The sequence below is a fragment of the Donghicola sp. XS_ASV15 genome (assembly GCF_041224595.1).
Lineage (GTDB): Bacteria > Pseudomonadota > Alphaproteobacteria > Rhodobacterales > Rhodobacteraceae > Donghicola.
Genome location: NZ_JBGFGN010000113.1, coordinates 1 through 56,351 on the forward strand (window position 1 = coordinate 1; position 56,351 = coordinate 56,351).

Annotated in this window: 54 protein-coding genes (1 of these 54 running past the window's edge); 16 read left to right on the top strand and 38 right to left on the bottom strand. The window is 60.9% G+C overall.

Annotation, left to right across the window (positions count from 1 at the left end):
- Window positions 1-145: 145 nt before the first annotated feature.
- Together AB9K37_RS05030 and AB9K37_RS05035 are read right to left on the bottom strand one after the other, a co-directional pair.
- Complete coding sequence (locus tag AB9K37_RS05030; protein WP_369835835.1) at window positions 146-898, bottom strand: SDR family NAD(P)-dependent oxidoreductase; 753 nt, start codon at window positions 896-898, stop codon at window positions 146-148.
- A 311-nt stretch (window positions 899-1,209) separates the two neighbouring features.
- The gene (locus AB9K37_RS05035; RefSeq protein WP_369835836.1) at window positions 1,210-1,905 is read right to left on the bottom strand and encodes a helix-turn-helix transcriptional regulator; all 696 of its coding nucleotides are present in this window, start codon (window positions 1,903-1,905) and stop codon (window positions 1,210-1,212) included.
- Window positions 1,906-1,979: 74 nt separating this feature from the next.
- On the opposite strand from AB9K37_RS05035, the gene AB9K37_RS05040 reads away from it, so the two are divergent.
- Window positions 1,980-2,585 (top strand): glutathione S-transferase family protein, encoded by a 606-nt coding sequence (locus AB9K37_RS05040; protein ID WP_369835837.1) that lies wholly within the window; start codon window positions 1,980-1,982, stop codon window positions 2,583-2,585.
- Here AB9K37_RS05040 and AB9K37_RS05045 read toward each other — a convergent pair.
- A complete protein-coding gene (locus AB9K37_RS05045; RefSeq protein WP_369835838.1) occupies window positions 2,582-3,730 on the bottom strand; it encodes a WD40/YVTN/BNR-like repeat-containing protein in 1,149 nt (382 codons plus the stop codon). The two genes, AB9K37_RS05040 and AB9K37_RS05045, sit on opposite strands and share 4 nt — an antisense overlap.
- Window positions 3,731-3,845: 115 nt before the next feature.
- On the opposite strand from AB9K37_RS05045, the gene AB9K37_RS05050 reads away from it, so the two are divergent.
- Window positions 3,846-4,526 carry a DUF2161 domain-containing phosphodiesterase gene (locus AB9K37_RS05050; RefSeq protein ID WP_369835839.1) on the top strand — a complete coding sequence of 227 codons (681 nt, stop codon included), beginning with the start codon at window positions 3,846-3,848 and terminating at the stop codon, window positions 4,524-4,526.
- A gap of 9 nt (window positions 4,527-4,535) precedes the next feature.
- Here the strand turns inward: AB9K37_RS05050 and AB9K37_RS05055 are convergent, their stop codons facing one another.
- The 5 genes from AB9K37_RS05055 to AB9K37_RS05075 form a co-directional block, all read right to left on the bottom strand.
- Window positions 4,536-5,678 (bottom strand): cytochrome-c peroxidase, encoded by a 1,143-nt coding sequence (locus tag AB9K37_RS05055; RefSeq protein ID WP_369835840.1) that lies wholly within the window; start codon window positions 5,676-5,678, stop codon window positions 4,536-4,538.
- A 143-nt stretch (window positions 5,679-5,821) separates the two neighbouring features.
- The gene (locus AB9K37_RS05060) at window positions 5,822-6,832 is read right to left on the bottom strand and encodes a calcium-binding protein (RefSeq protein WP_369835841.1); all 1,011 of its coding nucleotides are present in this window, start codon (window positions 6,830-6,832) and stop codon (window positions 5,822-5,824) included.
- A gap of 252 nt (window positions 6,833-7,084) precedes the next feature.
- Window positions 7,085-9,631: a bifunctional lysylphosphatidylglycerol flippase/synthetase MprF gene (mprF, locus tag AB9K37_RS05065; protein WP_369835842.1), complete on the bottom strand. Its 2,547-nt coding sequence runs from the start codon at window positions 9,629-9,631 to the stop codon at window positions 7,085-7,087.
- A 332-nt stretch (window positions 9,632-9,963) separates the two neighbouring features.
- Window positions 9,964-11,004 (bottom strand): fatty acid desaturase, encoded by a 1,041-nt coding sequence (locus tag AB9K37_RS05070; RefSeq protein ID WP_369835843.1) that lies wholly within the window; start codon window positions 11,002-11,004, stop codon window positions 9,964-9,966.
- A 439-nt stretch (window positions 11,005-11,443) separates the two neighbouring features.
- Window positions 11,444-12,367, bottom strand: coding sequence for a helix-turn-helix domain-containing protein (locus AB9K37_RS05075; protein WP_369835844.1), 924 nt, complete (start codon window positions 12,365-12,367; stop codon window positions 11,444-11,446).
- A 209-nt stretch (window positions 12,368-12,576) separates the two neighbouring features.
- Between AB9K37_RS05075 and AB9K37_RS05080 the strand changes: the two genes are divergently transcribed.
- Genes AB9K37_RS05080 through AB9K37_RS05105 form a run of 6 tightly spaced genes read left to right on the top strand, consistent with a single transcriptional unit; the run spans window position 12,577 to window position 16,321 of the window.
- Window positions 12,577-13,716 (top strand): amine dehydrogenase large subunit, encoded by a 1,140-nt coding sequence (locus tag AB9K37_RS05080; RefSeq protein ID WP_369835845.1) that lies wholly within the window; start codon window positions 12,577-12,579, stop codon window positions 13,714-13,716.
- A 2-nt stretch (window positions 13,717-13,718) separates the two neighbouring features.
- The gene (locus AB9K37_RS05085) at window positions 13,719-14,246 is read left to right on the top strand and encodes a MauE/DoxX family redox-associated membrane protein (protein WP_369835846.1); all 528 of its coding nucleotides are present in this window, start codon (window positions 13,719-13,721) and stop codon (window positions 14,244-14,246) included.
- A gap of 27 nt (window positions 14,247-14,273) precedes the next feature.
- Entirely contained in the window at window positions 14,274-14,861 is a 588-nt protein-coding gene (gene mauD / locus AB9K37_RS05090) for a methylamine dehydrogenase accessory protein MauD (RefSeq protein ID WP_369835847.1), read from the top strand.
- Window positions 14,862-14,895: 34 nt separating this feature from the next.
- Complete coding sequence (locus tag AB9K37_RS05095; RefSeq protein WP_369835848.1) at window positions 14,896-15,420, top strand: methylamine dehydrogenase light chain; 525 nt, start codon at window positions 14,896-14,898, stop codon at window positions 15,418-15,420.
- A 4-nt stretch (window positions 15,421-15,424) separates the two neighbouring features.
- Window positions 15,425-15,874: a cytochrome c gene (locus tag AB9K37_RS05100; RefSeq protein ID WP_369835849.1), complete on the top strand. Its 450-nt coding sequence runs from the start codon at window positions 15,425-15,427 to the stop codon at window positions 15,872-15,874.
- An 18-nt stretch (window positions 15,875-15,892) separates the two neighbouring features.
- The gene (locus AB9K37_RS05105) at window positions 15,893-16,321 is read left to right on the top strand and encodes a cytochrome c (RefSeq protein ID WP_369835850.1); all 429 of its coding nucleotides are present in this window, start codon (window positions 15,893-15,895) and stop codon (window positions 16,319-16,321) included.
- Window positions 16,322-16,400: 79 nt separating this feature from the next.
- On the opposite strand, the gene AB9K37_RS05110 is transcribed toward AB9K37_RS05105, so the two are convergent.
- From AB9K37_RS05110 to AB9K37_RS05150, 9 genes are all read right to left on the bottom strand, one after another.
- Window positions 16,401-17,837, bottom strand: a complete 1,437-nt coding sequence (locus tag AB9K37_RS05110) for an NAD-dependent succinate-semialdehyde dehydrogenase (protein ID WP_369835851.1) — start codon at window positions 17,835-17,837, stop codon at window positions 16,401-16,403.
- A 3-nt stretch (window positions 17,838-17,840) separates the two neighbouring features.
- A complete protein-coding gene (locus AB9K37_RS05115; RefSeq protein ID WP_369835852.1) occupies window positions 17,841-18,887 on the bottom strand; it encodes a tartrate dehydrogenase in 1,047 nt (348 codons plus the stop codon).
- Between the two features lie 20 nt (window positions 18,888-18,907).
- On the bottom strand, window positions 18,908-20,371 hold the full coding sequence (locus AB9K37_RS05120; protein WP_369835853.1) for an aldehyde dehydrogenase: 1,464 nt from the start codon (window positions 20,369-20,371) through the stop codon (window positions 18,908-18,910).
- 126 nt (window positions 20,372-20,497) lie between these two features.
- Window positions 20,498-21,121 (bottom strand): hypothetical protein, encoded by a 624-nt coding sequence (locus AB9K37_RS05125; protein ID WP_369835854.1) that lies wholly within the window; start codon window positions 21,119-21,121, stop codon window positions 20,498-20,500.
- Between the two features lie 24 nt (window positions 21,122-21,145).
- Window positions 21,146-21,859 (bottom strand): FAD-dependent oxidoreductase, encoded by a 714-nt coding sequence (locus AB9K37_RS05130; RefSeq protein WP_369835855.1) that lies wholly within the window; start codon window positions 21,857-21,859, stop codon window positions 21,146-21,148.
- Window positions 21,856-22,161: a (2Fe-2S)-binding protein gene (locus tag AB9K37_RS05135; RefSeq protein ID WP_369835856.1), complete on the bottom strand. Its 306-nt coding sequence runs from the start codon at window positions 22,159-22,161 to the stop codon at window positions 21,856-21,858. The genes AB9K37_RS05130 and AB9K37_RS05135 overlap by 4 nt, the downstream gene beginning before the upstream one ends.
- On the bottom strand, window positions 22,158-24,143 hold the full coding sequence (locus tag AB9K37_RS05140) for a hydantoinase B/oxoprolinase family protein (RefSeq protein WP_369835857.1): 1,986 nt from the start codon (window positions 24,141-24,143) through the stop codon (window positions 22,158-22,160). Before AB9K37_RS05140 ends, AB9K37_RS05135 begins: the two co-directional genes overlap by 4 nt.
- 4 nt (window positions 24,144-24,147) lie before the next feature.
- Window positions 24,148-26,232, bottom strand: a complete 2,085-nt coding sequence (locus AB9K37_RS05145; RefSeq protein WP_369835858.1) for a hydantoinase/oxoprolinase family protein — start codon at window positions 26,230-26,232, stop codon at window positions 24,148-24,150.
- Between the two features lie 74 nt (window positions 26,233-26,306).
- Entirely contained in the window at window positions 26,307-27,182 is an 876-nt protein-coding gene (locus AB9K37_RS05150; RefSeq protein ID WP_369835859.1) for a LysR family transcriptional regulator, read from the bottom strand.
- Between the two features lie 24 nt (window positions 27,183-27,206).
- On the opposite strand from AB9K37_RS05150, the gene AB9K37_RS05155 reads away from it, so the two are divergent.
- Window positions 27,207-28,385, top strand: coding sequence for an NAD(P)/FAD-dependent oxidoreductase (locus AB9K37_RS05155; protein ID WP_369835860.1), 1,179 nt, complete (start codon window positions 27,207-27,209; stop codon window positions 28,383-28,385).
- A gap of 5 nt (window positions 28,386-28,390) precedes the next feature.
- On the opposite strand, the gene AB9K37_RS05160 is transcribed toward AB9K37_RS05155, so the two are convergent.
- Entirely contained in the window at window positions 28,391-29,716 is a 1,326-nt protein-coding gene (locus AB9K37_RS05160) for an NAD(P)/FAD-dependent oxidoreductase (protein ID WP_369835861.1), read from the bottom strand.
- 164 nt (window positions 29,717-29,880) lie between these two features.
- Between AB9K37_RS05160 and AB9K37_RS05165 the strand changes: the two genes are divergently transcribed.
- Window positions 29,881-30,378, top strand: a complete 498-nt coding sequence (locus AB9K37_RS05165; RefSeq protein ID WP_218157033.1) for an Lrp/AsnC family transcriptional regulator — start codon at window positions 29,881-29,883, stop codon at window positions 30,376-30,378.
- Window positions 30,379-30,402: 24 nt separating this feature from the next.
- On the opposite strand, the gene AB9K37_RS05170 is transcribed toward AB9K37_RS05165, so the two are convergent.
- The 10 genes from AB9K37_RS05170 to AB9K37_RS05215 form a co-directional block, all read right to left on the bottom strand.
- Window positions 30,403-32,064: an ABC transporter ATP-binding protein gene (locus AB9K37_RS05170; RefSeq protein WP_369835862.1), complete on the bottom strand. Its 1,662-nt coding sequence runs from the start codon at window positions 32,062-32,064 to the stop codon at window positions 30,403-30,405.
- Window positions 32,064-32,924 carry an ABC transporter permease gene (locus AB9K37_RS05175; protein WP_369835863.1) on the bottom strand — a complete coding sequence of 287 codons (861 nt, stop codon included), beginning with the start codon at window positions 32,922-32,924 and terminating at the stop codon, window positions 32,064-32,066. Before AB9K37_RS05175 ends, AB9K37_RS05170 begins: the two co-directional genes overlap by 1 nt.
- Window positions 32,921-33,880 carry an ABC transporter permease gene (locus AB9K37_RS05180; RefSeq protein WP_369835864.1) on the bottom strand — a complete coding sequence of 320 codons (960 nt, stop codon included), beginning with the start codon at window positions 33,878-33,880 and terminating at the stop codon, window positions 32,921-32,923. Before AB9K37_RS05180 ends, AB9K37_RS05175 begins: the two co-directional genes overlap by 4 nt.
- Before the next feature lie 69 nt (window positions 33,881-33,949).
- On the bottom strand, window positions 33,950-35,569 hold the full coding sequence (locus AB9K37_RS05185; protein ID WP_369835865.1) for an ABC transporter substrate-binding protein: 1,620 nt from the start codon (window positions 35,567-35,569) through the stop codon (window positions 33,950-33,952).
- A 72-nt stretch (window positions 35,570-35,641) separates the two neighbouring features.
- Entirely contained in the window at window positions 35,642-36,373 is a 732-nt protein-coding gene (locus AB9K37_RS05190; RefSeq protein ID WP_369835866.1) for an HAD-IA family hydrolase, read from the bottom strand.
- Between the two features lie 287 nt (window positions 36,374-36,660).
- Entirely contained in the window at window positions 36,661-37,572 is a 912-nt protein-coding gene (locus AB9K37_RS05195) for a 2-hydroxyacid dehydrogenase (RefSeq protein WP_369835867.1), read from the bottom strand.
- Window positions 37,572-38,945, bottom strand: coding sequence for an aspartate aminotransferase family protein (locus tag AB9K37_RS05200; protein ID WP_369835868.1), 1,374 nt, complete (start codon window positions 38,943-38,945; stop codon window positions 37,572-37,574). Before AB9K37_RS05200 ends, AB9K37_RS05195 begins: the two co-directional genes overlap by 1 nt.
- A gap of 15 nt (window positions 38,946-38,960) precedes the next feature.
- Window positions 38,961-39,794, bottom strand: a complete 834-nt coding sequence (locus AB9K37_RS05205) for a GNAT family N-acetyltransferase (protein ID WP_369835869.1) — start codon at window positions 39,792-39,794, stop codon at window positions 38,961-38,963.
- A gap of 129 nt (window positions 39,795-39,923) precedes the next feature.
- Window positions 39,924-41,042: an acetylornithine deacetylase gene (gene argE / locus AB9K37_RS05210; RefSeq protein ID WP_369835870.1), complete on the bottom strand. Its 1,119-nt coding sequence runs from the start codon at window positions 41,040-41,042 to the stop codon at window positions 39,924-39,926.
- A gap of 3 nt (window positions 41,043-41,045) precedes the next feature.
- Complete coding sequence (locus AB9K37_RS05215; RefSeq protein ID WP_369835871.1) at window positions 41,046-41,480, bottom strand: cupin domain-containing protein; 435 nt, start codon at window positions 41,478-41,480, stop codon at window positions 41,046-41,048.
- Between the two features lie 138 nt (window positions 41,481-41,618).
- Between AB9K37_RS05215 and AB9K37_RS05220 the strand changes: the two genes are divergently transcribed.
- Both AB9K37_RS05220 and AB9K37_RS05225 read left to right on the top strand, forming a co-directional pair.
- Window positions 41,619-42,284 (top strand): haloacid dehalogenase type II, encoded by a 666-nt coding sequence (locus AB9K37_RS05220; RefSeq protein WP_369835872.1) that lies wholly within the window; start codon window positions 41,619-41,621, stop codon window positions 42,282-42,284.
- Between the two features lie 12 nt (window positions 42,285-42,296).
- Window positions 42,297-43,586, top strand: coding sequence for an NAD(P)/FAD-dependent oxidoreductase (locus tag AB9K37_RS05225; protein ID WP_369835873.1), 1,290 nt, complete (start codon window positions 42,297-42,299; stop codon window positions 43,584-43,586).
- 31 nt (window positions 43,587-43,617) lie between these two features.
- On the opposite strand, the gene AB9K37_RS05230 is transcribed toward AB9K37_RS05225, so the two are convergent.
- Window positions 43,618-44,580 (bottom strand): GNAT family N-acetyltransferase, encoded by a 963-nt coding sequence (locus AB9K37_RS05230; RefSeq protein ID WP_369835874.1) that lies wholly within the window; start codon window positions 44,578-44,580, stop codon window positions 43,618-43,620.
- Between the two features lie 396 nt (window positions 44,581-44,976).
- Between AB9K37_RS05230 and AB9K37_RS05235 the strand changes: the two genes are divergently transcribed.
- Together AB9K37_RS05235 and AB9K37_RS05240 are read left to right on the top strand one after the other, a co-directional pair.
- Window positions 44,977-45,459 carry a CAP domain-containing protein gene (locus AB9K37_RS05235; RefSeq protein ID WP_369835875.1) on the top strand — a complete coding sequence of 161 codons (483 nt, stop codon included), beginning with the start codon at window positions 44,977-44,979 and terminating at the stop codon, window positions 45,457-45,459.
- A 103-nt stretch (window positions 45,460-45,562) separates the two neighbouring features.
- A complete protein-coding gene (locus AB9K37_RS05240) occupies window positions 45,563-46,954 on the top strand; it encodes a glutamine synthetase family protein (protein ID WP_369835876.1) in 1,392 nt (463 codons plus the stop codon).
- Window positions 46,955-46,963: 9 nt separating this feature from the next.
- Here the strand turns inward: AB9K37_RS05240 and AB9K37_RS05245 are convergent, their stop codons facing one another.
- Complete coding sequence (locus AB9K37_RS05245) at window positions 46,964-48,610, bottom strand: U32 family peptidase (RefSeq protein WP_369835877.1); 1,647 nt, start codon at window positions 48,608-48,610, stop codon at window positions 46,964-46,966.
- 150 nt (window positions 48,611-48,760) lie between these two features.
- Window positions 48,761-49,249: a LysM peptidoglycan-binding domain-containing protein gene (locus AB9K37_RS05250; protein ID WP_369835878.1), complete on the bottom strand. Its 489-nt coding sequence runs from the start codon at window positions 49,247-49,249 to the stop codon at window positions 48,761-48,763.
- A 335-nt stretch (window positions 49,250-49,584) separates the two neighbouring features.
- Between AB9K37_RS05250 and AB9K37_RS05255 the strand changes: the two genes are divergently transcribed.
- A complete protein-coding gene (locus tag AB9K37_RS05255) occupies window positions 49,585-51,606 on the top strand; it encodes a Hint domain-containing protein (RefSeq protein ID WP_369835879.1) in 2,022 nt (673 codons plus the stop codon).
- 167 nt (window positions 51,607-51,773) lie between these two features.
- On the opposite strand, the gene AB9K37_RS05260 is transcribed toward AB9K37_RS05255, so the two are convergent.
- Entirely contained in the window at window positions 51,774-52,697 is a 924-nt protein-coding gene (locus AB9K37_RS05260; protein ID WP_369835880.1) for a LysR family transcriptional regulator, read from the bottom strand.
- A 96-nt stretch (window positions 52,698-52,793) separates the two neighbouring features.
- Between AB9K37_RS05260 and AB9K37_RS05265 the strand changes: the two genes are divergently transcribed.
- A complete protein-coding gene (locus tag AB9K37_RS05265) occupies window positions 52,794-53,699 on the top strand; it encodes an NAD-dependent epimerase/dehydratase family protein (RefSeq protein ID WP_369835881.1) in 906 nt (301 codons plus the stop codon).
- Window positions 53,700-53,779: 80 nt separating this feature from the next.
- Here AB9K37_RS05265 and AB9K37_RS05270 read toward each other — a convergent pair whose 3' ends face one another.
- From AB9K37_RS05270 to nifB, 6 genes are all read right to left on the bottom strand, one after another.
- Complete coding sequence (locus tag AB9K37_RS05270) at window positions 53,780-54,607, bottom strand: SIR2 family protein (RefSeq protein ID WP_369835882.1); 828 nt, start codon at window positions 54,605-54,607, stop codon at window positions 53,780-53,782.
- A gap of 3 nt (window positions 54,608-54,610) precedes the next feature.
- Complete coding sequence (gene nifT / locus AB9K37_RS05275; protein ID WP_369835883.1) at window positions 54,611-54,829, bottom strand: putative nitrogen fixation protein NifT; 219 nt, start codon at window positions 54,827-54,829, stop codon at window positions 54,611-54,613.
- On the bottom strand, window positions 54,826-55,167 hold the full coding sequence (locus AB9K37_RS05280) for a nitrogen fixation protein NifZ (protein ID WP_369835884.1): 342 nt from the start codon (window positions 55,165-55,167) through the stop codon (window positions 54,826-54,828). The genes nifT and AB9K37_RS05280 overlap by 4 nt, the downstream gene beginning before the upstream one ends.
- A gap of 3 nt (window positions 55,168-55,170) precedes the next feature.
- Window positions 55,171-55,914 (bottom strand): 4Fe4S-binding leucine-rich repeat protein, encoded by a 744-nt coding sequence (locus tag AB9K37_RS05285; RefSeq protein ID WP_369835885.1) that lies wholly within the window; start codon window positions 55,912-55,914, stop codon window positions 55,171-55,173.
- A gap of 4 nt (window positions 55,915-55,918) precedes the next feature.
- On the bottom strand, window positions 55,919-56,113 hold the full coding sequence (locus tag AB9K37_RS05290) for a 4Fe-4S binding protein (RefSeq protein WP_369835886.1): 195 nt from the start codon (window positions 56,111-56,113) through the stop codon (window positions 55,919-55,921).
- Window positions 56,114-56,187: 74 nt separating this feature from the next.
- Window positions 56,188-56,351 carry the end of a nitrogenase cofactor biosynthesis protein NifB gene (nifB, locus tag AB9K37_RS05295; protein WP_369835887.1) on the bottom strand. Its footprint extends 1,324 nt past the window's final position, so only the last 164 of its 1,488 coding nucleotides appear in the window; the start codon falls outside the window, past its right edge — the gene reads right to left on this strand; the stop codon is at window positions 56,188-56,190.

Here is a 56,351-nt window from a genome sequence, read left to right on the forward strand (position 1 = left end):
AACCTCACAGAATTGGCCTGACGGCCAATGCGCCTTGGACCGGGCTTGCTATATGAGGGCCGCACGCTCCAAGGCGCTCGCCCCAAACTGGCCGACTTTTGCTCCGCCACAATGGCCGAATTTTACTCCGCCGTTGACATAGGTGTTATTTGCGTAGCGCAGGCAGACCGACACCGGTGCTGTCAAAGCCCCCGTCAGAGGCAATCACCTGCCCCGTGACGTAACTTGCACGCTCCGAGCATAGGAAGACGATCACCTCGGCAATCTCCCGCTCTGATCCGTAGCGGTTCAGCGGAATGGCATCGTGATAGGCGTCGATGATGTCCTGCGAGTGGACTGCCATCGCCAGTTTGGTCCGCACAGGGCCAGGGCACACACAGTTGGCACGGATGCCGAATTCCCCCAGTTCCGCAGCCTGCTGTTTGGTCAGCTGGATCACAGCCGCTTTGGAGGTGCCGTAGGCGACACGCAGGGTCGATGCGCGCAGACCCGAGATCGATGCAATGTTCAAAAGCGCGCCCTTGGTCTCTTTGAGCGCGGGAATACAGGCCTGCGAAACAAGGAACACACCATCAAGGTTCGCCTCCATCACCCGCCGCCACATGGCGAAGTCGGTCTGTTCGATGGGGCCAAATTCCGCAACGCCCGCATTGTTTACCACAGCATCGATCCGGCCATAGGCCCCGAGCACAGCAGCAACCATTGCATCGACCTGCTCGGGCTGGGACACATCGTAGACGAAAGGCGCAGCACCTGTGACCCCCGCCGCAGCAGTGGCGAGTTCGTCGCCGTCGCGGTCTATCATCGCGACCTGCCACCCCTGTTCGATAAAGAGATGCGTTGTGGCAAGCCCGATCCCGCGGGCCGCTCCGGTCACCAAAGCGACTTTTGTCGTCATATCAAGTCCTTGTTCGAGAATCTTATCAGTATCTGGTCCAGAGTCAGAGGCGCCACCGCCATCACGGTACCGGTAACGGATTCCCGCCGAGTCATTCTGAGAAAGGGCTAGCGGCGCGCCCCATCTGCGCCATCCGTTCGATGTCATGGATCCTCTCCTCCTTCGGTGCGGGCACATTCTGCCAGCACCTTACCGGCGCAACAGGTGCGACAGTCCCCAATAGGATACGCCTACGCAGTCAACTCTGTAAATGGAAACCTGCGTGGACCCTGCTCGGATGAGTCTTTGGATCGCTTGGTATGGGAACGTGGTCAGCGCCGATCCGGCGCAGGCCGCGATTGCGCAAATTCACGAACCAAAGCAACACGCTTTGGACGAAAGCTCTCTGTTCCGCGCGCAAGGTCTTCGATTTGCGAGACATGAAACATCCGGTAGTCCAGCCGTGTCCTGCAATGCCCCAGCAACATCAGGTTTCCCTCGCCGTAGGACAGAGCCAGCGGCCAGACCTCGCGTTCCGTGACGCGGCCCTTCAGGTCAGTGTAGCGAAAGGTGACGCTATGCTCGTCCCAGATCGCCTGACGCATCAGGTCCATATCGATCGTCACTGGGGGGCGATCGTCAGGGCGGCGAAAATTACGAAGGGCGGTATTCATGGCCTGCCGCGCCTGCCGGTCTGGCAGCGTCGCAATGATCCGCGCCATCGCGTCCTGCCCTGCCCGCGTGAGAGCAGGGTCCGCCAATTGATCCAGACCCGAGAGCGCCAGCACCAGTGCCTCGATCTCTAACTGGCTGAAGCTCTGGGGTGGCAGAGCCGTGTCCTCGGTCAGCGTGTACCCCAAACCCGCCTCACCATCGATCAGTGCTCCGCCTGCGCGAAGGGTCGCGATATCCCGATAGAGCTGACGCAGGGAAACGCCGGTTTCGACCGCCAGCGCCTGCGCGGTGACTGGCCCTGCGCTGCGGCGCAGGGCATCCATCAGGCGCATCAGACGATCGGTTCGGGCCATGGAATCCTCCTGACAGGAATTGTCAGCAGGGGAAGCGTAGAACAATCCCATCACAACCAAAAGGACACAATCCCATGACCACGCTCTACCACGCCCCGATGTCGCGCTCTTCTTCTGTTCTGGCCCTGATCGACGAGCTTGGCGCAGATATCGAGGTCCGCACCGTCTCGATCCGCCGCGCAGATGGGACCGGCGCGCCGGACGCCGCGAACCCCCATCCCGAAGGCCGTGTGCCCTATCTGGTCGACGGCGACGAACACCTGCGCGAACGCGGTGCCATCATTCTTTATCTGACCGACAAATTTCCCGAGGCCAAACTGGCCCCCAAGGTCGGCGAACCTGGTCGCGGCGCCTATCTGACGTGGCTGTCTTATTACCAAGGGATCATGGAGCCTGTATTCATCATGACAATGCTGGATCAGGTCACACCGGAATCGACCAAAGCCTATGGCAGCTTTGACGACATGATCGCGGCATTGGACGCGGCGCTTCAAAAAGGGCCCTATTTGTTGGGTGAGCAGTTTTCGGCGGCGGATCTGCTGTGCTCTAGCCCGTTCCACTGGATGTCGCACATGATCCCTGACAATCCGCGCATTCAGGACTGGGTCAAGCGCTGCGGCGAGCGGCCCTCGGTTGCCAAGGTCGCCGCAGCCGAGATGGCTGGAATGGCCGAAGCTTAACCCAGCACCTCAACCGATTGAATGGTGGGCAGGTGGCGTGCAATCTCGTGCCAGCTGTCCCCTTCGTCAAAGCTGGCAAAGATTGATCCACTGTTGGTGCCAAAGAAAACGCCCGCAGGATCACGCTGATCCACCGCCATAGCCTGCCGCAGCACTGTGAAAAAACAAGCTGTTTGCGGCAAGCCTTCGCGCAGGGCTTGCCAGCTTTGCCCTCCATCACGTGTGCGCCAGACGGCAGCCGCAGCATCTGGCGGAAAACGTCCCTCCATGTCACCGTTCAACGGCAGCGTCCACGCCGTATCGGGATCGCGAGGGTGCGCCCCGATCGGAAACCCAAAAGTCGAGGGCAGCCCGTCAGTCAGGTCATCCCAACTGCGCCCCCCGTCGACAGAGCGCCAGACCCCGTGATGGTTCTGTTGATAGAGCAGATCTCCCTGCCCTGCCCCGTGGGCGATATTGTGCACGCAATGGCCCGTCTCACCGTCTCTGGGAGCCGCAGGATGATGGTGGTGCGTGCAGGCTGCCGCATTGGCAAGCCGATTGCGTCTGTCCCAAGTCACGCCGCCATCCTCGGTCGCGAACACCCCCGCGGCAGAGATCCCCACCCACATTTTCTTTGGATCAACGGGACTGGGAACAATGCTGTGCAGGATCAACCCCGCCGCACCGCCATTCCATTCAGGGCGCGACGGGTGGTCGGTCAGTCCCGAAACCTTTTCCCACGTGATACCGCCATCATGGCTCGCCAAAAGCCCTGCCGGTTTGGTGCCCGAATAGACGACACCGTGCGCCACAGCCATCGACCAAACCTGCGTGAATTCGTCTCCGAACGGCAGAGGTTCGGGCGTCCAGCCGATCATCTGCGCGAAATCGGGGTCATTTGCGGCCCAATCATCCGCGGCGCCCTTGGCCAGCTTGGCCAATGTCCAAGTCTCGCCCCTGTCGGTGGACCGCCACACGCCCGCGCCAAACCAGTCGCCGCCACCGCCCGCCCACAGGTGGCCGGTCTCGGGGTCACCGACCACGTGATTGATGCCCCATCCCCCGCAATGAGGGCCTGTCACCGTCCAGCCCGTTCGGTCCGCCCCGCCGTTCAACAGAAAAGCCCCTTTGGTCGTACCAACCAGCACCTGCATCCCGTCCATCGCGCATCCCCTTTGGCAATGTTCAACTTTCAGGGTAGCACGGGCCGCGCCAAACCCTCAGCGTATTTTACGCCGGCGATTGACGTTTCCGAAGGGGCGCTGTTACCTCGGACCCATGCGCGAAGCCGACCTATATGATCCCGTCAAAGCCTATCTCGAGGCCCAAGGCTACACCGTCAAAGCCGAGATCGGCGCCTGCGATGTCATGGCCGTTCGCGGCGACGAACCGCCCGTCATCATCGAGCTGAAAACAACATTTTCGCTTTCGCTGGTCTTTCAGGGGGTCGAGCGTCAGACCCTGAGTGATGCAGTCTATCTGGCTGTGCCAGTGTCCTCGGATCGTGGGTGGAAGCTGCGCTACAAGGACATCACCCGCCTGTGCCGTAGGCTAGGTCTTGGGCTTCTGGCTGTGAACGTGAAAAAGGGTCAGGTGACAGCGCACCTTGATCCAGAAGACTACAGCCCCCGCAAAAACACCAAACGTCTGGGGCGTCTGCTCCGCGAATTCGAGCGACGCGTGGGGGATCCGAACACGGGCGGAACCACAGGGACCAGACGCATGACCGCCTATCGGCAGGACGCCCTGCGCTGTCTGGCTTATATGGCGGGCAAAGACCCTTGCGCCCCCGCAGAAATCGCCCGAGAGACAGGCGTCAAAACCGCCGGCAACATCCTTCGGGCGGATCACTATGGCTGGTTCGAACGCCCCGAGAAAGGCCGATATATCGTCACGCCCAAAGGCGTCGAAGCGTTGGACCTACACGCAGAGGACATCGCAGCGCTGGTGAACACCTAGGCCCAAACGTTATTCTTCCAGCAAATGCTCGTAGCGCCGGTCGGTCAACGTCTTCAGAAATGCGACAATCGCGTCGATCTCGCGATCTTTCAGGGCGGGCCCTTCGGTCAACTCGACTTCGGCCAAGGTCTCTGGGACGGGCGGCGGACCAAAGGGCTGGCCTGTCTCGGGATTGATCTGGCGCGCCTCGGAGACCGAATTGTATTTGTTGTAAAACAGCACGACCGTTCGCAAATCTTCGAAGACCCCGTTGTGCATGTACGGGGCCGTCACCGCCACATTGCGCAGGGTTGGGACCTTGAACTTGCCGCGATGGCCGTCCTCTTTGCCTTTGACATGGGGGTGTGCGCCCAAGCCTTCGTCCAGAAAATCGAGCTTGATCCCGTTCAGTGCGCGCAAATCTGGGTTCTTTGGCACACCAATGTTGAAATACTGGTAATTGGAAAAGGTCTCACCCTCTGCCCCCGGACGTTCGTTCAGCTGATGACATAGGTTGCAGTTTGTGAACTGTTGAGAAAAGAACAGCGTCTCCCCCAGCAGTTCCTCTGATGTCAACTTCTCCTCACCGCGCAGATAACGGTCGTACTTGCTGTCAAAGGTCTGGAATTGCCCGGTGCGTTCGAATGCCGCCAAAGCCGCGGTCATGGCGGCATAGCCGGCTTGCGGGTCGTCAAGAGTGTCTGCGGAGAACAGCGTCCCGAACGACGCGACGTACAATTCGTTTTCTTTCAATCGAGCGACGACAGCGGCTTCGTCCTTCATACCCATTTCGATGGGGTTCAGGGGCGGTCCGCCCGCTTGATCTTCCAGCCGTGCTGCGCGCCCCTCCCAGAATTGGCCACCATGCCAGAGACCGTCTTTGTTGCGGCCGAATTCGGGTGTGAGTGCGGCATAGGTCAGTGTTGGCGCGTTGCGATCCCCAAAGGACGCGCCATCATCCCCTATTGACGCCATTCCGCGCGGATCAGCGAATCCGCTCTCGGGGTCATGACAGGTCGCGCAGGCTTGGGTGCGATTTGCCGAGAGGTTGGTGTCAAAGAACAGTGCTTCGCCCAAGTCCTCGAGCGCCTCGTAGCTCTCTTGTGCCCCAGCCAGGCTCGCGAACGCTCCGACCAGAGCCAGGGTGAAGAAACCATTCCGAAATTGAAACATGGGTACGCTCCTGCAATGCGCCTATGGAGTTGCCGAGTCTTTCTATAAGGTACACTGCCCCGCCTTGCACCCCCATGCGACAAAACGCAAGAGGCCCCCAAAGGGACCTCTTTTTCAGATGTCTCGTTTTACGAGCGGACGAATTAGCCGAAATTAAAACTGTCAGCAGTCAAGGAGACCACATCCACATCGGTCAGCGTGATGGTTCCGCCCGAATACGCCAAAATGGCATCGGTGCCGCTCTGGTTCAGACTTATGTCTGCAAAACTCTCTTCGAAATCTGTTTTCAGTATGATCAGATCGGTGCCAACTTCGAAATCGGTAATAACATCGTCGCCGTCGTACTCTTTGAAGATGAAACGATCCGCGCCCTCTCCTCCGGTCAACGTGTCGTTCCCTTTCCCGCCAAACAAGCGGTCATCCCCAACGCCTCCATCGAGAACGTCATCACCAGCGCCGCCTTTGATACGATCCTTCCCTTCCTCCCCGAAGAGGTGGTCTTTGCCCTTGTTGCCGAACAGGCGCTCATGACCGTCCCCACCAGAGAGACTGTCATCGCCCACGCCGCCCTTCATAATGTCGTTGCCGTCGCCACCCTTGATCGTGTCATCGCCTGCGCCACCAAAAAGACGATCCTTGCCTTTGCCACCGTCCATATCGTCATCGCCATCGCGCCCATGGAGCCGGTCGCGCCCACCGTTACCGATGAGATAATTAGCATTCCCATCGCCCTCGTATTTATCGTCATCGTCCGAGCCATCGTAACTGTCGTCATCGCCATGCGAGTGCGTGCCGAGGTCACCGTCATCGTCCGAGGTGCTGCCATGATCATCGTCCGTCTCGTCCTCATCTTCGATGTCTTCACTGGTCGATGTGACGCTGCGAGAGATGATTTCTGCCAAGAGGGTTGAATCGACAGAACCAGAGCCCTGAGCTATCTCACGCCAGTATCCGGTGGCACTATCCTCTACAAAAATCTCGTATTCGGTTTGACCATGTTCCGTTTCGGTCTTCACCACGTATCCATCAATCAGAGTGAAGGTTTCATCCCCATCGATGTCTTCGGGTTCCAGTGAACCATTACGGGCCACTTCGTAGATAGCAGAGACTTGGTCACCAGAAAAAACAAAGGAATTAAGATCATTCGAGGACATTGCCGCACTCCATCAGGTCGTTTGATTTGAAACGAGAATGGCCCGAATTTCAGGGCTCAGGGAATCGCCAGAAGGTTAGAATAACGCGGAAATTCGGACATCGACCTAAAGTTTAGGGCCGATTTTCGCGCAATTTTTGCAAACCCTTCGATGGAGATTGGCCGCGGCAGTGTCTCATACCGATGATGCAAGGGGCAACTCAGCCTGTCGGGTAGTGCCCATCGCGTCACCGCATGCTGCTCAGCCCAGCACTTACTTCCGCAGCCTCTGCCGACGCGGCAGACCGGAGACCAAGGACGCCATATCGCTCATCACGACAAGCGTTGAGACGTCCGGCGGCAGCGCCACGTAGCGTGGTTGCCAATCAGGTCCGAACGCTTGCTTAAAGGATCTCAAAGCTTCGAAACTGTCGAAGGCTCCGCCATGACGATAGATCAGACGGCCAAACTGGTTCCACGTCCGCCCCACCGTTTTGTCCGAGAGCCCAGCCAGTGGCGCGATCCCGAGGCTGAAGTCTCGCGCCCCGACGGCTTGCGCGTAGTCCATCGCGTGGAGCAGAAGTTCGCGGATGATCTCGGGCCCCTCTTCCGGTCTGTATCGCAGCAGGTCCACGCCAAAAGTCTGACCACCCTGGGCAGGCAACAGATTGGCGAAAGCGACGATCCGACCGTCACGACGCGCAATCGCGATGTCGAAATGCGAAAGGTAGTCGGGGGCGAAGCGCCCGACAAAGAATTTCTTGTCCTGCCCCGAAGCCCCTTCGAGCCATGCATCGGAGACCTCTTTCAGCGCAGCAAAATTCTGGTCATGGGGCGGGCGCAAAACTTCGAATGTCAGACCGAAGCCACACTGCTTCGGTTCGATATGCGCAGGCAGCCGGACAATGCCTTCGTCCCCGATCCGGTTCATACCAAAGCCCAAATCTGTCCAGATCGACAGGTAGGCATCAATGACCCCGTAGAGAACAGGTCGCGCGTTTGCCCGTGCCGCCTGATCACAAAACTGAGCGCCAAGAGAAGCGAAGCGGTCAGGGTTCCCGATCGGGTCCCCAAAAGCCACCCAGCGCCCGCGATAGACCGCGTACATCAAGAAGGCATCACCCTGATCCGAGAACAAAAGCTGCTTGTCATTGGTCAAGGCCAGCCAGCCCGCTGGATCTTGGGTCGTGCGCAAGATGTCTGCGGCACGCTGCATCGGATCCGTGTCTGTGCCAGACTTCTGCTGCGCTGGACGCAGGGCCAGAAACAGACAAAAGAACAGCAGCATGGCCGAGGCTGCAAGCCCTGAGCGCAAGGCTCTGGGGGTATCCGAGTTTGGCGCGAACTCGACCCACAGATCCGTCGTGTAGGGAACCGTGCGGTTCACATAATAGGCAAAGGCCGCTGTCGCGAAGACAACCGCACTCATCATCAGGAACCAACGGGGGCCAAAAACGCCTTGGGTCAGTGGTCCGTGCCGGTAAAAGGAGTTGTGTAGCGGCAAGAGCGCCAGAACACCAAAACCAAGCACAAGCGCACTCGGCCAGTTGCCTCCGTCCAGCAATGCGCCAGCGGCACCGGCAAGCAGCGTCACAATCGCCAGCCAGAATGCCGAGGACACCCGGCGCGCCAGACCATGGGCAATGATCAACAGCGTGACCCCAGCGACAGCAGACGCCAGCGTGCCGCCCTCGCGCAAAAGAGTGCCGATCAAATCGCCGTCGGCCAGTGCCTCACTCCGAACCGAGGGGATCATCGTGATCGCCAACAGGTACACCCCGTATCCAAACGCCACCAACCCCGTGAGCGAGGGCACTAAGCCATGAAGTGTCGACAGCGCCGGCTGCATCGGCGCAGGCAGGCGCGACAGCAGACTCCCCAGCCAGCCGCCCGCCACGCGGGCTTCGTTTAGCGCCACAATCACGAACCCGATGGCAAAAGGCACAAGGTAATAGATCAATCGGAAAAGCAGCAACGCAGCCGCCGCGTCTCCGACAGGAACATCGGCGGGCAAGGTGCCGATGACCACCGTTTCGAAGACTCCCACGCCGCCCGGAACATGGCTGATCACCCCAACCATCATCGCCGTCGAATAGATCGCCACAAAGGTCGCAAAGTCAGGCTTGCCCGCAGGCAACAGGATCCACAGGGCAAAAGACGCGCTGGCAATATCGAGCAGAACCACCAACACCTGCCCGCCCAAATCTCGTGGCGGCGGCATACGCAGCTGGTAGCCCATGATCGTCAAGCGCCGGTCCGCAAAAGACATCCAAAGGATCAGTGCGACCGAGACCGCGAAGATACCTCCGGCGACCACGCGTACGGTGCTCGGGCCATAGGGCAGATAACCAAGAACCGCATGGGGATGGATCGCCAGCGCAGCCAAACCGACCAAGGTCAGGCCCGTCCCAAGGGCTAGTCCGATATATCCTGAAATCGCCGCAACTTCGAAGGCGTTCAAACCATAGGCAGAGTAAATCCGGTAGCGCACCGCACCGCCCGAGACGACGCTAACACCGATGGTATTCCCGAAGGCATACCCCAGAAACCCGCCAATCCCGATGACACCACCGGGCAGCGATTTTCCAATATAGCGCAGGGCATAGACGTCATAAAACGCCAGCGCCACATAAGCCACCGCCGTCCCGCCAATCGCGCCCCAAAGCGCCCCCCATGGGGTCGACTTGATTTGACCTAGGATCGCGCCTGAGTCCACGTCGCGCAACAAGTGCAAGAGCGCGTAGATGCCCATGGCAAACAGGACAGCCCCCAGCAGGATCGGAAACGCCCTGCGCAGAACCTGAAGAGTTTGACCCGACACGTGTACTCCTGCCCTTTGGAATTGCGCCGCTATGGCACAGAACAGACGCCTATTGGAATGGCATCTTACGTCAAACTGCGCGATTGGCCGGATTTGTAAAGGTGGACCAAACGCTTCCCTACCGTCACTTGCCTGCCGGAACCGATGCATTTCTCCGAAATTGATGGGCAACAGCATCGCAATTTGGGGTGGCGCTGGAGCTAAGCCACGCGGCGCTGAAATGCAGGCTCTCTCGCAAAACAAAAGAACAGGGCCACCTTCGTGAGCCCTGTTCCGAACGCCTTTTTCTCAGAGGCGGATTTCTCTAGATTGTCGGGCCAGCTGCGGTGGCGTCAAGCCATCGCCACTTCGTTCCGCAGCAGAGCCGCATACTCACGGAAGGTCAGCAGGCGACGAGACTTCACATCCCACAGGTGACGGCGCGCGCAGGCGAAACTTTCGGAGATGGTCAGCTTTTGCGCCTCGCCCAATGCAGGGTGATCGCGCAGAACTTCGGGAAGACGGTAGAACGGAATACGGCTGTACAGGTGATGAACGTGGTGAATCCCGATGTACCCCACCATCCACGCCATCCAGTTCGGCATAATGTAGTGCGAGCTTCCGTGCAGCGCTGCGTGGTGTAGGTCCCAGTCAGCTGTATCATCCCAGCAGGTCTCTTCGAACTGGTGCTGGATGTAAAAGAGCCAAACACCGACCGTCGCGCCGACGACGATCGACGGCAGCCAGACCAACAGAATCGCCGCCCATCCACCGATCAGCCAGAAGACAGTCAGCAAGACAGCGATCGACAGGTTTGTGCCCATTGCGCTCAGCCAGAAGCGGCGCTCTTTCTCCAGTCCCAGCGGGATTCGATTCTGAAACAGGAACAAGAGCGCGGGCGCGAGACCAAACATGAACAGCGGGTGGCGATAGGCCCGATAGGCAAGACGCCCCCATAGCCCGCGCGCGCGGTATTCCTCAACGGTTAGGGTGGTCACGTCGCCCATACCCCGCTTGTCCAGATGACCGGCGGCAGAGTGGTGCACTGCATGGGTCTGACGCCAAACCGCATAGGGTGTCACAGTCAGAACACCGATCGCACGTCCCAGCATATCCTGCAGGCGGCGGTTCGGAAGCAGCGCCCCATGCCCGCAATCATGTTGCAAGATGAATGCGCGTACCAAGAACAGCCCCGCAACAGCAGAGACCGGCAATGCCAGCCAGGGCACATTCACGGCAAGCCAAATGCCAGCCCCCCAAAGCGAGAAGAGCGGAACAAGCGTGACGATGATCTCGGTAATGCTACGCGACAAGACAGGATCACGGTATTTTGCCAGCACCCGCACCCACTCGCGTTCGTTGCGGATCACTGCCTCGGTATTCTGTGTATTCATTGTCCGGCTCGTTCGTTTCTCTGGGGCCTTTTCGTCAAAAACGAACAGGCCGTGCGCCGATGTACACAAAACAAGCATTACAAGAAAGTAGAATTGGTCGCAGGACCGACCAATGGATCAAGACCTATCCCAATGCATTCAGCAAAAAGCGTAGATGCAAAATGCGAAGGAGTACGTCACTGAGCGACGTCTTGCACACAAGAGGTCAGCCAAGATGTCTCTTTGCCGTCAGAACGGTGCAGGACTTTTTGCAAGTTCAGACCCACTGCGCCCTTGTTAGCATTCGGAAATTTCGATGCGCAGGCACTATTTAAAAAAGCGATGTCGCCGGGTTTGAGTATTTCCAGCCGCAGCAGTAGAGCGTGATGCATCGCACCCTACGCTGCATGATCCCGCTGCCCGAAAACTGCGTCAAATACTCACAGAGCTCTTTTGAATTTCAGGCTCTCAAAGTCTCGGAAGGGCGCTCTCCGAACATCTTGCGGTAGGCGGCGGAAAACCGCCCGAAATGGGTAAAACCATGGTCCAGCGCAGCCTGAGTCACATTCACCTGACCCGCAGACCCTTCTCGGAGAGTGCGGTAGACGTCGCTTAACCGTCGCGAGGTCAACATATCGTCCAAATGAAATCCCGTTGTCGTTTGGCAGGCCGTTCGCAAATCGGTTCGAGACAAGCCCAGATGTTTGGACAGGCGCGAAACGGTCAGGTCTTCTGCAGGGAGGTCATTGCACGCCTCGAGGATGCGCTTCAGCACAATCACCTCGTGGTGGTTGTTGCGCAAAACCCGTGCCTCGGGATAGCCAAATAGCAAAGAAAGTCGGTCCATGACCAATTCCGGCAGAATTGTTGTCAGCCCCTTCGCTTCGGCCGTGCTCCCTGCCATTCCGATTAATCCGCGGATCCAAGCCCCCACCGGCTTGGCCACCTCTGTCGGCAGAGTCCGCCCCGACAACATGTCTTCGGGCACCTCTTCCAGAGCGATCGAAGCGATCACGAACTCTGTTTTCTCTGCCACATAGCTGACGTGCTCGTGCCCCCCCGGCAGTACCGCAACCTGTCCATTGAACACTTCGTTCTTGAACAAATCGTACATGTGACCTGCCCCCATCACAAAGCCGATCGCGACCGTACCGTCATTCACCGAGACCTGTTGTTCGAGCCCCTGGTTTATCGCCTCATGGGTCAAAGTGAGCCTGCCGTAATCGACAGATTTTACAAACCCTTCAAAGCATCCGGGCGTCAACTGGCGATAAATTTGATCAAATTTTGGAAGCGCCTTTTCCTGATCCACAAAGCTTGAAAATCGGTGCTCTGAAATCTTGGGATCGGACGGCGCGCGACTCAAGACTTGGTCGGGAACCATGAAAATATCCTGAAAACAAAGGGAGTGAACTTGTTCTTCCCTCTATTGCTGCGCCTGTGACACCACTTTTGTCAAAGTGTTACATTCGACCGCACGGTCAGTTTTCTCAGAGTGCTGGATTTTTGCGCAAATTTAAGGGGGCAACGTGGATAGTTCGGGGCTTACCCAAAGGCATAGCCTGATCGGGAACCACCGACAGGAGACCAAGTATGAAATACAGTACCGCCATGGCTCTGGCCTTGATGGCTCTGGCTGCGCCCGCCGTTGCGCAAGAGGCCATCGAGCCCGAAACCCTGACCGTCAAAGAAAGCATTGATCCCGGCCCCAACGTATTCGTCATGGATCAGGCGTGGGCGGGTCCCAGTTCTGTCTACGTGGTCGGCTCGGAAGGGCTGGACATGAGGGGCAACATTGGCCCCGGCACCGTCGGTCAGATGACCCTGAACGCAGCAGGCGACACCCTGTTCACATCGTCGGTCTACCTAGAGCGTTACACCTTTGGCGAAGTCACCGCCGTGGTTCAGGAATGGGACGTCCAGACGCTAACGCTGAAACGCGAGATCGAAGTGTCCAACAAGATGGCGCAGGTCGAGAGCCAGCCCGGTCTGCTGACCTTTGTTGGCGGCGAAGACTACCTACTGACCCAGAACGCTACGCCTGCGACCTCTTTGTCGCTGATCGATCTGGCTGCCGGCGAGCAGATCGCCGAAATCCCGATCCCCGGCTGCTGGCTGGCGATCCCCGCTGCCGAGGGTATGAAGTTCAGCACAATTTGCGGCGACGGCACACTAAAGACCTTTACCTTCGAAGCCGACGGCACCTATTCCGAACCTGCAAGTTCCGAGAAAATCTTTGATGTCGACGACGACGCGCTGTTCAGCAACCCGGCCCGCGTCGGCGGCAATCTGGTTTTTGTCTCGTTCACCGGCAATCTCTATGTGGTCGACGACAGCGGCGACGCGCCTGTATTGGTCGACACGTTCTCGATTACGGAGGGCACCCTCGGGGGATGGGCCCCCAGCGGATCTGAGCTGATCGCCTATCACGCGCCTTCGGACACCGCCTTTGTCCTGATGCACTCGGGCAAATACGATGGCAGCCACAAGAACGCGGCCGAGGAAATCTGGGCCGTCAACATGACGTCGAAAACCGTGGTGGGCCGCGGACATGCGCATCACGAAAACGGAATCGCCATCACACAGACCGAAGCCCCGATCCTCTTTGCCGCCAGCGAAGAAGGCGCTCTGGTCAAGTATGACGTGACCCTTGGCGACGAGGTTACCTTCGAAATGGCCGGCGAATTTGAAGGGCTGGCGAAATTTCCCACCCTGATCAAGCTGGACCAATAAGCATGGCAGATCTGGGTTCATATACCTCGGCGGCGGCGGTCTGTTTTCTGACCGCTGTGCTGGCGCGGGCGGCCCTGCACAAATGGCAGAACTTCCCCGAAACGGTTGGCTTTGCCCAAGGCTACGGGCTGGTTCCCGACACTGTGACACCTGCAATCGTCCGATCCCTTGCCGTCATCGAGCCGCTGATCGTGGTGGGGCTGCTCCTGCCCCTCACGCGGGAGGGCGCGGCTGTGATCGCTGCGGGACTGTTCGCAGGGTACGGCGCTTTGATGGCGCTGGCCCTGCGGGCAGGACAAGACCGGATCGACTGCGGTTGCGGGGGCGCTCCGCAGATCGTGTCGGGACTGACCCTTGGCCGGAATGCTGTGCTGGTGCTGATCGCCATCTCTGTTGCGCTGCTGCCTTCGGGCACCGTGGGACCGGTGGGCGCGGCGGTGGCGATTGCTACAGGGCTGACCTTCTTTGCGATCTACTCGGTCGTGGAAAAGCTGGCCTCGCATCTGCCCAACATCCGCCAGACCCCGTGACTTACTGCAAGACACAAGGATAACTAAATGGAACTTCTCATCTTTTCGAACATCGCCCTGTGGATTGCGGTTCTGGTTCAGATCGCAGTGATCTTTGCCCTCGCCCGTCAGATCGGCATTCTGTACGAGCGTGTGTCCCCTGTGGGTGCGATGATCAGCGACTCCGGTCCGGACATCGGCGCGCAGGTGCCAGCCCTGACATTGCCCAACCTGAACGGCGCAGAGCTGCCTTTGGGTGGTCCCGAGGGACGTGCGCAACTAGTGTTCTTCCTGTCCACCACCTGCCCCATCTGCAAGGCACTGATCCCCGCCCTACGGTCAATCCGCGATGACGAAGGCCGTTGGTTGGATGTCGTTCTGGCCTCGGATGGCCGCGAAGCGATCCACCGCCGCCTGATCGAGTCCGAGAACCTGCAAAGCTTCCCGTACGTGCTGAGCTCTGAACTGGGGATGACGTTTAAGGTCGCCAAGCTGCCTTTTGCCGTTCTGATCGGACCCGATGGCAAAGTCCGCGCCAAAGGTCTCGTGAACAGCCGCGAGCAGCTCGAAAGCCTCTTTACCGCCTCGGAAACCGGCATCGCCTCGGTTCAGGCCGCCGCTGCCCTGCCGGCCTGATCCCACCCCGAATTTTCTGACAAAGGAAACCAATATGAACAGTCTGTTTGACCGTCTCTTCTCCAAGCTCGACAAAGTGGTCGAGACCCGCACCCGCGCCACCGCCCGCGAATTTGGCCGCCGCAGCTTCCTTGCCCGCGCTGGTGTGTCGGTGCTGGGTGCCGCCGTGGCCTCGCCGATCCTGCCCTTCGACCGCCGCGCCTCTGCCGCCGGAGCTCTGCCCGAGGACGAATGCGGCTACTGGCGCCACTGCGCGCTGGATGGCAACCTGTGCTCGGCCTCTGGCGGCTCGCTGACATCTTGCCCTCCGGGATCCACCGTGTCGGCTGTGTCGTGGGTGGGCACCTGCTCGAACCCTGATGACGGCAAAGACTATCTGGTCAGCTACAATGATTGCTGCGGGAAACCCAGCGTGAACTCGGCCACCTTCTGCTACACCTCCGAAGGCGAGCGCCCCGGCTACCGTATGGGTCTGTACAACGACATCAACTGGTGCATGGCGAACACCGACAAAGGCTATCACTGCACTGTATCGGTCGTGGTTGGCCTTGCGGAGTAACCCAATGAACCTGAACTATCTTGCAGCCCGTATCGCGGGCTGCCTGATCCTTGGGGCCAGCCTGCCTGCGAATGCCCAAGAGATCGACGGAACGACTTTATTCAACGACAACTGCGCGGTTTGCCACGCCGAGGGCGGGCTCGGAAATCCCGGCTTTGCCCCACCCCTGAACCGCCCTGCCTTCTGGCAAGCCATGGACGCGCCGACCGATTACGTCGCTGCCGTGGTCATCGCCGGACTGCATGGCACCATGACCGTGGATGGCCAGATGTATGCGGGCCTGCGTATGCCGCCCCTGCCTGGAATTGAGGACGCCGAACTCGCCGCCATCGCGACCTACGTGGCCAGAGACTTGGGAGACACCGAAGCCAGTGCCACCGCCGAAAGCGTCGCCACCGTGCGCGCAAATTTGCCGGACAACGCTGCCTTAATGGCCGCGCGCCCCACTGAATAACCAAAAGGAGCCGCCCCGATGAAACGACTCTTTGCCCTTGGGCTCATCGCCCTGACAGCCAGCCCTGCCACCGCCGAAATGTCGGCGCGTGGGAACTACATCCTCCGCTGCACAGGCTGCCACGGGATCGAAGGCATGGGCACCGCAGAGGGCGGCGTCCCGCCTTTCCCCGGATCGGTCGGGCATATCGCCAACACCGAGGCGGGCCGTGACTACATGATGCACGTGCCCGGCGTGATCGGCTCGTCCTTGTCGGATAGCGAGATCGCGTCAGTCATGAACTATGTGATCGCAACCTTTGACACGACGGACGCCCCCGCCTTCACCGCCCAAGAAGTCACCCACCGCCGCGCCCTGCCCATGACAGACATCGTCATCGCCCGCCGCGCCGTCGTCGAAGAACTCGAAACCAAAGGGATTAGCATCGCCGATTACCCTTGGCCCTGAACAACCATCCCCCACTCGCGTGAAAACGAAAAGGGCCGCGTGATTTCTCTGGCGGCCCTCTTCATAAGATTGGCACAGTTCAGATTCCGCCGAAATGGAACGCTTTGGTCTCGAGGTATTCCTCGATCCCTTCCTGCGCGCCCTCGCGGCCAAGGCCCGAGGATTTTACGCCCCCGAACGGTGCCTCTGCGTGGCTAACCGCGCCGGTGTTCAGGCCCACAAGCCCCGCCTGCAGCGCCTCGCCCACGCGGAACGCCCGCGCCATGTCGGTGGTATAGAAATACGCCGCTAGGCCGAAAGGCGTGCCATTGGCGATAGCCAGCGCCTCTCCCTCGGTCTCGAACTTGAAGATCGGCGCAACGGGACCAAAGGTTTCCTCGGAGGCCAAGCGCATGTCAGTGGTCGCGCCCACCAGCACCACGGGGTCCGCGAACCCTGCGGCCAGGTCGCGCTCGGCGGTGGCCTTGGTCGCGCCTTTGGACATGGCGTCAGCCACATGCGCGTTGATCTTGTCGATGGCGGCGGCGTTGATCATCGGGCCGATCATCGCGCCCTCTTCGGTGCCTGCAGCGACTTTCAACGCATCCACCTTGGCCGCCAAAGCCGCCACGAATGCATCATGAATGCCCGACTGCACCAGAATTCGGTTGGCGCAAACGCAGGTCTGCCCCCCGTTGCGGAACTTTGAGGCCATCGCGCCCTCGACCGCTGCGTCTAGATCGGCGTCGTCAAATACGATGAACGGCGCGTTGCCGCCCAATTCCAGCGACATCTTCTTCAGCGTCGGCGCGCATTGTTCCGCCAGCAGCGCCCCCACGCGGGTCGAGCCAGTAAAGGACAGTTTCCGCACAACGGAGCTGGCGGTCAGTGTCGCGCCGATGACTTCGGGGCGGCCAGTCAGGATGTTCAGAACGCCCTTGGGGATCCCCGCCCGCTCGGCCAAGACCCCCAAGGCCAAGGCCGAATAGGGGGTGAAGTCCGATGGCTTGATCACCATGGTGCAGCCAGCGGCCAGACCCGGCGCGACTTTGCGGGTGATCATCGCGTTCGGAAAATTCCAAGGGGTGATAATCGCGCAGACACCCACGGGTTCTTTCATCGGGAAAATCTTTTTGCCCGCGACGGGCGACGGGATGATGTGCCCGTTGATGCGGCGCCCCTCTTCGGCGAACCAGCGGACAAAGGACGCGCCATAGAGGATTTCCCCCTTGGCCTCGGCCAGCGGTTTGCCCTGCTCGCAGGTCAGGATCATGGCCAAATCGTCCGCGTGCTCCAGCATCAGATCATACCACGCCATCAAGAGGTCAGCGCGTTCCAGATGGGTCTTGGCCTTCCACGCGACCATCGCCTCTTCGGCGGCGGCGATGGCTGCGGTCGTTTCGTCGGCCGTGCAGTCCGGCATATGGCCCATGGGCGCGGCGGTGGCGGGGTTGATCACCGCCATATCATCGCGGGCAATCCAGTCACCGTTGATCAACGCGGCCTGACGGAAGAGATCGGGATCGTTCAACTGCATGGCTCAGGCCTCCAATGCGGACAGGATCGCCGCTGTGATTTCGGATGTGGAATTCAGGCCCGGACGGATACCGATGCCCTGTCCCGTGGCGGCCTCAATCGCTTTCAGGACAGCGGCCGAGGCTTCGGCCTGCCCCAGATGGTCCAGCATCATCGCCCCTGACCAGATCGCCGCGATGGGGTTCGCGATATCTTGCCCCGCGATATCGGGGGCCGAGCCGTGCACGGGTTCGAACATCGACGGTAGCGCGCGATCCGGGCTAATATTGGCCGACGCCGCAAAGCCTAGCCCCCCCTGAATGGCCGCCCCAAGATCGGTCAGGATATCGCCAAAGAGGTTCGACGCCACGATCACGTCCAAATCCTGTGGGGCCATCACCATCTTGGCCGCCATCGCGTCGATATGCATGTGGCTGACGGTGACTTCGGGGTAATCGGCGGCAACTTCGCGCGTCACCTCGTCCCAGAACACCATCGAGAATTTCTGCGCGTTGGATTTCGTCACAGATGTCAAATGCTTGCGGCGCATCATGGCCTGTTCGAAGCCGAACCGGATGATCCGCTCGACCCCTTCGCGGGTGAAAATAGCGGTTTCAACAGCGACCTCGTTGCCCTGCCCCTGGTGGACACGGCCACCGGCGCCAGAGTACTCGCCTTCGGTGTTTTCACGGATGCAGAGGATGTCAAACCCTTCTGCCTTCAGTGGGCCTTCGACACCGTCAAGCAGACGATGGGGGCGGATGTTGGCGTATTGCTTAAAGGCTTTGCGGATCGGCAGCAGCAGCCCATGCAAGGACACCGCATCAGGCACCGTTGCGGGCCAGCCGACCGCCCCTAGATAGATCGCATCAAAGCCCTTCAGGGTTTCGATCCCGTCCGCAGGCATCATAGTCCCATGTTTAAGGTAGTATTCGCACGACCATGGGAACGTGGTCGGCTCAAGCGCGAAACCAAACTTGGCGGCGGCCGCGTCCAGCACCTGCATCGTGGCCTCGGTCACATCCACACCGATGCCATCACCGGGGATCAGAGCGATCTTGTAGGGGGTCATTCATAGTCTCCTTTGGCTGATCAGAGGTCGATCAGCACCGATTTCGTGCGGCGGTTGGCGTGATAGGCCTCGCGGCCCAGATCCTTGCCGAGGCCAGAGGCTTTCCACCCGCCGGTGGGCAGAATGTGGTCGCGGCTGCGGCCATATCGGTTGATCCAGACGGTGCCCGCCTCAAGCTTGCGCGACAGACGCAGGGCGCGGGACAGATCGCGAGTAAAGAGCCCCGCGCAGAGGCCATAGGTCGGATGGGCGGCTAGCTGCATCGCCTCTTCTTCGGTCTCGAAGGTCTGGAAAGTGGCGACGGGGCCAAAGATTTCCTCGGTCACGGCGGGGTTCTGGGCATCCACGCCCGCGATCAGGGTCGGCTGATAGAAGCTGCCTGGATGGTCGAACTGCGCACCGCCACACAGGATTTCCCCGCCCTGTTTCGCGCTCGCCTGCACGATGCTATCGATCCGCTGCAACTGGCGGTCCGAGATGATCGGGCAGAACCCCGGATCGGTAGCAAAGGTATCAGCGGGGCGATATTTGGCGAACCGTTCGGCCAGCCGCGTGGCCAGTTCATCGGCGATTTCTCGGGCGACAATGATGCGCGATCCGGCCACGCAGAACTGGCCTGCGTTAGGGGTGATGCCTCGGTCGAGGCATTCCACCGCCAAATCCAGATCAGCGTCGGCAAAGACCACCATCGGGCTTTTGCCCCCCAGTTCCAGCGTCATGGGTTTGATGCCGGTGCGGGCAATATTCTCCATGATCGCGGCGCCTGCGCGGGTCGATCCGGTAAAGGACACTTTGTCGATGCCCCCGTGCCCTGTGATCGCGTTGCCCGTGGTCGGACCGTCGCCAATCACCACGTTGATCAGACCCGCAGGGATGCCCGCCCGAACGGCCAATTCAGCCATGTAGAGCGTGGAATACGGCGTCATTTCGGACGGTTTCAGGACCACAGCATTTCCGGCGGCCAAGGCCGGCCCCAGCTTCCACCCCGCCATGGAAATCGGAAAGTTCCAAGGCGTGATCGCCCCGATCACCCCATAGGGCGCGTCGTCAATATAGCCGAAACTGCTGTCACTGGTCGGAGCGAGTGTGCCTGCTTCTTTGTCTGCGAATTCAGCGAAGAACCGGATTTGTTCAGCAGTGACGGCCACATCACCGGTCAAAGCTTGGGCATAGGGACGCGAGGAACAGATCGCCTCGAGCCCCGCCAGAGTGCTGGCCTCGGCCTCGATCAGATCGGCCCATCGGTGCAAGGCTTTCAGCCGGTCCCGCGGCGCGCATCCAATCCATCCAGAGGCCGCCAACGCATCCCGCGCCGACTGCACCGCCCGATCCACGATTTCTGCATCCGCTACAGACGCCGCGCCCACCGCCATTCCAGTCGAGGGCGAGGTCACGGTCATCTCCTCGGGCGCCGAAACATATGTGCCGCCAATGTAGTGCGCGCAAGGCAGGGTCAGGGTCGCAGGGTCAAAGGCCAGTGTCATCGCAAGTTCTTTCGCAAGAGGTCGGGTTGAAAATCCCGCGATGGGCGCGGGCAATGCTGCCGAATGCTTGGGCAGCGCGGCATAATCCACTGCGGCGCACGGGGCACTGCGCAGAAGATTGTGCCGTCAGTCAGAGCTGTCTTGGATCAGAGCGCTGATGGGAACGGGCCGCACGGGCGCTTGAGACCGCAGTCGACCGACATCTTCGGTGCGCATGCCAGTCTTGGCCGCAATCACCTCAGCCCCGGCCAGTTGGCAGTAGCGCCCTTGGCACCGTCCCATTCCGACACGCCCCAGCGATTTGGCACGGTTCGCTTCGGGGCCGGACCAGTCGGCAGCTTGGCGCAGATCACCCGCCGTGACGCCTTCGCAGCGGCATAGAACGGTTGCGTCGTCGGCCTGACGCACCATATTGGCGGGCCAAGGGAACGCGCGCTGCATGGCCCGCGCGAACCGCTCCATCCGATCGATCCGGCGCAAATCTGCAGTCGGATCAGGGGCAGCGAGGTGCATATCACGCAAACATGCCGTGGCCGCTAAACGCCCTGCGATTTCAGCCGCATCGGCCCCAAGCAAACGGGCGCCATCCCCTGCTAAATAGAGGTTTGCGCGCGCCCTGCCAAATCCGTCGATCTCTGGCAGCCACTGAGCGAAATCTTTGTCCCAGTAAAATTGCGCGCCTGCCAGATCAGCAAGGTGCGTTTCAGCGCGCAGGTGCCAGCCCATCCCGACCGCATCGCAAGACGTCACGTGCTGGGTCCCTTTGGCATCGCGCTAGCGCACGGCGGTTGGGCCGTGCTCGTCCGTCTCGATCCGCAGCGGAGTGATCCCCGCGTGATAGCGGCGCCCCAATTGGCGGCGCATTCCGAGCCCGCGCAAAGTGACCCAAGGCCGCGCCGCAGCCATTGCCACGCCTCCGCGCACTTGCCCGCGCAGGTCAGAAGTATCGAGCACCGCGCGCACATCTGCCCCAGACTGCACCAACTGCACGGCCAGCAAGGTCAGCAAAGGCCCCGTTCCCAGCAGCACAATCTGCTGCCCCAGAGCAACGCCCTGCGCCTTGAGCGCGATCTGCATCGCCCCCAGCGGGTAGACACCGCCTGTTTGCCAGCCAGCAATGGGCACAACGCGGTCCATCGCCCCCGTTGCCAGAATGAGCCGGTCAAAAGCAATCTGCTCGTACCCCGCAGGTCCAGACAAGTGCGCTGTCCCATCCCGCAGCCCCAAGACGGAAGTCTGCGCGCGATACTCTACCCTATTCTGCGTCACCAACGCGTCGAAGCACTGGTGCAGCGCGATGGCTTTGGACGCTTCAGAGCCGTACAGCGCCTCGGGGCGTCTTAAGAACCCACGTGGCGGGCGGCGGTAAATCTGCCCGCCGGCCCGAGCGCCCTCGTCCACGACGACGGGGGTAATACCAGCCGTGGCCAGCGTCTCTGCCGCACGCATTCCCGCAGGGCCCGCACCGACGATCAGCACCTGCGTCATGGCCTGTCCCACGGATGCGGCGCTACGGTGCGTAGCCGCATCCCGTTGCGGATTTCGGTGGAACAGGCGCATAAGCGGGGACCGTTCTCCTGCCAGATCCAGCAGTCCTGACAGGCCCCCATCAGACAAAAGCCAGCACGCCCCTCGGGTCCGAATTCCGTCTGCCGCAGGATGGGACGCAGGCTCAGGATCGCCGTTAGCACTGTATCACCGGACAACGCGCTGACAGGCGCTCCGTCCAGATGAAAGGCGACAACGGCGCGGTCCCTTTCTGCCACTCTGTGTACGCGGCCGCCGGTCATTCTGCGGCTCTTGCATATGCAGCGGGACGGGGCACTTCAGGGAACCGCCCGCACACCTCGTCAAAGGCCGCAGCCACGCCCGCAGCGCCGGACCGCCCTTCCATCCGCTTGAAGACCTCGGTTTTCACAAAGAACCGCCAGTGGATGGGCAGATCTGCCAGAATATCCGTCAGCAGATCATAGGCCTCATCGCTCCACTGCTGCTCGTACGTTGACCTCTCTGGACCGTAATGGAAATGCTCTGTGTGGCGGGGCATCGATGCCCGCAAAGCCTCTGTCGCCGTCACATCCACCGCGCCATCCACCAGCACGACGCCATACTCATCCCGCGCAGCCGCTTCGGAGACATAGCCCCCTGCCACATCCCGCGCGACCCGTTCGGCAGGCCGGTCCAAGGGGCACCCTCGGCCCGCACCGCCCGCCGAACGCACGGTCAACACATCGCCTGGCTCTAGAATAGCGGTGTCCACCGCACCCAACCGGCGCTCGGCCTTGGTCCCTGCATTCACGACCATATCGGACAGGCCCGCCGCCTTACCCCCCATCACCCCCCAAGGGCGAAAGAACGACCGGTCGCGGTTCCGTGCAGTGATCCGTGTGTCGGGGGCAAAGACGCGGAACGCCATCTCGGTCGCCAAACCACCGCGCCAATACCCCGCTCCACCGCTGTCCTGCGCCAGCCCATAGCGGACGAATTCCACGGGGACTTCGGTCTCGGTGGTCTCGATCGGCGTATTTTTCAGATAGGCCGCGTCGGCACCCGAGCCGTTCGTGCCGTCACGATGAGGCATCCCTCCACCGCCGCCGACCACGGGGTTTACGGCCGCAATGACGGTTTTCTGGGTGCGCTCGTCGCGGGTCATGACGTTGACGATGCAGTTGTTGCCCGCGGGGGCAGCAGGCATCCGGTCGGGAATGGCCTGCGAGAACGCCCCGAAAATCACCGACCGCAGGCGCGCACATGTCAGAGACCTCATCCCGACGGCCGCCGGGGCGACGGGGTTCAGCACGGTCCCTTCGGGCGCGATGCAGGTGAAGGGACGCGTCAGCCCCGTGTTCAGCAAAATCCGGGGGTTCAGGGTGTAGAGCACGTAATACACCCCCACCAGCAGCATGGTATGGCGCGGATCGCCGCCACTTGGCACGTTCAAGGAAGACGCCAGTTGCGGATCGGAGCCTGTGAAATCCAGAACCGCGCTATCCTCCCTGACCTTCAGGGTCAGCTTCAAACGGCACGGATTTGCCTGATCGCTGTCCTCGTCGGCATAATCGGCAAAGACATAGTCGCCATCGGGGATTTCGGCCAAAACAGCACGGGCCTGCGCCTCAGCCTGATCCATCAGGGCAGCGACGCCGTTCACGAACCCCGCCTTGCCAAAGCGCTGGATCATCGCCTGCACCTTGCGCTCGCCCGTATTTAGCGCGCCGACGAGCGCCTTGATGTCCCCGACATTCAGCGCAGGCTTGCGGACGTTCGTCTCCATAATCCGAAGGATTTGCTCGTCAAAGACGCCCTCGCGGACCAACTTCATCGGGGGAAAGCGAATGCCCTCTTGGTGGATTTCAGTCAGCGAACGGGACAGGGACGCCGGCACCGCGCCGCCCATATCTGTGTTGTGAATGTGCCCGCCGGTCCACGCGACGATCTCTCCATCCGCAAAGACCGGCTTCCACAGGTGGGTGTCGGGCGCGTGGGTCGCAACGTGGCCGGAATAGGGATCGTTGGTAAACGCCACGTCGCCGGGGCGGTAGTCATCCATCATCGCAATCGCGCGGCCATAGGTCAGGCCCGGATACCACGTGGCCCCCAGTTCCATCGGCACGGCAAAGGTATCGCCCGCGCCGTCCATCAACATGACGGTAAAATCCTGCGTTTCCTTGACGAATGCGGAATGGGCGGTGCGGTGCAGGGTGTGGGCCATGTTCTCGGCCGCCGCGCGGGCATGGTTGGCCAGCACCGAAAGGGTCATTTTGTCGAACATCGACTCACTCCGCATAGGTCAGGTGAATATTCAGGTGGGCGTCCACTTGGGCCGTGGTGCCATCAGGGATCGCAAAGGTCGTGTCCTCTTGGGCGACAATGGCGGGGCCCGCGAATGTGACCCCTGCGCCAAGGGTGGCGCGGTCGAACAAGGGAACGTCCTGCCAGCCATCCAGATAAACGGGGACGAGACGGGTGGGTTCTGCGGTAGCGTTGCCAGCCGTCTGAACTGGGAAGTCTGGCTTTGGCCCCGTGCCAATGGCCGATAGGCGCAGGTTGACGACTTCGATCCGGCCAGCGGGATCGTCAAAGTCGTAAATCCGGCGATGGGTTTCGTGGAACGCCTGCGCAATTCTTTGCGGGTCGTTCAGCCAGCCCGTGTTGATAGCCACCTCGATTTCATAGCTTTGGCCCGCGTAGCGCATATCCGCAGAGAGGCGCAGATCGCCCGTCCCCTCATGCCCTTGGGCCAGAAGCCACGCTTGTCCTTCGCTGGCGAGATCGTCGTAGGCATCAGTCAGACGTACGCCCGCCAGCGCCTCGAGATCGGCAAAGATCGTGCGGATGAAATCGCCGCGCAGGTCCGCCACAAGGCAGCCCAAAGCCGATACAACCCCTGGCCTGCGCGGCGCGATCACGCTGCGCATCCCCAATTCGCGCGCCAGAAACGCCCCCAGCATCGGGCCGCCCCCGCCGAACGGCATCAGCGCAAAGTCCCGCAGGTCCACCCCCGCGCGGGAGGAGAGCTTTTCCACCTCGACGAACATTTCGGAAATGGCGATGTGGAGAATGGCTTGGGCGGTTTCTTCCAGCCCGCGCCCCATTTTCGCGGCCAATGCTCCAACCACTTGGCGCGCCAAATCCACATCCATCTGAAGCTGCCCATAGGCCATCTGGGAATGCCCCAGCCAGCCGCATACAGCCATCGCGTCAGTCACAGTGGCGTGGTCTCCGCCACGGCCATAGCACGCCGGACCGGGAATCGATCCCGCCGATTCAGGACCCACGCGCAGCACGCCATGGTCGTCCACCGATGCGATAGAGCCGCCACCGATCCCAATCGAACTGACCGACACGGACGGGATGTGCAGCGGGAACTCACCGATCAACTCGTCAGTACCAAAACGGACCTCTCCATCGATGATCAGCGCGAAATCTGCCGACGTCCCGCCGATATCCAGTGTCAACACGCGGTCCGCGCCCGCTTGCCGCGCCAACCAAGATGCCCCGATCACCCCTGAAGCCGTGCCAGACAGCAGCATCGACACGCAGTCGCGCCGCCCCTCACCAGCGGTCATGAGGCCCCCGTTCGACTTGGTCAGCATGGGCCGCGCAGGGACGCCCTGCCCCGCCAGACGGTCTTGCAGAGCGGTCAGATAGCCCGACACGCGCGGATGCACATAGCCGTTCAGGATCGCGGTCGAGGTGCGCTCGTATTCGCGGATCACGGGCCAAACCTCGGACGAGGTGAAGACGAACAGATCAGGGGCCATTTCTTCGATCAGCGCTTTGGCCAGCGCCTCTTGGGCAGGGTCGGACCAGCTGTGCAGGAAGGCGATGATGATCCCTTCGGCACCGGCTTTTTGCGCGTCCGAAACGGCATCCGCCAAGGCCGCGCGGTCCAAAGGCACCGTCTCCTGACCTCCCGCCCGCATCCGCACTGGGACACCATAGATGCGTTCGCGGGGGATCAAGGGGTCGGGCCGGTGGCAGAACAGCGAATACATGTCGGGCATCCGCAGGCGGGCCAGTTCGATCACATCCTCGAAGCCCGCGTTGGTGATCAGCGCCAGATCGGCCCCTTTGCGCTGGATGATTGTGTTGATCCCGACGGTCGTGCCGTGGACAAAGCGGGTGATGGACGCGGGGTCGAGCCCCTCGCGCTCGGTCAGCAACCGCAGGCCCGTCAGCAGCTCGGCCCCCGGATCATCGGGGGTCGTCAGCACCTTGAGCGAGGCAATCCGCCCCGAGCGCGTTTCCAGCGCGCAGAAATCCATGAAAGTGCCGCCGATATCGACGCCGATTTTCCAGTCTGCGCTGTCGGGGATCGGGGTGCTGCCGTCCATCTGATAAGCCTTTGGTTGGGTCATTCCGTTGGCTTTGAGGGCATCAGAAAGCGGCCCGTCCGTCCAAGACGCATGGCGCGGCAGGCCATAAGGCGGGCTTATGGAATGGCGGCGCGGATCTGGTCGGCCATCAGGGTTTCGGCGCGGGACAGGGCTTTGCCCGCCAATGTCAGCAAGCCCAGCGGCATGTCCGGCGATCCAGTCAGAGGCCGCGTGACAACCCCCGCAAACTGCCCCCAAGGCAGCAGATCGTCGACGACTGCGACCCCCAGACCAGCCTGTACAAATCCAACAGCCGAGATGGATACGTCAATCTCCAGCTGGGGGGTGAACCGCAGGCCCTGCTCTCTGGCGGCTTGGTCCAACTCGTCATGGGGGCGGGTCGTAGCGCGGTAAGAGATGACGTGTTCAGCCTCCAGATCAGCGAAGTTCAGCGCGGCTTTCTCGGCCAAATGATGCCCTTCGGGCAGCAGGCAACAGAACCCCACCTGCCGCAAGATTTCCACGTCGATATCGGGCGCAAGCCGGTCATCCAAAGCCAGCGCCAGCGCCGCATCCCCCGCCCTAAGCATCGAGATCAGGCTGGCAATCGGCGCCACATGAGAGCGCAGCAGAATATCCGGATGACGCGCCCGAAACGCCGCCATCACCTGCGGCAATAGGGACATCGCGGGGGGTGCCGACGACGCAATCCGCACTAGGCCCGCGCGCCCCAGCCGCAAATCCTGCGTCTTGCGGCGCAGCCCTTCAAGGCTGGCGAACAGGCGTTCGGCCTCAGGGTACAGTTCCAATGCTTCGGGGGTTGGGCGCAAACGCCCCTTTTCACGGTCGAACAAGGGAAAGCCCAGTTCATCCTCGCAATGCATGAGCACTTGAGACAGCGCCGGTTGGGAAATATTGAGCAGCCGCGCCGCCCCCGTCACGGTGCCTGCCCGCATGACGGCGGTGAAAACCTCGAGCTGTCTGGCGCGCATCGCGGCCTCCTATAAGAGCGGCTTATGACCGACCCTGTTTCCCGTCTTTGCCCCCTGCCCCGTGGTCGGGCTGAGATGGCCAAAACGCAAAAGGGGGCGGGAATGGATGTGATCGTGATCGGGGGCGGGCTGATGGGCAGCGCGGCGGCGTTCTTTCTGACGCGGCGTGGGGTACGAGTGCGCCTGATCGAGCGCGGTTATATCGGCGCAGGCGCAACGGTGGCGTCGTTCGGCAATATCCGGCGGTCGGGGCGTTATCTGCCGCAGATGCCCTTGGCCCATCGGTCGCTGGCCCTGTGGCATCAAGCCGAAGCCCTGCTGGGGCGCGACGTCGAATTCCGCGCGACGGGCCACCTGCGGCTGATCTTTGACGAGGACAGCTTGGCCGACATGCGCCGATTTGCGCAGGATGCCGTGCCGTGGGGGCTGGAGTTGGAGGAACTGTCCGCCGCCGAGTTGCACCGCCGCTATCCGATGCTGGGGCCGACGGTGATCGGGGCATCGTTTTCCCCCAATGACGGGTCGGCGAACCCTCGGCTGGCCGCGCCTGCCTTTGCCAGTGCGGCGGCGCGGGATGGGGCTGAGATCATGGATCACACGACCATCATCAACATTCAGAGGACAGAGGCCGGTTTCACGGTCGAGACCTCCAAAGGCACCTGTCACGTGGAGGCCGTCCTGAGCTGCGCGGGTGCGTGGGGCCGCCAGATCGCCGCCGATTTCGGCGAAACCGTCCCGCTGACCATGCACGGCCCGCAGATGGGCGTGACCGAGCCCCTGCCCCACCGTATCCTGCCCGTGATCGGCGTTTGGGCGCAGCATCATGGGGCCTATTTCCGGCAGGTCGAGCGGGGGAATATCGTGTTCGGTGGCGGGGTCCCGCGGTCCGATGTGGGGCAGGATGGCCATGCCAAGGCGCATTTCGATGTCCTGCCCGAACAAGTCCGCCAGTTGGTGCAGATGTTCCCCGCCCTGCGCGAAGTGGCCGTGATCCGCCAGTGGTCGGGCTGCGAAGGGTACGTGGCCGATGGCCTGCCCGTGATTGGCGCTTCGGGCACCACTCAGGGGCTGTTCCATGCGTTTGGCTTTTGCGGACACGGGTTCCAGCTGGGGCCCGGTGTGGGCGATGCGATGGCCGAACTGATCACCACCGGCGCGTGCGAGACGCCGCTGGAATCCTTCAGTATCTCGCGGTTCGCGTGATGGCATCAGAACTCGGCCACCTTGCCCCATTGGGGACCGTTGAAGCGCGACAGTTTATACTGCGCGGTTTCGGTAATCGGAGTGCGGTCCAGCAGCGTGTCGGCCACCAGATGCCCCACTCCCGGACCGATGCCGAACCCATGGCCCGACAAACCCGCTGCCAAGGTCAGACCGCCAATCCCGATATCGCTGTCGATCACCGGTACCCCATCGGGGGTGCTGTCGATGTAACCGGCCCAAGTGGCCTGCACGGCGACCTTCTTCAGTTCGGGCAGCAGATCGCGGGCGCGGGTCAGGGTCAGGTTGACCAAGGCCTTCGACGGTCTCGGGTCCAAGATCCGCATCCGCTCCATCGGGGTTTCACGGTCCAGTGCCCACCGCTGGCGGGTCTCATGCCCCGCTTGCCACGCCTGCACCCCGCCCGGCCGCAGCGCGCGCCAGCGTTTCGCGAACATTGGCAAGAAGTGTTTGGCCCCCAACAGCGCCCCCGGTGTCGGATCCAGATTAGCACGGCCCGAGATGGCCAGCGTGTATCCTCCGTCCCCGCGGCGGGTCACCGAAACCTCATTTGTGTGCAGTGCATCGGGCAAACCCTGCGCCCCGGACTGCACGGACAAGATCGAGTTCCGCACCGCCGCCTGAGGGAAGAACAGGCCCGACTGATGCAGGAAACTGGCCGCCCAAGCGCCGCCTGCCATAACCACCTGCCGCGTCTTGATCACCCCGCGCTCGGTGATGACAGCGCTAACGTTTCCATTCTGCACATCAATCCCGCGAGCTGCACAATTTTGCAGCAGAACACCCTTATGCTGCATCACGCCTTTGGCGATGATCGGGGCCGCGCGGGACGGGTCCGCGATGCCATCGGTAGGCGACCAGACGCCCCCCAGCCAGCGCTTGCCCGTGGCGGCGCCGCGCTCGGTCGCTTGGTCTGGGGTCAGCATTCGGGTGTCCACACCCTGCCCTCGCGCGAACTGGCCCCAGCGATCCCAGCCGTCAATCTCGGCTTGATTGTTCGACAGATACAGCAGCCCGCAGCGCCGAAATCCCATGTCCTGACCGATGTCGGCGGTCATATCCTCCCACAAGGCCAAGCTGCGGGTGGACAGGGGCAATTCGCGGGCGTCCCTGTTTTGTTGGCGGCACCAGCCCCAGTTGCGGCTGGACTGCTCGGCGCCTATGCGGCCCTTTTCGAGCAAGACGACCTTCATCCCCCCGCGCGCCAACCAATAGGCCGTGCTGACACCCACAATGCCTGCGCCGATCACAACCACGTCGGCGCTGTCGGGCAAAGTGTCAGGGGTATCGATCTGCATCAGGGGGGCGGGCATGATTAGTCTCTCCGGTCTGTTGCCTGACCCTAGCCCGCGCCGTGCAGCCGGATGTGCCGGATTGCACAGGTCCGGCGGCATTTCCTGTCGAATGTCAGACCCTTGCCCCTGCGCGCGGACTCGCTCAATAGTGACCCAGAGTAAAGACCCCGAAGGACCCTGTTATGAGTAGCCAGCTGAAGCTCGATCGGATCGATGTAAAGATTCTTGCCGAGTTGCAGCGCAACGGGCGGATTACGAATGTCGAACTGGCGGAATTGGTGGCGCTGTCGCCGTCGCCCTGCCTGATGCGGGTGAAAAAGCTGCAGCAAGCGGGATATATCACCGGTTACACCGCGCAGATTGACGTGGCAAAGCTGGGAGATACGCTGACGGTGTTCACCGAGTTTACCCTGAAGAACCACCGCCAGATCGACTTTGCCCGCTTTCAAGAGGCGCTGGAGAAGGTCGACAGTTGCGTGGAATGCCATCTGGTTTCGGGCGGCTATGACTATCTGGCGAAATTCGTCTGCGCGTCGATCACCGACTACCAGAACATCATCGAAGCACTGATCGACCGCGGGGTCGGCATCGATAAATACTTCAGCTTTGTGGTGATGAAGACGCCCTTTGTGAAGAACCAGATCCCACTGACGCGCCTGTTCGGGGATCGGGTGGGATAACGCCCCGACTTGCGGGGCGTGTCCTTAGCGGTTGGCGAATTGGGCGACCAGAGTGGGGTCTTGCTCGAGCCCCGCCAGCCAGCCGGTGTCGAGCTGCGGGATCGAGGAAATGAGCAGCCGCGAATACGGGTGCTGCGCCTCGGCGGACATGCGGGCGGCGGGCAAGGCCTCGACCACCTCGCCTTTCAGCATCACCAGCACATCGTCGCAGATCGCCTCAACGGTCGACAGATCGTGGCTGATGAACATGTAGCTGAGGCTAAGTTCGCGCTGAAGTTCCTTGAGCAGGTCCAGAATGGCTGCCGCAACCACCGTATCGAGGGCCGAGGTGATCTCGTCGCACAGGATCAGTTCCGGCTCTGCCGCCAAAGCACGGGCCAGGTTGATGCGCTGTTTCTGACCACCTGATAGTTCCCCCGGCAGTCGGTGCCGCAGGTTCGCGGGCAAGCGCACCATGTCGAGCAGTTCTTTGACCCGTGCCTCGCGGGCAGCGCCCTTCAGACCATGGTAGAAGGTGAGTGGTCGGCCAAGGATTTGCTCGATCGAGTGCGCGGGGTTCAGAGCTGTATCGGCCAGCTGGAACACGATTTGCGCCTTACGCAGCTGCTCTTTGCTGCGGCGTTTCAGGTCACCGCGCAATTCTTGGCCATCCAGCAGGATGCCCCCCTGATAGGGCGGCAGAATACCGGCGATGGCGCGGGCCAGCGTGGACTTGCCGCTGCCGGACTCCCCGATCACGCCCAAGTTGCGGCCCCGTTCCAGAGTGAAATTCACGTCCTTGAGGATTTTGATTTCCGGCTCGCCCTTGCGGATCGCGCCGTAGCCTGCGTGCAGGTGGATCACCTCTAGGATCGGTTTGGGAACCGCCTTTGCTTCGGGCTGAAACGGCTGGTGGGGCACGGGTTCGAACGCTGCCAGAAGCTGGCGTGTGTAGGGATGCGCGGGGTGGGTCAGGATTTGCTCGGTCGTGCCGGTTTCCTGAATTTCCCCGCCCTTCAGTACGATGATCCGGTCGGCAATCTGTGCCACAACGGCCAGATCGTGGCTAACGTAGACACCGGCCATTCCGCCCTGCTGCATCACGGATTTGAAGGCCCGCAGGACCTCAATCTGAGTGGTCACATCCAGCGCCGTGGTGGGCTCGTCAAAAATCACCAGCTTCGGCCCGCCGATCAGGGCCATCGCGGCCGATAGGCGTTGCAACTGGCCGCCAGAGACTTGGTGCGGATAGCGGTGGCCGATGTTTTCCGGGTCCGGCAGGGCCAAGGCGCGGAAAAGATCGACCGCTTTGGCTTCGGCCTCAGCTTTGGGCATCAGCTCGTGGATGGCGGTGATTTCGATCACCTGATCCATGATCCGCTTGGACGGGTTAAACGCCGCCGCTGCCGACTGGGGCACATAGCTGACCTCGGTCCCGCGCAGGGCCGCGCGTTTGCGCTCGGGTAGCGCGGTGACATCCGTGCCGTCCAAGATGATCTGACCGCCAGTGATCGAACAGCCCGTGCGAGTGTAGCCCATCAGGGACAGAGCAATGGTGGTTTTGCCGCTGCCTGACTCGCCGATCAGGGCGACGATTTCGCCGGGGGCGATCTCAAAGGACACGCCTCGGATGATCTCGACCTTGCGGCCTGCGTCGGTGACAGCGCCAATGCGCAGGTCGTTCACGGTGACAAGAGGCTGGGTCATCATTCGCTCCGATCCCGAATTTTGGTGGGCAGGTTGTCGATGAACATGTTCACCGAGATGGTCAGGGTCGCGATGGCAATGGACGGAAAGATCACCGCTGGCGCGCCAAGGGACAGACCTTCGATGTTTTCACGGACCAAGGCCCCCCAGTCCGCGTTCGGCGGCTGCACCCCAAGGCCAAGGAAAGAAAGGCCCGACAGCACCAGAACGATGAAGACAAACCGCAAGCCAAGGTCGGCTAGCACTGGGCCAAGTATGTTCGGGAAGATTTCGCGGGTGATCAGATAGGGCGTACTCTCGCCCCGTGCGCGGGCGACAGTAACGTAATCGGTCGCATTCACGTTCACGGCCAAGGCGCGGGCAAAGCGATATGAGCCAGGCAAATAGATCGCCGCCAAGGTCAGGATCAGAACGGGGATCGAGGAGCCAACGGCCGCCACGACCACCAGACCGAACAGCAAAGACGGGATGCCGTTGAAGGCGTCCAAGAGGCGCGACAGAATCATATCGAACCACCCGCCGATGACCGCAGCCACCATGCCAAGGATCACGCCGCCCGCACAGGCCAGCACGACCGAGGCCAGCGCGATCCCCACAGTATAGCGTGCGCCCATCAGGATGCGGCTAAAGATGTCACGGCCCAGATAATCGGTACCCATCCAGAAATCCGCTGTGACGGGGCCGAAATAGTCCCAGTCCACGATCTCTCCGGGCGGGTGCGGGGCAATCCACGGGCCGACGATGGCGACCACGGCCCAGAACAGGATCACCGCCAGACCGACACGGCCCACCCAGTTAAAGGAATAGCCCAGACGCTTCGGGGTCGGGATCACGAATGCATTGGATCGTTCAATCATCATCGACGAAGCCTCGGGTTGGACAGAATGGCAATCAGGTCGGCCAGAGTGATCAGCGACAGGTAGCTGACGCAGAAAATCATGGCGCAGGACTGGATCAGGGGCAGATCGCGGGTGGCGACCGCATCGACCATCAGCTTGGCGACGCCGGGGTAGTTAAAGATCGTCTCGACGATGATGACACCGCCCACCAAATAGCTCAGCGATAGCGCGACAGCGTTGGCGATCGGACCCAAAGCGTTGGGCAACGCGTGGCCCAGAACCATCCGGCGGCGCGAGGCACCTTTGAGCAGGGCCATTTCCACGTAGGGGGTGTTGATCGTCTCGATCACCGCGGCGCGGGTCATGCGGATCATCTGCGCAGAGACCACAAAAGACAGGGTGATCACCGGCATCGCATAAGCCTTTAGCATCGCGGCCCAACTATCCACGTTCGCGCCATAGGCCAGCGCGGGCAGCCACCCGAGCCACACGGCAAAGATCAGAACGGCCAGCGTCGCGACCATGAACTCGGGCACCGAAATGACCGAGATCGTCGCGACGGACACCATGCGATCGAACACAGATCCCTTCCACATGGCCGCGCCGATCCCGAGTGCCAGCGCGATCGGCACAGACACCAAGGTCGTCACGCCTGCGAGCCGCAGGGAATTGATCAATCGCCCGCCCATCAAATCGCTAACTGCCATCTTGTTCACATAGGATGTGCCCATGTCGCCCCCCGCCAGACCGACCAGCCAACCGACAAAGCGGTGCATGGCGGGCTCGTCCAGTCCCATTGCGGTGCGCAATCCGGCCACAGCTTCGGGGGTCGCGGCCTGCCCCAGCAGGATTTCGGCGACGTCACCGGGCAACAGCTCGGTGGCGAAAAAGACGGCAAAGGACACAATGACCAGCGTCAGCAAGGCAATGCCAAGCCGCTGGGAAACAAGGATCCATGGCAAGAGCGATTTGGGCAAACGGACACCTCGGCCAATTGGGAATTCAGGGAAAGGCCCGCGCCAGATGGCACGGGCCAAAGGTTGGCCTTAGGCAGCGCCGTCGAGCCAGACGTACTCGGCAAAGGCATAGCCCATCTGGCCACCCAGCGGGTTCGGCGCCAGACCCTTGAGATTCGACGAGATCGCATCGACGTTGGAAATGTAGGCGGGAATGATGGTGCCTGCCTCGTTTGCGACCATCTCCTGCATTTCCCAGTAGATCGAGGTCCGCTTGTCTTCGTCCAGTGCGCCGCGCGCTTCGACCAGCATGGAGTCGAACTTGTCCGACTTGTACTGGCTCTCGTTCCACGGGGCGTCCGAGGTGTAGAGCAGCGAGAACAGGATGTCCGGCGTGGGGCGCGGGTTGATGTTGCCGAAGTGCACGGGCGCCTTCAGCCAGTAGTTCGACCAGTAGCCATCGGAGGGCACGCGATCGACCTTGAGGTTCATGCCGATCTCGGCGCCTGCCTGCTGGACGATCATCGCCATATCCACCGACGAAGTCGCCGCGTCAGAGGCTACAATCGGAACCTCGGCGCCCATCAGGCCGGCCTTTTCAAAATAGAACTTGGCCTGCTCGGGGTCATAGGCTTTGGGCGCGATGTTGGGGTTGTGGTACTTGTTCGCTGCCGACACGGGCTGGTCGTTTCCGATTTCGGCCAGACCGCGGAACACCGATTTCTGGATGGCTTCGCGGTTGATCAGGTGCTTCATGCCTTCGATGAAGCCCTCTTTCATGCCGGGGTCCAGATCCTTGCGGATGTTCAGATTGGTGTAGTTGCCCGAAGTGGTGATCGAGGTCGCGACCGAAGGCTGACCTTCGAGCATCCGCAGCGAACGGGCGTTCACGGCAGCCGCCACTTGGATATCACCGGACAGCAGGGCGTTTACGCGGGCGTTGTTGTCGGGGATCGCAAAGTATTCGTAGCTGTCCAGATAGACAGTGTTGCCCTTGAAGTAATTGGGGTTTTTCACCGCAACCGAGCGTACGCCGGGTTCGAACACTTCGCAGATGAAGGGGCCGGTGCCGTTGGCGGTGGTGAAATCGGTTGTGCCGTCCTTGATGATCATGAAGTGGTGCAGCGCCAGAATGGTCGGCAGGTCGGCGTTGGGCGCGGCCAGCACGACCTTGACGGTGCTGTCGTCCAGTTTGGTGATCTCGGTCATCTGCTTGGCGATCGAGTTCACTTTGGAGCCAACCGCTTCGTCCAGATGGCGCTTCAGCGAGAAGACAACATCATCGGCGGTCATGGTCGAGCCGTCGTGGAATTCAACACCGGACTTCAGTTTGATTTCCCAAGTCTGCGCGTCGTCAGTCGAGATGCTCTCGGCCAGTTCCATTTCGGTCACACCGCCTTCGGCAAGGAAGGTAAGGCGGTTGTAGAAGGAACAGCAGCGCACGTAGTCGGTAGAGAGGGACGCCTTGGCCGGGTCCAGCGTATCAGCGGTCGAGGACGACCAACCAGCCGCCTTGATGCTGCCGCCAAAGACGGGGGTCGCTGCAACGGCTTGGGTCGCGCGGGTCAGCAACGAGCCACCAACGGCCATGCCGACGCCCGACGCCATCAGCATCTTGAGCAGTTCACGGCGCGAGGCACCGCGGCGGATCATGCCTTCGACCATCGCGTCGTCGCGGCTAGTCCAATTGTTGGGGGTGTTCTTGGTCATGTGTTTATTCCCTGTTGTTCTGTTGGAGAGGAAGACGGCCTTGCGATCTTGTCGCCGCATAAGCCTTTGAAGTTATTTTCCGAAGGCGGCGTCTGCAGCCTCGGCCAGTTCCATAAGCGAGTGGAAGTGGTAATCAGGTTCGGTGAACTCTTTGGGTTCGATGGTGCCGCCGTAGCCGTTCTGTGCGTGACGGCGCTGGATCCATGCGTTCGTCATGCCTAGTTCGCGCGAGATACCGATGTCGTGGTATTGGCTTTGAGCGGTGTGTAGGATGTCGGATTTGGCGCCGCCATCGGTCTGGGCCCACGCAAACACATGGTGGAAATAGGCGGGATCAGGCTTCTCCGTCTTGGTGTCGTCGGTGGTGAAGCCCGCGTAGAACGGATTGCCCAGTTTCTCGGCGAACTTGTCAAAGGCCCAGCGCTGCGCGTTGGTCATGGCGACCAGCTTGTAGTGCTGCTTGAGCTTGGCCATGGCGGCGGCGCTGTCGGGGAACGGTTTCGCGTCACCGACGCTGTCCACCATGAACTGACGGTATTCGGGGGTGTCGGGCAGACCGAAGGCTTCCGCGATACGGCCATAGCAGCGGCCCATATCGTCGGGGAACAGGCCCGCGCCGGGCTCGTAGCGAGCATCGCGGTACACGGCGAGCGCAGCCTCTCCATCGACATCGATGCCTTCTTTTCTGGCAATGGTGGCAAGGGCGTCTTTGATCGCGCCTTCGAAGTCGATCAGGGTGCCGACCACGTCAAAGGTCAGGTAGCTGAAAGCGGTCAAGGGTTTCACGGCAGTTGTGGTTGCCATTTTCGGCGGTCCTTTGTTGTCGAATGCGCCCGAGGGCGGCGGATCAGATGCCGGGAAACGAGGAGCAAACAGCAGAAGGTTCTGTCTGCCTCGGCGATGCGCAGCGAAGGCATTTTATGCACGCATCCCTTGTTTTACTGACCTATACGCTGGTCTTTCATTTCCCTGTTACACTCAGCTTGGCCTCAAACCCCGCAGGCAAAACGCTTAAAATGTGCGGGGCGGCGGCATATTCTGCTGAACTGGCACGGGACGCGGCATTTCGCACCGCAGCCCGAAAAAGCGTCTCAGTAGCCCCGCGATTGGTCCACCAAACCTGGGATATCATCGCCCGAGCGGAGCGCGCGGATCACGTTGAGCGCGTGTTCTGCACCCTCTGCGTAGTCGGTGACCGAGCCCACATGGGGCGTGATGATCACGCGCGGATCAGTCCAAGCCCAATGGTCAGCGGGCAAGGGTTCTGGATTGGTCACATCCATCATCACGCTGTGGATTTGACCGGAGTCGAGCGCCGATTTCAGCGCTTTCATATCCAGTTGGCCGCCCCGCCCCGCGTGAACCAGCATTGCGCCTGCGGGCAGTTGATTGAACACATCCTGTCCCAGAATACCGCGCGTTTCCTTGGTCAGGGGCAGCAGGCAGACCAGAAAATCGGTGCGCTGCAAGAAAACAGGCAGATCCTCTGCGCCGTACACCTCAATACCGTCCACAGGGGTCCCCGAGCGGCTCCAGCCCGCGACATCAAACCCGAGGCTCGACAGCGTCTGCGCGGTCAAAGCGCCAATCCGCCCCATGCCCATGATCCCCACGCGGCGGCTTTGGCTGGATTGGATGCCTTGGGATTTCCATGTTCCCGTCTTCGCTTGCTCTATGTAAGCGGGCATCTGGCGGTGCAGCATGAGCGTTGCCATAACCACCCAATCGCGGACCATGGGGGCGATGCTGCTCGCGATGGTACGCGTCAGCACAACGCCCTCTGGCATCGGGGGCATGTGATCCACGCCAGCCGCTACGCAGATCACAGCCTTTAGGTTGGGATAAATGCTCAGGTCGGCGGGGGGCTTCCAGCAAGCAATATGAGTGACTTCGGCGGGGTCGGTGACGGCCTCTTCGCCGATAATCATCGGTACGCCCGCAGCGTCGAAGATAGGCTGCCAAACCGCGGCGCGGTCTGGCAGAGAGGTATAGAGCAGCGCCATCAGCGCAGCGCCGCGCGGATTTCGGGATCATCGAGGGTCACGTCCAGCACCTTGCGGGTGCGTTCGATGATCATATCGATTTCCTCTTCGGTGCAGCAGAGCGGCGGCGCGTAGCCAAAGATGCCTTGGGCAAAGGAGCGGACGATCAGCCCATGCTCCCATGCACGGTCAAACAGGCGCGTGGCAGGCTGGACGCTGGCGGGCAGCGGGGTCTTGGCGTCCTTGTCGATCACCAGTTCCACGGCGGCCAGCATTCCGCGACCGCGCACATCACCGACCAGCGGGTGATCCATCAGGCCCTTCAGACCGTCCATCAGACGCGCGCCCATCTTCTCGCCATTCTCCAAGAGGCCGCCTTCGTACAGAGCTAGAACTTCCAGTCCGACAGCCGCCGAAACGGGATGGCCCGAGTAGGTGAAGCCGTGGCCGATCGCCTTGGCCCCTGCCCCATCGCTGAGGGTCTGGTAGACGTGATCCGACATGAACACCGCGCCCATAGGCACGTAGCCAGAGGTGAGGCCTTTGGCTGTGGTCATCAGATCAGGCACGATGCCCTCTTCGGCGCAGGCAAACAGCGGGCCGGTGCGGCCGAAACCGGTGATCACCTCGTCCGCGATGAACAGGACGCCGTATTCGGTGCAGACGTCGCGCATCGCCTTGATCCAGCCCTTGGGCGGCACCAGAACGCCGCCCGAGCCTTGGATCGGCTCCACGTAGAAGGCTGCGACTTTGTCCGCGCCGATGGCTTCGATCTTGGCCCGCAGTTCGGCGACCGAAGCGTCAATGATCGCCTGCGGGTCGGTGCCCACGGGATTGCGATACACATAGTGCGACGAAATCTTGTGCTGCCAAGGATAGGGCAAGCCGAACCCGTCGTGAAACGCGCTCAGCGCGGTCAGGCCGGCCCCGAGCGAGGACGAGCCGTGATATCCATTCTCGACCGAGATGAACTGGTCGCGATCCGGCTGACCTTTGGCGTGCCAGTAGTAGCGGACGAACCGAATGGTACTGTCCACCGCGTCCGACCCGCCCAGAGTGAAATAAACGTGGTTCAGATCACCGGGGGCACGTTCGGCCAGCGCCGCAGCCAGCTTGATCGGCGCCTCTGCCCCCAGATCAAAGTACCCAGTGGCATAGGGCAAACGACGCATTTGTTCGGTTGCGGCCTCGATCACAGACTCCTGCCCATAGCCCGCGTTCACACACCACAGGCCCGCGAAACCGTCGATCAACTCGCGCCCTTCGGCATCAGTGACGCGCGCGCCTTTGGCCGAGGTCAGGACGCGGACGCCGCGTGCCTCGTGGCCCTGAAAGGACGACACGGGGTGGATCAGGTGCTGGCGGTCCAGCTCGACAAGGGAATTGGTCAGCATAATCTTGCTCCGGAATTAGCCGAGTGCCTGAGACACGAGGGCGAAGGTTTTGAAAGGGGTGGGATGGGGCGCGTGAGCGGGCATCTGCATGGCGGTGCCGCCGCCCACGTGGGTCAGACCCAGCGTTTCCATGTGCCCGCCAAGGGCGTCCGAGGTCAGGTCGATCCGCAGGAATTTGCCTTTGACTTGGGTCGCGGCGGCGTCGATCAGGGCGCGGGCGGCGATCGCATCTTCGGCCACCACGGGGCCGACGACCATGCCCCTGCCAAATTCACGCAGCATGGCAAAGCCGCCGGCGGTCGTCAGGACGGTGCCGGTGGCGGCGATCTGTTCCAGCAAGGCATGGCGCGACATACCGGACGCGGCCTGATCGATTTTGGTCAGGTTATGCAGGTCGGCCTTGTCCTTTTTTACAGGCTGTTCGGGGGCACGCGCCTGCGCGATGCCTTGGTACTGGAGGATCTGGCCATGGGCGACAAACCCCAGCTTTTCATACAAAGGCAGGCCATCAGCGGTCGCCACCAGCCGCAGGGTTCTCCCCTGTCCCAGCGCGATGATCGCATCCATGAGGCGGCGGCCAAGGCCGCGTCCACGGCAGGCCTCGTCCACGATGATCATGTTCAGGGTCGCCACGTCGCCGAAATCCGAGCACAGGGCGGTGCCGACAATCTGATCCCCATCCAGCGCCACGACCCCTTGGGCGGTGGTCAGCGTCAGGGCCCAATCCGCGGCGCGGTGAGGCCATCCGGCCTGCTGCGACAGGCGCACGGCCCCATCAATGTGATCGTGACCGAAGGGGGCAAACGTGATCTGCTCAGGCGAAGGGGTGTTCAGGGTGTCCATCGTCATCGGGTCCATTCTGTTCATGGCCAGATTAGGAGGACGCCCACGGCATGATCCGTTTGATGCTGTGGCAGCGCGGCAGTTTGGGCTGCCTATGCCCCGCTTCGCCGCAGAAAATGCCGCTGGTGATTGGGGTTAGGCCGACAGGTGGCGGCCGAGTGCCAGAACCATCTGCGCGGCGGCATCTAGTTCGTGGGTGGTCAGGTATTCCTCTGGCTTGTGCGCGCGGGAGATGTCGCCCGGCCCGCAAATCACCGAGGGGATGCCCGCCTGCTGGAAAAGACCCGCTTCGGTGCCGTAACTGACTGCGCCGATTGAGGAATTTCCCGAAAGGTGTTCGGCGAGTTTGGCCAAGGGGGCCTCTGGGGCGAGGGCTAAAGCGGGATAGGACGAGATGATCTCGGCGGTCACTTCAGGCGTGCAGGATGCGATGATCGGGGCAAGCAGGGTTTCGGGGTCAACACCGGCGATGGCGCGGGCTTCGATCTGGGCCGATGCGTGGTCGGGTATGATGTTGACCGCTTGGCCACCCGCCACCGTCCCGATTTGCAAAGACGAATATGGGGGCGCGAAACGGTCATCGGAGGGGCCGGATTTCAGTGCGTCTGCCTGTTTCGCCGCCGCTAGTAGCACCGGAAGCAGGGCGTGAATCGCGTTTGCCCCCAGGTCAGGGCGAGAACTGTGGCCCGAGACCCCTTTGGCAGTTAGACGCAGGGCGGCTTTGCCTTTGTGCGCCAGCACAGGGGTCATGCCCGACGGCTCGCCCACAAAACAGCCCAAGGGCGCAGCGATCAGGTCAGGAAGGGCGGCAATCAGGTGCGGCACACCTTTGCACCCTGCCTCTTCGTCATAGGACAGGGCGATATGGATGGGCGGGGACAGGGGCATCGCGGCCAGATCGGGGGCCATTGCCAGCACAGCAGCGACATAGCCTTTCATATCGCAGGCCCCGCGCCCGATCAGCCGGTCGCCGTCACGGCGCAGGGTGAACGGATCGGCCAGCCACTCGGGTTCACCCGCAGGAACGACATCCACATGGCCCGACAGGATGTACCCTGGCACCGCAGGATCGCCGATGGTCGCCAGCAGATTATACCGGTCGCCCTCGGGCCCTAGCAGCAGATGATGCGGGATGCCGTGGCCGGTCAGGTAGGCGCTGACAAACTCCATCAGCGCGCCGTTGCCCTGCCCCACCACTGTCGGGAAACCAACCAACCGTTCCAGCATCTGCTCGGGCGTGTACCGATCCGCCATGACTTAGGACGCGATCACAAAGATTTTGCGCAGGGTTTCCAGCGTCTCCCACGTGCCGACAAAGCCGGGCTTCATAATAAAGCTATCGCCAGCGGCAAAGGTATGGCTTTCCCCGCCATCCTCGGTGATCACGCACTTACCCGACAGAATGTGACAGAATTCAAAGGTTTCGCCCTTCATCGAGATGGTCTTGCCCGGAGTCGTCTCCCATATGCCGGTGCGGATTTTTCCCCATTTGGAGGCTTCGGCGATGGCGGTGTCCAGCTCCCATGTTTGGTAGGCAGGGTTGCCCTCGATCAGGCGGTCGGGGGCGGCGGTTGCGCATACGGGGTCAAAGGTCGGCGCGGTGTTTACGGGCAAGAGTTTGGTCATGTCAGGTCCATTCCATTGGTCTGCCGCCAGAGTGCCCTGCCCGCTCCCGTGCCAGTCACCGAACATCGCTCCTTGGCGGCATCCCGTGCCGTGGACCCTCGGGGATACGCAATTTCATGCCACGAAACGGGCAAACGCGGCGCACTGTGCCTAGCTGCCCGCTCCAGACTGACAGCATCCAGAGAACGTCCAAGGACCGCTGACATGACCTTCCGCCCCAAATTCATCACCTTTGACTGCCACGGCACCATGATCCTGTTCGATATGGCCGGAGCCGCGCGCGACCACTATAGCGCGATGCTGACGCCTGCGCAGATGGACACATTCATCGCCGATTTCTCGGCTTACCGTCTGGACGAGGTGCTCGGCGCGTGGAAACCCTATGCCGAGATCGTGCACAACGCGCTGGAGCGGACCTGCAAACGAAACGGCATCCCCTTTGATCCCGCTGTGGCCGAGGACATCTATAACCGCGTGCCGACATGGGGACCGCATGCGGATGTGCCCGCCGGTCTGGCCAAAATCGCGCCGGAAATACCGCTGGTGGCACTGACCAACTCGATGAACGCACAGATCCCGCACAACATCGCGAAGCTTGGGGCGCCAATTGCCCATGTCTTCACTGCCGAAAGCGCGGGCGCTTACAAGCCGCAAATGAAGGCGTTTGAATACATGCTGGATCAACTGGGCTGCGGGCCGGAGGATATTCTGCACGTGTCCTCGAGCTTTCGTTACGATCTGATGACCGCCTACGACATGGGGATCAAGAACAAGGTCTTGGTGAACCGTGGCCACGAGCCTGCGAACCCCTATTTCGGCTACACCGAGATCAAGGATATATCCGAACTGCCCGCCGTTGTGGGCCTGTAAGCGGAGGCCGCTATGAAATACATGTCCTATTGGCATGACACGGCGGCGCCCTTTGCCGCCGCCATACAGGGCCCCGTGGAGGGCAAGGTCGATGTGGCGATCATCGGCGCTGGTTTCACGGGCCTGAGCGCCGCCCGCAAGCTGGCCCGCGAAGGGGTCAGCGTTGCTGTTCTGGAAGCCGACCATGTGGGTGCTGGCGGATCGGGGCGCAACGGGGGGCACCTGAACAACGGGGTCGCCCATGGCTATGCCGATGCCAAGGCGCATCTGGGGGCCGAACAGGCGCACAGGCTGTACCATGCCTATGACCGATCCATCGACATGATCGAGGATGTCATCCGCGAAGAAAACATCGCCTGTGACTTCCGTCGTTCGGGCAAGTTGAAGCTTGCGTCAAAGCCCTCTCACGTGGACGGGCTCAAGGCCAATTTTGACCTGATCCACAAAGAGGTCGACCCCGACACCCGCTGGCTGTCGAAGTCCGATCTGGCGGGCGAAGTGGGCGGCGAAGCCTTTCACGGCGGCATGCTATATGAAAAGTCCGCCATGATGCACATGGGCAAGTATGTGCAGGGTCTGGGGACGAGCGCGGCCCGTCACGGCGCGCAGATTTGGGAGAATGCGCCGGTTACCGCGCGGGACAAAACCGCAACAGGCTGGCGTCTGACCACCACAAAGGGCACAATCGAGGCGGGGCGCGTGATCGCCGCCACGGGTGCCTATGGTGGCCGGATCAAGGGATCGCCCTTGGGCTATTTCCGCCGCCGGATCATCTCGGTCGGGTCCTTCATCATCGCCACCCGCCCCCTGACCCCCGAAGAGATCAAGCAGACCGTGCCGGGGAACCGGACCTATGTGACCTCGATGAATATCGGGAACTACTTCCGCCTGTCGCCGGACAGCCGGCTGATCTTTGGCGGGCGGGCGCGGTTTTCGGCCACGTCGGACCAGCAATCGGACGCTAAATCGGGTGACATACTGCGCGCCAGCATGGAGCGTCTGTTCCCGCACCTCAAGGACATCCAGATCGACTACTGCTGGGGCGGCCTCGTGGGGATGACCCAAGACCGCTATCCCCGCGCGGGCGAGGCGGACGGCATGATCTATGGCATGGGCTATTCCGGCCACGGCGCGCAGATGTCGACCCTGCTGGGGCAATCTCTAGCCGATCTGGCGATGGGACGGACGGACACCAACCCGCTGGCGGGCATGGACTGGCCCACAATTCCCATGCACAGCGGCAAGCCGTGGTTCCTGCCTTTGGTGGGCATGTATTTCGGGCTGAAAGACCGCCTGAGCTGAAACGAAAGGGGCCAGATCGGCCCCTTTTTCTTTACCCCAGCGAATGCGCGGCAAGCCCGTAGGTCAGCGGCCCCTCTTCGGCGCGGCGCTGGCGGCCCAGATACATCTCTGTCACGGTGTCGAACACACCCAGCCCTGCCGCCGCGAGAAACGCTTTGAACGACTCGCTCTGTTGGGGCGTGTCCATGCGGGTGAACTTGCCCTCGCAGGCTTGGATCAAAGGCGCAACAAGTCGCATGGCAGTCGCGTCGTCTTCGGCGACGACAGGCCCGATCAACTCGCCCTTGCCAAAGCTCCGGCGGAGCGCGTAGCCGCACACGGCCCCGCCCCGCTCGGCCACGACGCCGCTTGAAACGGCCAGCAAGGCATCCATAACTTTGGTCCGAGTTGCGCCATAGGCGTGGGCGTCCAGCGCCATCAGCGCGGCGCGATCCTCTGGTTCCAGTCGGCGAATGGTCAGGCCAGACAACGGCTCTGGCGCGCGGAACGGGCGGGCGATCCCTTGGTGCTGCCAAATCAGGCCAACAGGGTCAAATCCCGCCGCCACATAGAGCCGATAGCCCGAACGCGTCGCACTTAGCCGCAGATCGCGTCCTGCGCAGTCCTGCATGATGTGTTGAAGCAGGCGGCGACCCGCCCCAAGGGATTGCAAACGCGGTGTGGTGACCATCATCCCGAGCATCGCGAAATTATCTGCGACAGGGAAATACATCGACGAGCCCAAGGGGCGCCCGATCGCGTCCAACGCGATATACCCTTGGCCCAGATCGATAAACAGCTCCAGATCGCGGGGACGATGGGGCCAGAACACGCCGACGGACAGCTCGTGCAACAGCCCGACGCGCGACCGATCCACCGGTTCGACCATCGCTGAGAACGTGTCAAGCACCAGCTCAGCCTCTTCGGGCAAGGGAGCCCCCGCCATAAACGCCGTCTGACGCTCTTCCGATGGGGTCACGGGGCTGGCGGGTTGCGAGTCCGTTGCGGGCATCATTGGTAATCGTATCCGTCTTTTGTTCGTGTCACGGGTGTCATAGGTGGCCGTCCGCGATGGGGCTTTGCCAGTATGGCGCGGTTCCAAAGGCGTTTTCTACCGAATACCGGCGCGCTCCGACAGATTATGCCGCTGCCAATTGGGATCGGCTTTGCGATCGTCCGGCGAAATTTGACCTGCGCGATAAGTGAAGAGTTCGTCATTTCGCCAAAGGGCATACCGGTCTCAGGGCTTTATTTCCGCACCGCCAACGTGATGCGCAGATCGCCAGTGCCTCAGGCAATGATGGCTTTGACAGCCTCACTGGCAGGAAGCCGCCGGACACGGAGGCTTTACACCCCATCGCAATCAGGCCGTGTATAGTGCCAAAGTCTGCTCCGTTCCAAAGGTCTATGAATGTTCCGCTCTGCCCTCTGCGCTTTGGCCGCGATTTCTATCTCTGCCTGTGTCGCAACCCCGCCATTGCCAAGCGAAACCGCCCCCACAGCCGCAACGCCTGCCGCCTCTGCCAGCAACGACGCTCAAATCATGTCCCTGATTAATGCAGAGCGCGCCAAGCTCGGGCGCCCTGCCCTGACGCCGGATGTGCATCTATCCAAGATTGCCCGCGAACACGCGGCACTCATGGTCCGAAATGACTTTTTCAGCCACGACGTGCCCGGTGGACTGACCTACGAACAGCGTATGGCCGCCGCGGGCTATGATGACAGCAATCACGGGGAAAACATATCTTATGGTCGGCAGGATCCGAGTTATACGGTGGCGGACTGGATGGACTCGCGGCTGCACCGAAACAACATCCTGGACCGGAAGTTCGAGAAGATTGGCGTTGGATCGGCGCGGCCCTACTACTACGTCACCATTTTCTCTGATCGCTAACAGGCCCGCATTTCGCGCTTTTCAATCGGTCCCGTTTTCTATTTGATCAAATTCCGTAGCGGGCGAAAGTGCACCGCATTCCATTGATCAAGCGGGACCTCTCATGACCCAGCCCTGCCCTTCCGGCGCGACCCTGACTGAAGCCGAAGATTTTCTGAAAGCTCACCCAGAGGTCGAAGCGGTCGATATCGTGCTGCACGACTCCAACGGGATCGGACGCGGCAAGATCATCCGGCGGCACGAACTGCTGGCTCTGTACAGATCGGGTCGGCATATCCCGATCTCGATCCTTGGTCTGGATATCTGCAGCGAGGACGTGCACGAAACGGGACTTTGCTGGGATCACGGCGACGGCGATTTGCGCGCGTGGCCCATTCCCGGATCGCTGAAGCTGCTGCACAACACCCAGCCCGCCCGCGCCGAGGTGCTGCTGTCGATGTACGAACTTGATGGCCGTCCGATGGGATCGGACCCGCGCCACGCGATGCAGCGGCAGGTCGATGCCTTTGCCGCGCGCGGCCTGAAACCGGCGGGCGCATTCGAGCTGGAATTCTTTTTGCTGGCAAACGAGCGGGACGCTGATGGCAGGGTGAAGCCCGCGAGCGACGTGCTGGATGGCCGCGCTCCGACTTACCGCACAGATGTCTATTCCGTGGACCACCTACAAGGCATGTTGCCCCTGTTCAACGACATCTATGCGGGCGCTGCAAAGGCGGGGATCAATGCGGAAACCGTAATCTCTGAATTTGCGCCCGGTCAGTACGAGCTGACCCTGAACTACCGCGAAGACATCATGCAGGCCGCCGATGATCTGGTGCGCCTGAAACGAATCGTCCGGCAGCAGGCCCGCGCACATGGGGTCACGGCGTGTTTCATGGCCAAACCGATCGAGGAGCATCCCGGATCGGGAATGCATTTCCACGTCTCAGTGCAGGACGAGACCGGTCGCAATATCTTTGCCGAAGAGGCTGGCGCGGGTTGGACCGACACGCTGCTGCATGCGCTTGGCGGGCTGCGGCAAACCATGGGCGAGTCCATGTTGGTCTTTGCCCCGCACCTGAATTCGTGGCGACGCTTTGCCAATCAGAGCTATGCGCCGGTGAACACTGCTTGGGGGGTGAACAACCGATCCGTGGCCCTGCGTGTGCCCGAGGGTGATCTGAAATCCCGCCGGATCGAGCATCGCCCCGCTGGCGTGGACGCCAATCCCTATTTGGTGGGCGCGACTGTTCTGGCGGGCATTCTGCACGGGCTGGACAACCAGATCGACCCCGGCCCGCAGACCAAAGGCAACGCCTACGAGACCGAGGATCGCGCCAACATCCCTCGCGACTGGCGCGAGGCGATCGAGGCCGCCAAGGCTTCAGAGTTCCTTCAGACAGCCCTTGGTGCGGACATGCACCGCACTTTTACCGAGGTGAAGGCCGCAGAATACGCCCGCGTGGCGCGGACGATCAGCAACGTGGATTTCGACCTGTATCTGCACTCGATCTGACGGGAACCCTTAGGCCAAGGGCTCGCGCATATCGCGGTCCAGCATTTCGCCGTGTTTCTTCTGCTTCAGCAGTTCGCGGGCCTTGGCGTATTCGGGATCGTTCCAGAACATCAGGCACCCGTTGCACCCGCGCCCGCAGCAGCCCTCGACGCCCTTGCGAGAGGTCCGCGCGCGTTTCTCCATCGCGTCCGAGCCAATGGCCTCTTGCAACTTGCCGACCTGAGACTTGTACGCCCCTTCGCGGGCTGTCTCCCCAAGTTCAATGCGCTGCGCGGTCTTGTCCAGCTTGAGGCGGCGCCAGTCTTCGTCCAATAGCATCGACTCTTTGCGGACGATAGTGAAGGCAGGGAAGTTTCGGCGGACGGTTTCGGGATCTTCGTGATCGAACGCACTGTAGGGGATAAAGATCACGTCCTGACGGCTGCCAAAGACGCTCTCCACCGGTTTTTCGGGGCTCTTGATCGTGGTGTATTCATAGAGGCGCAGCAGCACCGGTTCCGCGCGGCTGTCAGGCGGCAGGAATTCCATGACATCGCCCGCGTCCAGACGGCTGCGAACCTCTAGCACCAAGCCATCCTCGCGGGCCTCGCGCACGATGCCGGCGTATTCCCACGGGGCCATCGCCTTGGTGTGTTCGTAGTTGTGGGCGTAGTTCTGCAAGCGCCCCTCGTGGAAGGCAATGGTGTAGCCGCGACTGCCTGCGCCCTCTAGCTCGCGCATGTATTCGTCGGGGCGCCAGCCTTCGGGATCGCGATAATAGTCGTCGATGGCACGGCGATAGGCGCGGGCCACGGTGGCAACGTAATAGGGGCTCTTGTTCCGGCCTTCGACCTTCAGGCTATCCACACCGATCCGCAGCAGGTCGTTCAGCTTGGGCATCAGGCACATATCTTTGGAGTTCAGGATGTACGAGCCGCGAATATCCTCTTCGATGGGCATCAGCTCGCCCGGACGTGCGCCCTCTTCCAGCACCCATTCGAAAAGCTTGCTGTTGTTTTCGTCCAGCTCCAGTTCCTTGATGGTGCCGTCCTTGAGGCGCAGGTGTACCTTGTACTGCCAACGGCAGGAGTTGGCGCAGTTCCCTTGGTTCGCGCCCCGCTCTGCCATAAAGTTCGACAGCAGGCAGCGCCCCGAATACGTCATGCACATCGCCCCGTGGACGAAGCTCTCCAACCGTATATCGGGGCAGTTCTCGCGGATCTCTGCCATCTCGGCAAAGGTCACCTCGCGGGCCAGCACCACCAGATCAGCGCCTTGATCCTTCCAGAAATCCACGGTTAGGGAGGAACACACGTTCGCTTGGGTTGAAATGTGCAGGTTGATGCCGGGCGCGTGCTTGCGGACGTAATGGAACACTCCCGGATCAGCGATGATCACGCCGTCGGGCTGGATGTCTTTCAGCGTTTCCACATACTCGGCCAGCTTGGGGATGTCTTTGTTGTGGGTAAATAGGTTCAGCGTCAGATACACCCGCACCCCATGCTGGCGGGCAAAGGCGACGCCTTCTTTGATCTCTTCCAAAGAAAACTTGGACTTGGTGCGCAGGGACATATCGGGCGTGCCCAAATACACCGCATCGGCTCCATAGAGGACGGCGACTTTCAGACGCTCCAGCGATCCTGCGGGCATCAAGAGTTCGGAACGGCGGTCGGTCATGGCAAGGGTCTCGTGCTGGTCGCCGCCAATAGAGACTTCGCCAACCTGAAATGGTCAGCGCCAGAACATGGCGGCGCGGGCTGGATTTGGGAATTGCCGTTCCCTTAGCGAAATTGCCCCCCGAGCGCCAGACATTCCTCAGGCCTGCGGTCAGATGTCATTGCGTGGGATGCGCAGCACCTGCCCTGCAAAGATTTCATTCACATCGTCAAGGATGTCCTGATTGGCCGCAAAGATCGGACCGTAGTCCGGTGTGCCGTACATCTGCTGCGCTATGCCGATCAAAGTATCGCCGGACTGAACCGTATAGGGTTGCCACCCCGTATATCCCGGCAGGATGAGCGGACCGTATAGAATGGGCATTGTCACCGACGGGCCATTCTCGTTCCCTGTGTCATCAGCGAGTGTCAGTATCAGGCGTGGCAGCTTAAAGGCCTTGTCCTCTGGCACAGAGACCGAATCCTGAAACTGCTTCAACCCCACCGAGCCGACTTGGATGTGGGTGACATGCTCGTCGTGGCCTTCTGTCAGGCGAACGGACAACGTACCCTCAAAGGCTGCGGCCATACCGGAAATCAGGATCGTGCTGTCCACGAGGTCGTATGGTTGGGGCTGCTGAATATCGAGTGTCACGACCATAAAATTCTAACTCCGGTTAGGGAAACCTAAAAAACAACCTATCCGTGTATCCTGTACGATTCCCCGCATTATTGGAAGAAAACTCTGATTCACATCTTCTCCCAAAAGCAATTCTACAATTGCAACAATCAACCCAAGCGAAACTTATACTCTTTTAGTTACATACGTGCGGATATAATTAAAAACTATCGTTAAATACCAAAGATATAATTGGCTTGATCTTTCGATCTTTGGCGTTCCATTGCGGATAAGTCACGTAATTATAACTTAATAACGCCTCAATCAGACCCTAGATTGCGGGACACAACTTTGCCCGAGTTAAGTTCGAGAGTGCTATGCCGATATCTTCTACGTTCCAGGTTCTCTACCTAGGCCAACTGTCGCTGATCGACACTGTTCAAGGCGATGAGACCGCGGAAAATGCTGCGGGCATTCTGGGGTCATACTATGATAGCGGCAATCCCGCTTATGATCACACACATCAACTTACCGCAGATCGCCTGAGTGAAGACGACAACGACACCTACGATGTCGACAACGGCGGCGGCCACGATCGGTTTCGAATAGACGGTGGTAGTCCGCGCGATTTTGATGCTGTTGCTGAGTACAGCATTACGCTGACCTACCTCGATGGAACGACAGCGAATATTACCGCTTATGTCTTCCAAGATACCAACGGTCATACCTATCTCGCGCCCGAAACGTCGAACAACTCTGATCAACAAGCGCTAACCGCCAAACCGATTGAGTCGCTGAGCCTGAATTCAGTCACCCGAAACACCGGCGACAACAACGGCGACCTCCATGGGTACCGCGAAGACCAAAATTTTGCTGGCCCTGTCGACGGGACATCGGGCAACGACAACATGGGTTTTGGCTATGTCGATGCCGAAGGACATGCAATCGATGACAACAGCAACGTCATCTACGGCAATGACGGAAACGATACGATCGATGGCGCCGGAGGCAACGACTCGATCGATGGTGGAACCGGCGACGATACCATTTACGGGGGGACCGGCGCGGACACCATCGACGGTGGCATCGGTGCGGACTCTATTCGCGCTGGCGACGAAGACGACCTGATTTACGGTGGCGATGGCAACGACACCATCTACTACGGCGATGGCAACGACACCGTCTACGGCGGCGCGGGCAATGACCTTATCGATGACGTCGAGTTCGATCACCTCATGGGTGAGGCTCTGATTTATGGCGGAGACGGTGATGATACCGTCTGGTCGGGCGCTGCTTCGGAAACGATCCATGGCGACGCAGGAAACGACGAAATCCATGCCGAAGAAGGTGACGACTTCCTGTATGGTGGCGAAGGGGTGGACGTCCTCTGGGGCGAACAGGGCAATGACTATATCTCCGGCGATGGCGGGAGCGACTACCTCATTGGTGGCGAAGGAAACGACACGCTCGATGGGGGTACGGGGAACGACAGCCTATATGGCCTGACTGGCAACGATAGCCTGATCGGTGGCGACGGCGACGACTACTTCTACTATGTGCCCGGCGATGGCTTGGACACGATTGCCGATTTCAACTTCGGCAACACCGGTTCGATTTCGGACGGGATCAACACCAACAACGACTTCATCGACCTGTCATCCTACTATGACTCGATGAACGAGTTGCGGGCTGACTGGTTGGATGACGGCATCCTCAACCAGTCGAACGCCGCCGACTACTCGAACAACACACAGTTCGCTGGCGGGGACGGTATCGTCTTCGAAGGCGCGACGATCAGTGACTTCACGACAGACACAACCGGTGTCGTCTGCTTTACCGACGGCACGATGATCCACACCGCCAAAGGCAACCGGCCGATCGAGGAGCTGAAAATTGGTGACTTGGTGCACACTGTCGATCGCGGGCTGCAGCCCATCAAGTGGATCGGGGCATCGCATTACACCGAACAAGACATGATCGAGAACCCCAAGCTGCGCCCGATTGTGGTAAATGCCCGGGTGTTCGGTTCGGATCGTGATCTGGTGGTCTCTCGTCAACACGCATTCCTGCTACCCGAGCAGGATAGGCTGGTTCGCGCGATCCAGATGGTCAAGGCGGATGTGGCCGGCGTGCGCGTTGCCAAGGGCCGCAAGCGCGTCACCTACTACCACATCATGTTCGAACGTCACGAACTGATCTACGCCGAAGGCATCGCCACAGAAAGCATGTATCCCGGACCGCAAGCGCTGCGGGCTTTGTGCACCGAAGCCATTGATGATCTTCTCTCTGTCTTCCCTCAGTTCACAATGATCGGCTCATTGGCCGAAGCGGAACTGGCCTATGGGCCAACCGCCCGAAGGATGCTGGACACGGCGGACCTGAGAGCTGCGGCCGCATAAAAAAGGAAACCGGCTCCCCCCGTACGCGGCAGGTCTCTGAGGCGCTTTGCTCTCGACAATTGTCGTGTCCGCGGCTGTTGGGTGGCTCCAACCAAAAGGCAAAGCCGACGTCGGGCCCGAAGTTGACCTTTCGTCTGTTGCCATCAATACCTCGGAACGCTTCCAATCTATTCTGAACCAGGGCTGCTTTTTGCCGCTCGGATGTGCATCAGCATCGCCCGCTCTAGTGCCTGCCAAACGCAGTCGACGCGCGGCGTGTGTCGCAGAACCTCTGGCGCAGTAAGCCAGACTGGCAGCCCCGGCGTCTGCACCTCTGGCAACAGGCGCTCCAGTTGATCCTCTTCGCGGACAAGGCTCACCTGCCCAAAGCCGATGCCACAGCCCGCGCGCACCATCTCCCAGTAGACGGACTGGTTGTCGGTCCGCAGCACAAAGCTGTCCCGCGTTGCCTCAACCCCAAGGGCACGCATCCCTCTGAGCAAAAGGTCACTTCGATCATAGCCGATCAGATCGTGATGCTTCAGATCTGACAAATGCGTCGGACGACCTTTCCGCGCAAGGTAGCTTTGGGCGGCGAAAATCCCGATGGGAAGGTCGCCAAGATGGCGGGTGATCATATCCAACTGTTTGGGCCTGTACATTCGCAGCGCGACATCCGCCTCGCGAAAGAGCAGGTTTTCGGTCCGGTCCGACGGCACCAAATCAACATGAAGAAGCGGCGCCGTTTCACGCAGCTCCGCCAAGGCGGCGGGCAAGACATAATGCGAGATCGCCACCGATGCCGTTATCCGCACAGTGCCGGACAGCCCCGGATCGGCGCCCGCAGCCGCAAGGCGCATTTGTGCGGCTGCCTCTGCCATCTTGATTGCGTGGGGCAGCAGTGTCCGCCCTGCTTGCGTGATCGCAAGACCTCTGGGTTGTCGGAAAAATAGCTCCACGCCCAGCGCCTTTTCCAGCGCATGAACCTGACGCCCCACCGTCGGTTGCGAGCTGCCCAACGCCCGTGCCGCGCCGGACAAAGATCCAGTCCGAGCAACACATGCGAACACCTTGAGCAGGGTCCAGTCCAGATCCTCAAATGGCACATCCATTCACCAATGAATACCTGATCTCTAGATTCTGGCAATTTTTATATCTCTATGAATGCCTCAAAATTCTATCAGGAGTTGAAAACGAGGAGTTTTGAAATGACTGGCACAGTTCTCATCCTTGGCGCTAGCGGCAAGATCGGCCGTCATGCTCACAAGGCGTTCAATGCGGCGGGTTGGACCGTACGGCTCTATGATCGCAAGGCCCGCGATATGACAGCCCAAGCCAAAAGCGCGGATGTCATCGTAAACGGCCTAAACCCGCCAAACTACCACAACTGGGCCGAGCTCATCCCTGAAATCACCGCGGATGTAATTGCTGCGGCGCGGGCAAACGAGGCCACCGTGATCATTCCAGGCAACCTATATGTTTTTGGTGACAGGCCGGGGCTGTGGGACGAGGCCACGCCGCACCGCCCCGTCAGTCGCAAAGGTCACATCCGCGAGGAAATGGAGCGCGCCTATGAGTCTGCAGGCATCCAGACGATTATACTGCGGGCCGGAGATTTCATCTCGGCGACCGCTGGCGATGACGATCTGATGGGGATCGTCCATCTTCGTGCCATTCGCAAGGGCGTGGTCACAGCGCTCGGGGCGCCGGATGTCATGCACGCCTATACCTATCTGCCAGATTGGGCCAATTGCGCAGTTCGGCTGGCTGAGATGCGCGCACAGCTGCCCGCTTGGACGGACCTGTGCTGCGGCGGCATGAATTTTACGATCTCGGACCTTGCCCGAGCTCTAGAAACCGCGACGGGCCGCAACCTGAGCGTCAAGGAATTCGCGTGGTGGCAAATGCGTCTGGCCGCACCTGTCTGGGAATTGGCACGCGAGCTCTTGGAAATGCGGTATTTGTGGCAGACACCCCATCGCCTTGGGTCCGAACGTTTGGCCAAGCAGCTGCCTGATTTTCATTGCACAGATATTCAGAAGGTTATGACGGCAGGCCTACCTGCGGACATGCACAGGCCGGATTACCCCCAGAATGCGGCGGTGACGTTGTGACCGACCAACCACACAAGGTAGATCAGCGCGACATGCAAACCTTGATCCCGACTTCAATCGGGATCAACAGACTTCGCGCATCAGCCCTCTGGCACGGTCAGCGCCTCTGACATGGCAGAGGCTGGCAAGTCGAGCCGCGTGATCCCTAATTCTTCCATGAACCTCTGTTCCATGCGTGTCAGAGGGCCATCAATCAGGGCGATATGGCCCGACGACGACCGCTTTACAATCTGGCGCGCAAAGGTCCGAAGCATCTGATCGTCGAACCGGCACCCCACGAACAGGAATGGCCGACCGGTCCGGCGCATCTGGACTTCTTCGGGAATCGGGCGCTGGATGTCGATTTCGGTCAGGACTTCAACGTAGTCGCTATCTGACAGCAAGAAGCTGGAGCCTTTGGCAGCGCGGCCATGGGGCTTGTAGACCAGCGTGTCCCACGCGGGATCCGGCGCGTCGATTTCGCTTCCCGCGCTATCATAGGTTCGCGTGAAGATGTCGATCCACTCCCCATTGCGGCTCACCCCTTGGACAAGGCCCCAATTTCCCGGTTTCATCGCGTCCAACAGACCATCATCGTACCAGACATCTACAACCAAGGGCGGCTTGATGCGCGCGATCCAGTCATAGATCGGGTTCGCCCCTGCTCCGCTGTCCGCAAAGGCGCGCTGGACAATGTCATTCAGGGTCGCGCGGAATTTGCGGCTTTCGACATATTGCGCAACGGACCACATGTTGCCCGAGGCGCGGCGGGGCGCGCGCACCTCTGCCTCGATCTTGGCACACAGGGCTTCGGGCGTGGTCGGTGCGCTGCCGCCCGACAAGGCCGATACGCCCGGCCCCAGATAGGCGACGCGTTTGCCGCCTGCGACTTCGTTCATGGCTTCTTCTAGGATATCTAGATCAGACATGGCTCAATCCTCTTCTGCGGTGGTCAGGCGGCGGGCCTCGACGGTGATGGGCAGCTTGGGATCCTCGTCAAATTCAGGCATGGCAAAGACCCACCCGTTCGCCAGCTTGGCCCAACCGCCCCAAAGTTCGGGCTTTTCCATCTCGACGATCATCTCTTCGAGGTCCTTTTTGGGCACATAGGCCTCGAGGCCCTTGGGGGTTCTGCGGATCATGACCTTCATTGGGCGGGTTCCTTTTCGGGGCGGGTAACGATGTGGGATTGCAAATCACTGCTGCCGGTCAGGCGGGTGCGATCGGGGTCGGCCGGAGTCAATTCGCGTTCGCGCATTCCGACGATGCTGCCGCGTCCCACGAAATCGACCGCGTAGATGTAAAACTGCTGCAAAAAGACGCCGATATCGCGCACATAGCCTTCGTCGCCCTTGCGGACCACGGTCTCACCGATCTCTTTGCCGGCCATAGTGCCGTCGTTCTTGACGTTTTTCTTGGAGATCACCTTGTCTCCCGGCGCGAAGGCCGGATCACGGTAGACCTCGATTTCACGGTCGTCTGTGGACATGGGTCAAACTCCTTCTTTCAACTGTTGGAGACGCAGAGCGGCGGTCTCTCGGATGATGTCTTCGGGGTCGTTCAACAGGGCTTGGGCATCCTCTGCACTGCCCTCTTCGGCGGCAACGTGGCGCACGCGCAGATCTGCATCCCCGACAAACAGGCTGGGGCGGCGCAGCGCAGCCTCGCGGCGCACCAGAGGGTCCGGATCATTACGGAAACGGTCCAGCCAACGCTCCCCGATGCGGCGAGCCACGATGCGGCGGATTTCAGGATCCTCGTCGGGGATCATCACCGGAAGCATCCCAGACTCTGCCCGGCGCGCCACGATTGACCGCACATAGCTGTCCTCGTCCGAGCACATGGGCAAAAGCCGGTCCAAAGGCAGCCTGTGAGCCACGGCGATCCGCACGCGGCGGTCGGGATCCTTGATCTTGCGCTCGGCATGTCGGCGCGGCAGGCGCAGGATCGCCATGGCTCGCACACCTGCATCCTGATCCGTCAAGAGCCGAGCTAACCGAAAGACCGAGGCCACCCGCGCGGCATTCATCCGCGTCTCAAAATAGGGATGGCTCAGACATTCGTCCGCATGGTCTGGGTTGAGCAAAAAGAATCGCTCGATCCGCTTGGCGTACCGGTCATGAGCACAGGCCCATCCCTGCCCGCATTGCCCCCGATCCAACAGATCGCGGTAGCGGCAGGCGGCGCAGTCCAGCGCGTTGCCCTGCCAGTCGACCGGTGCGGGACCTTCGGGCATCGGATCAAGCCGGAACGCAGGTTTCGGGCACCGGACAGACCTCGGCGCATTGGGGGTTGTCGTAGCTGCCCTTGCATTCGGTGCAGAGCTCTGGGTCGATAATATAGGTGTCGCTTTCGAACTTGATCGCAGCGTTGGGGCATTCGAATTCGCAGGCACCGCACACGGTGCAATTGGACTGGATAATCTGAAGGGCCATGCGGGTCTCCATTCGCGGCAAAGGGATCAATCCTGGCGGCGCGGGAGAGCGCGCTGCCCCTACGGTGTCTGGACTTAGGCGGTTTCGATTTCTGCCGCAGGTAGGCCATGACGTGCCCGATAAACGGCCGAGACTGCGGTCTCGATGTAGTCGTAGGCGTAGTCCTGAATGGCGGTGATCCCAGCCTTTTCCAGATCCTCGCGCGGGCAATCGCCGATTTTGGCACAAAGGATGGTGT

Coding starts and splice junctions, on each gene's coding strand:
- AB9K37_RS05105 (WP_369835850.1), top strand. CDS start 15,893: ATGAAACGACTCTTTGCCCTTGGGCTCATCGCCCTGACAGCCAGCCCT.
- AB9K37_RS05260 (WP_369835880.1), bottom strand. CDS start 52,697: ATGGATGTGCCATTTGAGGATCTGGACTGGACCCTGCTCAAGGTGTTC.
- AB9K37_RS05240 (WP_369835876.1), top strand. CDS start 45,563: ATGACCCAGCCCTGCCCTTCCGGCGCGACCCTGACTGAAGCCGAAGAT.
- AB9K37_RS05070 (WP_369835843.1), bottom strand. CDS start 11,004: ATGAATACACAGAATACCGAGGCAGTGATCCGCAACGAACGCGAGTGG.
- AB9K37_RS05220 (WP_369835872.1), top strand. CDS start 41,619: ATGACCTTCCGCCCCAAATTCATCACCTTTGACTGCCACGGCACCATG.
- AB9K37_RS05205 (WP_369835869.1), bottom strand. CDS start 39,794: ATGACGATGGACACCCTGAACACCCCTTCGCCTGAGCAGATCACGTTT.
- AB9K37_RS05230 (WP_369835874.1), bottom strand. CDS start 44,580: ATGATGCCCGCAACGGACTCGCAACCCGCCAGCCCCGTGACCCCATCG.
- AB9K37_RS05195 (WP_369835867.1), bottom strand. CDS start 37,572: ATGGCGCTGCTCTATACCTCTCTGCCAGACCGCGCCGCGGTTTGGCAG.
- AB9K37_RS05155 (WP_369835860.1), top strand. CDS start 27,207: ATGACCGACCCTGTTTCCCGTCTTTGCCCCCTGCCCCGTGGTCGGGCT.
- AB9K37_RS05050 (WP_369835839.1), top strand. CDS start 3,846: ATGCGCGAAGCCGACCTATATGATCCCGTCAAAGCCTATCTCGAGGCC.
- AB9K37_RS05290 (WP_369835886.1), bottom strand. CDS start 56,113: ATGGCCCTTCAGATTATCCAGTCCAATTGCACCGTGTGCGGTGCCTGC.
- AB9K37_RS05075 (WP_369835844.1), bottom strand. CDS start 12,367: ATGGTTCCCGACCAAGTCTTGAGTCGCGCGCCGTCCGATCCCAAGATT.
- AB9K37_RS05045 (WP_369835838.1), bottom strand. CDS start 3,730: ATGGACGGGATGCAGGTGCTGGTTGGTACGACCAAAGGGGCTTTTCTG.
- AB9K37_RS05160 (WP_369835861.1), bottom strand. CDS start 29,716: ATGCCCGCCCCCCTGATGCAGATCGATACCCCTGACACTTTGCCCGAC.
- mauD (WP_369835847.1), top strand. CDS start 14,274: ATGGAACTTCTCATCTTTTCGAACATCGCCCTGTGGATTGCGGTTCTG.
- AB9K37_RS05055 (WP_369835840.1), bottom strand. CDS start 5,678: ATGTTTCAATTTCGGAATGGTTTCTTCACCCTGGCTCTGGTCGGAGCG.
- argE (WP_369835870.1), bottom strand. CDS start 41,042: ATGGCGGATCGGTACACGCCCGAGCAGATGCTGGAACGGTTGGTTGGT.
- AB9K37_RS05250 (WP_369835878.1), bottom strand. CDS start 49,249: ATGGTCGTGACACTCGATATTCAGCAGCCCCAACCATACGACCTCGTG.
- AB9K37_RS05175 (WP_369835863.1), bottom strand. CDS start 32,924: ATGATGATTGAACGATCCAATGCATTCGTGATCCCGACCCCGAAGCGT.
- AB9K37_RS05165 (WP_218157033.1), top strand. CDS start 29,881: ATGAGTAGCCAGCTGAAGCTCGATCGGATCGATGTAAAGATTCTTGCC.
- AB9K37_RS05190 (WP_369835866.1), bottom strand. CDS start 36,373: ATGGCAACCACAACTGCCGTGAAACCCTTGACCGCTTTCAGCTACCTG.
- AB9K37_RS05035 (WP_369835836.1), bottom strand. CDS start 1,905: ATGGCCCGAACCGATCGTCTGATGCGCCTGATGGATGCCCTGCGCCGC.
- AB9K37_RS05225 (WP_369835873.1), top strand. CDS start 42,297: ATGAAATACATGTCCTATTGGCATGACACGGCGGCGCCCTTTGCCGCC.
- AB9K37_RS05095 (WP_369835848.1), top strand. CDS start 14,896: ATGAACAGTCTGTTTGACCGTCTCTTCTCCAAGCTCGACAAAGTGGTC.
- AB9K37_RS05170 (WP_369835862.1), bottom strand. CDS start 32,064: ATGACCCAGCCTCTTGTCACCGTGAACGACCTGCGCATTGGCGCTGTC.
- AB9K37_RS05100 (WP_369835849.1), top strand. CDS start 15,425: ATGAACCTGAACTATCTTGCAGCCCGTATCGCGGGCTGCCTGATCCTT.
- AB9K37_RS05280 (WP_369835884.1), bottom strand. CDS start 55,167: ATGTCCACAGACGACCGTGAAATCGAGGTCTACCGTGATCCGGCCTTC.
- AB9K37_RS05255 (WP_369835879.1), top strand. CDS start 49,585: ATGCCGATATCTTCTACGTTCCAGGTTCTCTACCTAGGCCAACTGTCG.
- AB9K37_RS05110 (WP_369835851.1), bottom strand. CDS start 17,837: ATGCAGTTGAACGATCCCGATCTCTTCCGTCAGGCCGCGTTGATCAAC.
- AB9K37_RS05150 (WP_369835859.1), bottom strand. CDS start 27,182: ATGCGCGCCAGACAGCTCGAGGTTTTCACCGCCGTCATGCGGGCAGGC.
- AB9K37_RS05140 (WP_369835857.1), bottom strand. CDS start 24,143: ATGTTCGACAAAATGACCCTTTCGGTGCTGGCCAACCATGCCCGCGCG.
- AB9K37_RS05115 (WP_369835852.1), bottom strand. CDS start 18,887: ATGACCCCCTACAAGATCGCTCTGATCCCCGGTGATGGCATCGGTGTG.
- AB9K37_RS05030 (WP_369835835.1), bottom strand. CDS start 898: ATGACGACAAAAGTCGCTTTGGTGACCGGAGCGGCCCGCGGGATCGGG.
- AB9K37_RS05040 (WP_369835837.1), top strand. CDS start 1,980: ATGACCACGCTCTACCACGCCCCGATGTCGCGCTCTTCTTCTGTTCTG.
- AB9K37_RS05215 (WP_369835871.1), bottom strand. CDS start 41,480: ATGTTCGGTGACTGGCACGGGAGCGGGCAGGGCACTCTGGCGGCAGAC.
- AB9K37_RS05235 (WP_369835875.1), top strand. CDS start 44,977: ATGTTCCGCTCTGCCCTCTGCGCTTTGGCCGCGATTTCTATCTCTGCC.
- AB9K37_RS05130 (WP_369835855.1), bottom strand. CDS start 21,859: ATGACGCAGGTGCTGATCGTCGGTGCGGGCCCTGCGGGAATGCGTGCG.
- AB9K37_RS05060 (WP_369835841.1), bottom strand. CDS start 6,832: ATGTCCTCGAATGATCTTAATTCCTTTGTTTTTTCTGGTGACCAAGTC.
- AB9K37_RS05135 (WP_369835856.1), bottom strand. CDS start 22,161: ATGACCGGCGGCCGCGTACACAGAGTGGCAGAAAGGGACCGCGCCGTT.
- AB9K37_RS05085 (WP_369835846.1), top strand. CDS start 13,719: ATGGCAGATCTGGGTTCATATACCTCGGCGGCGGCGGTCTGTTTTCTG.
- AB9K37_RS05265 (WP_369835881.1), top strand. CDS start 52,794: ATGACTGGCACAGTTCTCATCCTTGGCGCTAGCGGCAAGATCGGCCGT.
- AB9K37_RS05245 (WP_369835877.1), bottom strand. CDS start 48,610: ATGACCGACCGCCGTTCCGAACTCTTGATGCCCGCAGGATCGCTGGAG.
- AB9K37_RS05185 (WP_369835865.1), bottom strand. CDS start 35,569: ATGACCAAGAACACCCCCAACAATTGGACTAGCCGCGACGACGCGATG.
- AB9K37_RS05120 (WP_369835853.1), bottom strand. CDS start 20,371: ATGACACTGGCCTTTGACCCTGCGACCCTGACCCTGCCTTGCGCGCAC.
- AB9K37_RS05285 (WP_369835885.1), bottom strand. CDS start 55,914: ATGCCCGAAGGTCCCGCACCGGTCGACTGGCAGGGCAACGCGCTGGAC.
- AB9K37_RS05270 (WP_369835882.1), bottom strand. CDS start 54,607: ATGTCTGATCTAGATATCCTAGAAGAAGCCATGAACGAAGTCGCAGGC.
- AB9K37_RS05145 (WP_369835858.1), bottom strand. CDS start 26,232: ATGACCCAACCAAAGGCTTATCAGATGGACGGCAGCACCCCGATCCCC.
- AB9K37_RS05080 (WP_369835845.1), top strand. CDS start 12,577: ATGAAATACAGTACCGCCATGGCTCTGGCCTTGATGGCTCTGGCTGCG.
- AB9K37_RS05200 (WP_369835868.1), bottom strand. CDS start 38,945: ATGCTGACCAATTCCCTTGTCGAGCTGGACCGCCAGCACCTGATCCAC.
- nifT (WP_369835883.1), bottom strand. CDS start 54,829: ATGAAGGTCATGATCCGCAGAACCCCCAAGGGCCTCGAGGCCTATGTG.